At 40.2% G+C, this 57,671-nt stretch carries 47 protein-coding genes (2 of these 47 only partly in view); 13 read left to right on the top strand and 34 right to left on the bottom strand.

Annotated features, from left to right (window positions below; translation table 11 throughout):
• Positions 1-1,650, bottom strand: the 5' portion of a protein-coding gene (locus A7967_RS05825) for an ABCB family ABC transporter ATP-binding protein/permease (RefSeq protein ID WP_064435501.1). The gene continues 102 nt to the left of window position 1, outside the view; 1,650 of the gene's 1,752 nt are visible here — the first part of the coding sequence; it begins with the start codon at positions 1,648-1,650; its stop codon lies beyond the left edge, outside the window.
• Between the two features lie 134 nt (positions 1,651-1,784).
• Between A7967_RS05825 and A7967_RS05820 the strand changes: the two genes are divergently transcribed.
• The 3 genes from A7967_RS05820 (at position 1,785) to secF (ending at position 5,122) form a co-directional block, all read left to right on the top strand.
• On the top strand, positions 1,785-2,261 hold the full coding sequence (locus A7967_RS05820) for a hypothetical protein (RefSeq protein ID WP_054203505.1): 477 nt from the start codon (positions 1,785-1,787) through the stop codon (positions 2,259-2,261).
• A gap of 90 nt (positions 2,262-2,351) precedes the next feature.
• Positions 2,352-4,199 (top strand): protein translocase subunit SecD, encoded by a 1,848-nt coding sequence (gene secD / locus A7967_RS05815; protein WP_064435491.1) that lies wholly within the window; start codon positions 2,352-2,354, stop codon positions 4,197-4,199.
• Positions 4,196-5,122, top strand: coding sequence for a protein translocase subunit SecF (gene secF / locus A7967_RS05810; RefSeq protein ID WP_064435490.1), 927 nt, complete (start codon positions 4,196-4,198; stop codon positions 5,120-5,122). Before secD ends, secF begins: the two co-directional genes overlap by 4 nt.
• Before the next feature lie 50 nt (positions 5,123-5,172).
• Here secF and ttcA read toward each other — a convergent pair whose 3' ends face one another.
• The 11 genes from ttcA to ccoN form a co-directional block, all read right to left on the bottom strand.
• On the bottom strand, positions 5,173-6,081 hold the full coding sequence (gene ttcA / locus A7967_RS05805) for a tRNA 2-thiocytidine(32) synthetase TtcA (RefSeq protein WP_054203508.1): 909 nt from the start codon (positions 6,079-6,081) through the stop codon (positions 5,173-5,175).
• Between the two features lie 81 nt (positions 6,082-6,162).
• A complete protein-coding gene (uspE, locus tag A7967_RS05800) occupies positions 6,163-7,089 on the bottom strand; it encodes a universal stress protein UspE (protein ID WP_054453367.1) in 927 nt (308 codons plus the stop codon).
• A 125-nt stretch (positions 7,090-7,214) separates the two neighbouring features.
• A complete protein-coding gene (locus A7967_RS05795; protein WP_054203510.1) occupies positions 7,215-7,949 on the bottom strand; it encodes an FNR family transcription factor in 735 nt (244 codons plus the stop codon).
• Positions 7,950-7,990: 41 nt separating this feature from the next.
• The gene (locus tag A7967_RS05790; protein WP_054203511.1) at positions 7,991-8,662 is read right to left on the bottom strand and encodes a sulfite exporter TauE/SafE family protein; all 672 of its coding nucleotides are present in this window, start codon (positions 8,660-8,662) and stop codon (positions 7,991-7,993) included.
• Entirely contained in the window at positions 8,655-8,822 is a 168-nt protein-coding gene (ccoS, locus tag A7967_RS05785) for a cbb3-type cytochrome oxidase assembly protein CcoS (protein WP_054203512.1), read from the bottom strand. The genes A7967_RS05790 and ccoS overlap by 8 nt, the downstream gene beginning before the upstream one ends.
• Positions 8,819-11,194 (bottom strand): heavy metal translocating P-type ATPase, encoded by a 2,376-nt coding sequence (locus A7967_RS05780; protein ID WP_064435489.1) that lies wholly within the window; start codon positions 11,192-11,194, stop codon positions 8,819-8,821. Before A7967_RS05780 ends, ccoS begins: the two co-directional genes overlap by 4 nt.
• A 10-nt stretch (positions 11,195-11,204) precedes the next feature.
• A complete protein-coding gene (locus A7967_RS05775) occupies positions 11,205-11,696 on the bottom strand; it encodes a FixH family protein (protein ID WP_054203514.1) in 492 nt (163 codons plus the stop codon).
• A gap of 148 nt (positions 11,697-11,844) precedes the next feature.
• On the bottom strand, positions 11,845-12,810 hold the full coding sequence (ccoP, locus tag A7967_RS05770) for a cytochrome-c oxidase, cbb3-type subunit III (RefSeq protein WP_054203515.1): 966 nt from the start codon (positions 12,808-12,810) through the stop codon (positions 11,845-11,847).
• Complete coding sequence (locus A7967_RS05765) at positions 12,807-12,992, bottom strand: cbb3-type cytochrome oxidase subunit 3 (RefSeq protein WP_054203516.1); 186 nt, start codon at positions 12,990-12,992, stop codon at positions 12,807-12,809. Before A7967_RS05765 ends, ccoP begins: the two co-directional genes overlap by 4 nt.
• Positions 12,993-12,998: 6 nt before the next feature.
• On the bottom strand, positions 12,999-13,673 hold the full coding sequence (gene ccoO, locus A7967_RS05760) for a cytochrome-c oxidase, cbb3-type subunit II (RefSeq protein WP_054203517.1): 675 nt from the start codon (positions 13,671-13,673) through the stop codon (positions 12,999-13,001).
• A 12-nt stretch (positions 13,674-13,685) separates the two neighbouring features.
• On the bottom strand, positions 13,686-15,119 hold the full coding sequence (gene ccoN / locus A7967_RS05755) for a cytochrome-c oxidase, cbb3-type subunit I (RefSeq protein ID WP_054203518.1): 1,434 nt from the start codon (positions 15,117-15,119) through the stop codon (positions 13,686-13,688).
• Between the two features lie 339 nt (positions 15,120-15,458).
• On the opposite strand from ccoN, the gene A7967_RS05750 reads away from it, so the two are divergent.
• The 3 genes from A7967_RS05750 (at position 15,459) to A7967_RS05740 (ending at position 21,320) form a co-directional block, all read left to right on the top strand.
• Complete coding sequence (locus A7967_RS05750) at positions 15,459-15,881, top strand: hypothetical protein (RefSeq protein ID WP_054203519.1); 423 nt, start codon at positions 15,459-15,461, stop codon at positions 15,879-15,881.
• Between the two features lie 984 nt (positions 15,882-16,865).
• A complete protein-coding gene (locus A7967_RS05745; protein WP_064435488.1) occupies positions 16,866-19,565 on the top strand; it encodes a TonB-dependent receptor in 2,700 nt (899 codons plus the stop codon).
• Between the two features lie 402 nt (positions 19,566-19,967).
• Positions 19,968-21,320, top strand: a complete 1,353-nt coding sequence (locus A7967_RS05740) for a hypothetical protein (protein WP_054203521.1) — start codon at positions 19,968-19,970, stop codon at positions 21,318-21,320.
• Positions 21,321-21,420: 100 nt separating this feature from the next.
• Here the strand turns inward: A7967_RS05740 and A7967_RS05735 are convergent, their stop codons facing one another.
• From A7967_RS05735 to A7967_RS05700, 8 genes are all read right to left on the bottom strand, one after another.
• Complete coding sequence (locus A7967_RS05735) at positions 21,421-21,672, bottom strand: hypothetical protein (RefSeq protein WP_064435487.1); 252 nt, start codon at positions 21,670-21,672, stop codon at positions 21,421-21,423.
• 17 nt (positions 21,673-21,689) lie between these two features.
• On the bottom strand, positions 21,690-22,526 hold the full coding sequence (locus A7967_RS05730) for a peptidoglycan binding protein CsiV (protein WP_064435486.1): 837 nt from the start codon (positions 22,524-22,526) through the stop codon (positions 21,690-21,692).
• Complete coding sequence (gene mfd / locus A7967_RS05725) at positions 22,526-25,999, bottom strand: transcription-repair coupling factor (RefSeq protein ID WP_064435485.1); 3,474 nt, start codon at positions 25,997-25,999, stop codon at positions 22,526-22,528. The genes A7967_RS05730 and mfd overlap by 1 nt, the downstream gene beginning before the upstream one ends.
• A gap of 37 nt (positions 26,000-26,036) precedes the next feature.
• Entirely contained in the window at positions 26,037-26,930 is an 894-nt protein-coding gene (locus A7967_RS05720) for a carbon-nitrogen hydrolase (protein ID WP_054203525.1), read from the bottom strand.
• Positions 26,927-27,982, bottom strand: a complete 1,056-nt coding sequence (locus A7967_RS05715; protein WP_054203526.1) for an agmatine deiminase family protein — start codon at positions 27,980-27,982, stop codon at positions 26,927-26,929. Before A7967_RS05715 ends, A7967_RS05720 begins: the two co-directional genes overlap by 4 nt.
• 68 nt (positions 27,983-28,050) lie before the next feature.
• Positions 28,051-28,701 carry a PilZ domain-containing protein gene (locus A7967_RS05710; RefSeq protein ID WP_054203527.1) on the bottom strand — a complete coding sequence of 217 codons (651 nt, stop codon included), beginning with the start codon at positions 28,699-28,701 and terminating at the stop codon, positions 28,051-28,053.
• Between the two features lie 384 nt (positions 28,702-29,085).
• Positions 29,086-32,259 carry an efflux RND transporter permease subunit gene (locus tag A7967_RS05705; protein WP_054203528.1) on the bottom strand — a complete coding sequence of 1,058 codons (3,174 nt, stop codon included), beginning with the start codon at positions 32,257-32,259 and terminating at the stop codon, positions 29,086-29,088.
• Positions 32,260-32,273: 14 nt separating this feature from the next.
• Positions 32,274-33,476: an efflux RND transporter periplasmic adaptor subunit gene (locus A7967_RS05700; protein WP_054203529.1), complete on the bottom strand. Its 1,203-nt coding sequence runs from the start codon at positions 33,474-33,476 to the stop codon at positions 32,274-32,276.
• Between the two features lie 240 nt (positions 33,477-33,716).
• Between A7967_RS05700 and A7967_RS05695 the strand changes: the two genes are divergently transcribed.
• On the top strand, positions 33,717-34,319 hold the full coding sequence (locus tag A7967_RS05695) for a TetR/AcrR family transcriptional regulator (RefSeq protein ID WP_054203530.1): 603 nt from the start codon (positions 33,717-33,719) through the stop codon (positions 34,317-34,319).
• Positions 34,320-34,375: 56 nt separating this feature from the next.
• Here A7967_RS05695 and A7967_RS05690 read toward each other — a convergent pair whose 3' ends face one another.
• Complete coding sequence (locus A7967_RS05690; protein ID WP_064435484.1) at positions 34,376-35,140, bottom strand: haloacid dehalogenase type II; 765 nt, start codon at positions 35,138-35,140, stop codon at positions 34,376-34,378.
• A 4-nt stretch (positions 35,141-35,144) separates the two neighbouring features.
• Positions 35,145-35,792, bottom strand: a complete 648-nt coding sequence (locus A7967_RS05685; RefSeq protein WP_054203532.1) for a peroxiredoxin-like family protein — start codon at positions 35,790-35,792, stop codon at positions 35,145-35,147.
• A 118-nt stretch (positions 35,793-35,910) separates the two neighbouring features.
• Here A7967_RS05685 and A7967_RS05680 point away from each other — a divergent pair, with 118 nt between their 5' ends.
• From A7967_RS05680 to phnW, 5 genes are all read left to right on the top strand, one after another.
• Positions 35,911-36,789: a LysR family transcriptional regulator gene (locus tag A7967_RS05680; RefSeq protein WP_064435483.1), complete on the top strand. Its 879-nt coding sequence runs from the start codon at positions 35,911-35,913 to the stop codon at positions 36,787-36,789.
• Positions 36,790-36,927: 138 nt separating this feature from the next.
• Positions 36,928-37,485 (top strand): sigma-70 family RNA polymerase sigma factor, encoded by a 558-nt coding sequence (locus A7967_RS05675; RefSeq protein WP_054203534.1) that lies wholly within the window; start codon positions 36,928-36,930, stop codon positions 37,483-37,485.
• Complete coding sequence (locus tag A7967_RS05670; protein ID WP_054453390.1) at positions 37,482-38,558, top strand: FecR family protein; 1,077 nt, start codon at positions 37,482-37,484, stop codon at positions 38,556-38,558. Before A7967_RS05675 ends, A7967_RS05670 begins: the two co-directional genes overlap by 4 nt.
• A gap of 42 nt (positions 38,559-38,600) precedes the next feature.
• The gene (locus tag A7967_RS05665) at positions 38,601-41,597 is read left to right on the top strand and encodes a TonB-dependent receptor plug domain-containing protein (protein ID WP_064435482.1); all 2,997 of its coding nucleotides are present in this window, start codon (positions 38,601-38,603) and stop codon (positions 41,595-41,597) included.
• 150 nt (positions 41,598-41,747) lie between these two features.
• Positions 41,748-42,851: a 2-aminoethylphosphonate--pyruvate transaminase gene (phnW, locus tag A7967_RS05660; RefSeq protein ID WP_064435481.1), complete on the top strand. Its 1,104-nt coding sequence runs from the start codon at positions 41,748-41,750 to the stop codon at positions 42,849-42,851.
• A gap of 34 nt (positions 42,852-42,885) precedes the next feature.
• On the opposite strand, the gene A7967_RS05655 is transcribed toward phnW, so the two are convergent.
• From A7967_RS05655 to A7967_RS05600, 12 genes are all read right to left on the bottom strand, one after another.
• The gene (locus A7967_RS05655) at positions 42,886-43,572 is read right to left on the bottom strand and encodes a GntR family transcriptional regulator (protein WP_064435480.1); all 687 of its coding nucleotides are present in this window, start codon (positions 43,570-43,572) and stop codon (positions 42,886-42,888) included.
• Positions 43,573-43,803: 231 nt separating this feature from the next.
• Positions 43,804-45,204: an FAD-dependent oxidoreductase gene (locus A7967_RS05650; RefSeq protein WP_064435479.1), complete on the bottom strand. Its 1,401-nt coding sequence runs from the start codon at positions 45,202-45,204 to the stop codon at positions 43,804-43,806.
• Entirely contained in the window at positions 45,204-46,013 is an 810-nt protein-coding gene (gene phnX / locus A7967_RS05645) for a phosphonoacetaldehyde hydrolase (RefSeq protein WP_054203539.1), read from the bottom strand. Before phnX ends, A7967_RS05650 begins: the two co-directional genes overlap by 1 nt.
• Positions 46,014-46,021: 8 nt before the next feature.
• Positions 46,022-47,332, bottom strand: coding sequence for a DUF5690 family protein (locus A7967_RS05640; RefSeq protein ID WP_064435478.1), 1,311 nt, complete (start codon positions 47,330-47,332; stop codon positions 46,022-46,024).
• Between the two features lie 45 nt (positions 47,333-47,377).
• Complete coding sequence (locus A7967_RS05635) at positions 47,378-50,194, bottom strand: TonB-dependent receptor (RefSeq protein ID WP_064435477.1); 2,817 nt, start codon at positions 50,192-50,194, stop codon at positions 47,378-47,380.
• Between the two features lie 135 nt (positions 50,195-50,329).
• Positions 50,330-50,725, bottom strand: coding sequence for an ExbD/TolR family protein (locus tag A7967_RS05630; protein WP_054203542.1), 396 nt, complete (start codon positions 50,723-50,725; stop codon positions 50,330-50,332).
• 216 nt (positions 50,726-50,941) lie between these two features.
• Positions 50,942-51,385, bottom strand: a complete 444-nt coding sequence (locus A7967_RS05625) for a ferritin-like domain-containing protein (protein ID WP_054203543.1) — start codon at positions 51,383-51,385, stop codon at positions 50,942-50,944.
• A 170-nt stretch (positions 51,386-51,555) separates the two neighbouring features.
• The gene (locus A7967_RS05620) at positions 51,556-52,494 is read right to left on the bottom strand and encodes a LysR family transcriptional regulator (protein ID WP_064435476.1); all 939 of its coding nucleotides are present in this window, start codon (positions 52,492-52,494) and stop codon (positions 51,556-51,558) included.
• 15 nt (positions 52,495-52,509) lie between these two features.
• Positions 52,510-54,228, bottom strand: a complete 1,719-nt coding sequence (gene aceK, locus A7967_RS05615; protein ID WP_064435475.1) for a bifunctional isocitrate dehydrogenase kinase/phosphatase — start codon at positions 54,226-54,228, stop codon at positions 52,510-52,512.
• A gap of 81 nt (positions 54,229-54,309) precedes the next feature.
• Positions 54,310-54,786 carry a hypothetical protein gene (locus A7967_RS05610; protein ID WP_054203546.1) on the bottom strand — a complete coding sequence of 159 codons (477 nt, stop codon included), beginning with the start codon at positions 54,784-54,786 and terminating at the stop codon, positions 54,310-54,312.
• Between the two features lie 111 nt (positions 54,787-54,897).
• Positions 54,898-56,394 carry a DUF3413 domain-containing protein gene (locus tag A7967_RS05605; RefSeq protein ID WP_054453404.1) on the bottom strand — a complete coding sequence of 499 codons (1,497 nt, stop codon included), beginning with the start codon at positions 56,392-56,394 and terminating at the stop codon, positions 54,898-54,900.
• A gap of 5 nt (positions 56,395-56,399) precedes the next feature.
• Entirely contained in the window at positions 56,400-56,612 is a 213-nt protein-coding gene (locus A7967_RS05600) for a YejL family protein (RefSeq protein ID WP_064435474.1), read from the bottom strand.
• A 62-nt stretch (positions 56,613-56,674) separates the two neighbouring features.
• Here A7967_RS05600 and yejK point away from each other — a divergent pair, with 62 nt between their 5' ends.
• A protein-coding gene (gene yejK / locus A7967_RS05595; protein WP_054203548.1) for a nucleoid-associated protein YejK crosses the window boundary here: on the top strand, positions 56,675-57,671 show its 5' portion. It continues 20 nt past the right edge of the window; only the first 997 of its 1,017 coding nucleotides appear in the window; it begins with the start codon at positions 56,675-56,677; the stop codon falls past the right edge of the window.

Genomic DNA, 57,671 nt, shown 5'->3' with positions numbered 1-57,671 from the left:
TGCTTTGAGCACGATTATGGTGTCAGCATCCGTGATAGTGGATAGTCTATGAGCAATGACAATACTTGTATGTTCACTGGCTACTTCACGCATTGCACTGAGTATGGCTTGCTCTGAGTGTGAATCTAAAGCAGATGTTGCCTCGTCAAAAATTAAAATAGGGGATTTTTTTAAAATAGCCCGTGCGATTGCGATACGCTGCTTTTCACCGCCTGATACCTTTAATCCACGTTCACCTACAAGCGTTTGGTCACCTTTATCTAGGCTGTTAATAAACGCCCTTAAATGGGCCATATCAATTGCTTTGTTTATTTCATCAGCGCTGGCATCTGGGCGACCGTATGCAATGTTTTCTAAAATAGTGGTGTTAAATAACACGGTATCTTGGGGCACAATAGCAATGGCTTGTCTTAGGCTTGCCAGTGTTACCTTATGGATGGGCTGTTCATCAATATAGATTGCGCCGCTGTTGAGTTCATAAAAACGATAGAGCAGGCGAGCAAGGGTACTTTTACCTGCGCCACTGGCACCGACAACGGCGACTTTACTTCCTGCTGGCACGTTAAAACTCAACTCATTCAAAATTGGCCGATCGCTGTCATAATGAAACTTAACATTTTCAAAGCGAATAGCGCCTTGTGTTAATGTTAAAGGTTCTGCTCCAGGACCATCATTAATGCTTGGTTTACGTGTTAATAGCCCTAGCATGTTTTCAAGATCAGTGAGGGCGCGGCGTATTTCTCTGTACACAAACCCTAAAAAGTTCAGAGGTAAAAATAGTTGGATCATGTAGGCGTTGATCATCACTAATTCACCAATTGTTAGTGTGCCAGTGACGACCTCTAACGCGCCTAGCCACATGAGTACCGTGATAGCTGCGGCGATGATCAAGGCTTGGCCAGAATTAAGCGCAAGTAACGATAAGCGATTTTTTAATCGTGCTTGTTCCCAACGTGCTAAAAAAGTGTCGTATGTTGAGGCTTCATATTCTTCGTTATTAAAATATTTTACCGTTTCGTAATTTAGTAAGCTGTCTATGGCACGGGTATTGCTGTTGTTATCTGCTTGATTAGCTTCACGAATAAAGCGGTTTCGCCATTGTGTAACGACCACTGTAAAAGTGATGTAAAGTGCAACTGCGAGTAAGGTGACTAACGCAAACCAAGGCGAAAATAAAGTAGCAAAAATAACCGCGACTATCAGAATTTCAAATAGCGTAGGTATAATATTAAACATTAAAAATCGCATTAAGAAACTCAACCCGCTGGTACCGCGTTCAATGTCACGGCTTATACCGCCAGTTTGTCTATCAAGATGAAATGCCAGCTCTAATGAGTGCAGGTGCTTAAATACTTTTAAACCAATATGACGCATGGCATGCTCAGTGACGCGGCCAAACAAGGCATCGCGTACTTCACCAAAAAATACGCTTGCAAAGCGCAGCCCACCGTACAGTAATAGTAATGCGACTGGCACTAGAATAATGTCTTGTAGGTTAGCATCTACGCTGTCGATTATTTCTTTCAGCGCCCATGGCATAAGTAAAGTTGCACCTTTTGCGGCAATCAAAGCTAATGCAGCAAGTGTTACACGGCCTTTAAATACCACAAGGTATGGCCACAATGTAAGAATGCTTTGTTTTAGGTTCATTGCATCTGGATGTTTACTCGTTTGCGTACGTTTGCCCATACCGCGCATGATTTTCCCTTGAAAGTTAAATAGAGCTATTGAATTTTACTAATAGACACCCAATAATAGTGGGGTAACTTACTTTAGATTAAAAAATGACTCAACTTCGCTTATTTATCACTGCTTTAATTTTATTTGCTGCGCTATTTAGTGTGCAGGCAAATGCTGTTGACGGTAATAACGATGTTGTGCAAAAGAATAATGTTAACGTGCTGTCTGTGTTAGATAATACACCAGATAGTATTATAAACTCCTACCTATCTGTTTCAAAATCTGCATTTGTAAAAAATAGCGTTAAAAAACAGCCTGAAGATTTAGGTTTTAAAGCTTTACAGCCTCGTTTAACGGCAAATAACTCATCTTTGTTTTTATATCAACGTCAAGTTGAACCAAACTATGAAACTATATTTGAATTTTTTGCCCCAAGTCTTGCGCGTGAGCTTTATTTACGCCCCCTTGAGCCACCCATTATATCTCCTTGGTTTATTGTTTATGAAGGCAAAAAGTCACGTATAAGCGGCTGGAAAGACGCTAATTTACAATATAGTGCAACGCGTACCTACCATATTTAATTTTTCTTTATAATTTTTCGGTTTGAACAACAAATAAATTAATGCGCCTGCATGGCGTGAAATCGGTGCGCGCGCCGGTTTAAAGGACGAATTATGTTAAAAAAATCATTAAAGAAACCGCTATTACAGCGTTTTAAAATTAGCTATGTAGCAATGTTCATTGCACTACTATTATTAGCTGTTAGTGCGTTACCAAATTTATACCCCTCTAAGTCATGGCTTAATATCTCTATTGAGAGTCAGTCGCAGTTAATTAAGAATATACCTTCACAAAAAACAGTCATCGACTTTTTAAATCAGCATAACTTTATGGTTGATCAATCCACCTTGGGGTCAAAATCGGATTCATCCTCTATTAATGTGTTGCTGCAAGTACCTACCAAAAGTGCGGCAGCGCAGCGGGCATTGAAAAGTGAATATCCTTATTTTGATGTAAAAATAGTAACTCATCAAACAAGCCCTGCTTGGTTACAACAGCTTGGTTTAGAACCGATAAAGTTAGGCCTAGATTTAAACGGAGGTGTATTGTTTGTTTTGGATGTGGATTTAGTAAAAGCGCAACAAGAGCAGCTAGATAGCGCTTACGAGCAAACAAAAAGCATTATTCGTGATGAAAAAGCACGGGGTGTTCGAGTGCAAAAAAACGAACAAGGTTTTGAGCTACATGCTTTACGCAGTGCAAAAGAGAGCTTGATTGGCGTACAAGCGCAAGTACTAAAACGTTTTCAGCGCTTAGTTGCAACTAAGCAAACACAAGGAAGTATGACCACAGTGGCGTTTAGTTTTAGTGAACAAGGAAGTAGCACTTTTAATAAAGAGGTTATGAGTCAAACATTAACAACGCTTAGAGGGCGCATTGAGGAGCTTGGTATCACCGAAGCACTCACACAGCGCCAAGGCAAGCAACGCATTAGGATTGAATTACCTGGTGTGCAAGATCCTGCAGAAGCTAAGCGAATTATTGGCGCTACGGCATCTCTTGATTTTTATCAGCTAAAAGAGATCGGCGGTAAAACCTTTAACCTACAAAATGGCGGGACGATTAATTTAGATCCCATTGTTATTTTTTCAGGCCAGCATATTAATAATGCTCACTCTGGGCGAGATGAGTGGGGAAAACCTTTGGTGCAATTGAGCTTAGATAACCAAGGTGGGGAGGCGATGTCAGCGTTTTCAAAACGCAATATCGGTAAGCCAATGGCCACTGTGTATTCTGAATATTATAAAAATGCGCAGGGTGAGGTGGTCAAAAAAAGCGAAGTGATAAATGTGGCAAATATTGCTCAGCATTTAAGTCGTCAATTCAGTATTACTAATATGCAAAGCCCACAAGCAGCGCAAGACTTAGCATTGTTACTACGTGCAGGTTCATTAACTGCGCCTGTCACAATTGTGCAAGAACAAACGATTGGGCCAAGTCTTGGCGCTGAAAACATCACGAATGGTTTAGCTGCGCTGATGCTGGGAATGGGGATCACACTTGCTTTTATGGCTATTTGGTATCGTGGCTTAGGGCTGGTGGCTAATGTCGCACTGGTGCTTAATTTAACAGCTTTGGTTGGCTTAATGTCACTGTTACCAGGGGTTGTGTTGACCTTGCCTGGGATCGCGGGTTTAGTACTGACCATTGGTATGGCTGTAGATACGAATGTGATTATTTTTGAACGTATTAAAGAAGAGCGTCGTAAAGGGCGTGCACCATATCAAGCGATAGAGCAGGGTTATCAGCAAGCATTTACAACTATTTTTGATGCCAATATTACGACCATGATCACTGCAATTATTTTATTTAGCATTGGTTACGGGCCGATTAAAGGCTTTGCGATCACGCTTGCGCTTGGTCTGATCACGAGTGTATTTACAGGTGTTTATGTTTCAAAGGCGTTAAGCCAAGCTGTGTATCTTAAATTAACGAGCAAAACAGGAGCACAGGCATGAAAAAAACTTACTCTAAAATAAAAACGGGCACCACCTTACGCTTATCGGGTTTAGTATTTAGCATTTTACTTATTATTTTTTCAGTGACGGGTATTGCGACAAAAGGGCTCAATTTTGGTCTTGATTTTACAGGTGGTTATTTAACTGAATTTACGACATCAATAGCGATGAGTGAAGCTCAAATGGCGCAGAAGCTAAGCCATTACCACCCCGATGAGTTTACTTTAAGTGCGCAATCTAACCAACATTTTCAATTAAGAGAATCAGCGCAGGCAAGCAATACGCCATGGCTACAATCATTAACGCAAGACGATACGTTAGGTGTTCAGGTTGTGTCATCGTCTTATTTAGGCTCGCAAGTTGGTGACGAGTTATTTGATGAAGGTCTTTTAGCGTTGTTCTGTGCAATGGTTGCGGTCATGATTTATTTGGCACTGCGGTTTGAGTGGCGTTTAGCATTGGGCGCGGTGGTTGCCTTAATGCATGATGTAATTGTCGTAGCGGGTATTTTTGCATGGCTGCAACTTGATTTTAATTTAACGGTATTAGCAAGCTTGTTAGCCATTATTGGTTATTCATTAAATGATTCAATTATTGTGGCTGATAGGGTGCGTGAATTGTTACGCTTAGATACAAAAATGCAAAAAACCAGTGTTAATACTGTTATTAACGAGTCAATTAAAAGCACCTTAACGCGTACTTTGATCACCTCAGGAACGACACTGGCGACAGTTGCAAGCGTATGGCTATTAGCGGGATCGCCATTAGAAGGTTTTGCAATTGCACTATTTACAGGGATATTAGTAGGGACGTTATCCTCTATTTGTATTGCGGTGACATTGCCGCAACTACTAGGTTTAACACATGAAAATTATCAAACTAAATTGGATGAAAAAAGCCAAACTTTGCTAGATATGCCTTAAAATAAATAAAAACCGCAGCGAATAAGCTGCGGTTTTTAGTATTATGACTATTAACTAAGGTTTATAGTAACGACTTCGGCAGTATCTTGCTGCGAGTCTTGTGAAGGCTGTTTTGGGATCTCAGGTTTATCTAATGCGATATCCCCACCGTCAATCACTTCACCCGTTTTTAAATTCTTAAAATCAAATAATTTATTATCCGCTAAGTGCGATGGGGTGACATTTTGCATCGCAGTAAAAATACTTTCAACACGCCCTGGGTGCTCTATATCCCACTGAGCTAGCATTGCTTTGGTATGTTTACGTTGTAAGTTTTCTTGCGAACCACACAAATTACATGGAATGATAGGGTATGCTTGACTGATTGCGTATTGTTCTATATCAGCTTCTTTACAATAAGCTAGCGGACGAATAACCATGTGCTCGCCGTTATCGCTCATTAATTTAGCTGGCATACTTTTAAGTTTTCCGCCGTAGAACATGTTTAAGAACAGTGTTTCAATCATGTCGTCACGGTGATGGCCTAACGCTATTTTGGTAGCGCCCATTTCGTTTGCAGTGCGGTATAAAATACCACGGCGTAAACGCGAACATAAAGAGCAGGTGGTTTTGCCTTCAGGAATAATATCAGTGACGATGCTGTAGGTATCTTCTTCAACAATCTTATATTCTATATCTTGAGTATCTAAGTACTCAGGTAACACATGTTCAGGAAACCCTGGTTGCTTTTGATCAAGGTTAATAACAAACAGCTCGAACTTGATTGGTGCAACACGTTGGAGATGTTTAAGCATATCAAGTAGGGTGTAACTATCTTTGCCACCAGATAGGCAGACCATGATACGGTCGCCTTCTTCAATCATATTGAAGTCCATAACCGCTTGACCGGTTTGACGACGTAAGCGTTTTTGTAACTTAGATAAGCTGTGTTGAGCTTTGGCTTGAACAGAATGCGACATTACGCCCCCTTGTGAACTATGCGTAAAAATAAGGGGCGCATTATACGCCGAAAGCAGCAATGCTCAAAACATATTTATAGCTTAATTTTTTGTTAATGGGCTGACGTAGCCATCGGGTTTAAGCGCTAATACATCGCAATCGAGGCTATCGATTACATGCTCGGCTGTATTTCCCACTAATGCAGCACTTAACCCAGTGCGCCCTACAGTACCAATAACCACTAATTCGCTATTTAAACGCGCAGCAACATCAGGAATAACATCTTCGGGTAAGCCTTCTTCAATGGCACACGCTTGGTGTGAAATATTATGTTTGCTAGCCAGCGTATGTGTGGATTCTATATGATGCTTTTTGACTGATTCGTTATATACGCTTGGGTTGAACTCAGGTATTTCGATCGCAATGTTTACAGGCGTTGCTGGATAAGCATTCACAAGGCTTAATTTTGCGTTAGCAAGTTCACATAAAAATTGGGCATCTTTAATAATTCGGTTGTTAAGTGCAAGATGCTGTTCATTCTCACTAATTGCGTTTACGGCTGCAAGAATATTCCCGTTCTCTGGCCACGCATGTTCTTTGACGAGTAACACAGGTGCTGGGCATTTTCGGATCAAGTGCCAGTCGGTTGGGGTAAAAATAACAGATTTAAGAGTGTCATGTTTATGCGTGCCTTTAATGACGATATCAAATTGCTCGCTGATCACTGTATCTATAATGGCTTCATAAGAGCGATTATGCCAAACAACTTTACTTTGTATTTTAATGTCAGGGTATTGGGCTAAAATTTCATCAAGCCATGCTTGGCGATCTTTAACCACGGCATTACGCATTGCTTCGCGCTCATCGCCAGAGAGCATAGTTGTCATTTCATATGAAAAGTCGTAAATGCTCATAAAAGCAGTGATAACGGCACCAGACTTTTTGGCTAAATCAATAGAGCGAGATAAACCATGCTGAGAATCAACGGTTGGGTCAATAACGGCAAGTATGCGTTTGAGGGTGTTCATGAGCTGTTCCTTAACTACTGTATACCTATCGAAGGATATAATTTACATTTCAGACTCATTAGAGTGTAACGTAAATAGCGAGTAGTTAAAGTAACAGCATACTTTATGTTGTGCTAGATCAAGGTTTATTTCGGGTGGATAGCTGCGGCATCACGTAATCCATCACTGTCGAGGATTGTAATGAACTTACCCTCAACTTTTATTAGGTCTGCTTTTTGAAAGCGGCTTAACAGTCGGCTAATTGTTTCGACAGTAAGACCTAGATAATTACCAATTTCACCTCTTGTCATCGTAAAGCGAAACTCTTTACGCGAAAAGCCACGCTCACCAAAACGATTTGATAAATTATAAATAAAACTAGCTAAACGTTCTTCAGCAGACTTTTTATTTAGTAGCAACAACATTTCTTGATCATAGTTAATTTCATTGCTCATTAAACGCATAATTTGTTGACGTAGTTTAGGCAATTTACCTGACAGTTCATCTAATGTATCAAATGGAATTTCGCATACCATTGAAGTTTCTAGTGCTTGCGAAAAGCTTTGGTGGGCCATTTTATTGATAGCATCAAAACCAACTAAATCACCGGCTAAGTGAAATCCTGTTATTTGTTCATCGCCTTGCTCAGATAAAGTATATGACTTAAATGAACCTGAACGAACAGCAAAAATGGCATTTAAACGCGCACCTGATTCAAATAAAAAGTCGCCTTTGTGCAGTGGTTTTTTACGTTCGATGATTTCATCAAGTTTATCCATTTCTTGACCATTGAGTGTAAAAGGTAAGCATAATTGACTGATACTGCAATTGTTACAGCTAATCGTGCAGTTAGTCTTTGCTTTATTGTGTGATAAATTCATCTGTTATATCCATAAAATGTCGGCGCACTAGTCCCTTTAGATTAATGCACTAGCTTGTCAGTTGCAATAATAAGTAGATAAACGCCATACCAAATCAGTAGGCTGCCCATCGTTATCCGCGCCCAAGGGTGATTAAGTAGCTTATGCAATGCTTGTGCGCCCATACCTATACTGAGCATCGCAGGGAAGGTGCCTAGAGCAAAAAATAGCATAACCAGCGCGCCTTCAAATGCGCTATTGCCGGTCATCGCCCAAGTTAATGCAGAATACACTAAGCCACACGGTAACCATCCCCATAATGCGCCGTAACCTAGGGCTTTAGGAAGTGAGTTAATAGGCATTAAAAATTTATTTAGTTTAACAATATGCTGCCATACCATTATTTTTCCGAGCGATTCTAGCCATTTCAAACTTGCACCTAAACGCATTACGTAAAGGCCAACTAAAATCATAAAAAGTCCACTTAAAAATGCCAATGCAAGAGAAAGCCAATGGCTTTGATTAGCGAAATGGCTGCTTAAACCCGCCACAAGTGCACCTGCGGCCATGTAACTGGCAGCTCGACCAAGGTTGTAGGCGATTGAAAAGTAGATTGGTTTTGTTTTATCAGTTGCAAGCTGTAAAGAACTGGCAATACCACCGCACATAGCTATGCAGTGGCCACTACCAATGAGACCCATCACAAATGCACTAATAAATAGAGGGTCAATCATTACTTTTGTTATGTTGTTCTTTATCATCTTCAAACAAGATACTATGGCCTTGTTTATTTAAATCAGAAAACTGTTCGCCACGGACAGCCCAGAAAAAAACACCAATTGCGATCATAACGAATAATATAGCAATTGGAATTAGGATATAAATTATACTCATAACTTTAATAACCTCAGGGAGTTACAGATCACAATAATGGAACTTGTGGACATACCAATCACTGCCATCCAAGGCGCTACTAAGCCCAATGCTGCAAGTGGCAGGATAGAGCCATTATAAAGCAACGACAGTGCTAAGTTTTGTTTAATTATCCGTCGTGTTTTTTTAGATACGATAAGCAAATGCTCAATTGCGGCTAAGTCACTGTTAAGTAAAACTACGTCAGCTGTATTTTTTGAAATATCAGCACCTGTATCCATTGCAATTGACAAGTGAGCGCTGTTAAATACAGGACTGTCGTTTACGCCGTCGCCGACCATAGCAACAATTTCATTTTGCTTTGACCAAAGTTCAACTTCACTTTGTTTATCTTGAGGCAGACAACCTACTTTGAAACTATCCAACTTTAACCTTTGAGCAATCTGTTGCCCCGCACTCGACGCATCCCCTGTTAACATATGGCATGTTAAGCCTTGAGCTTGCAAAGAGGCGATTAAGGGTGCTGTATTGTCTTTTACTTCATCAATAAAGTAAAAATTTGCGACAGGCTGTTTATCAACATAAAAAGTTGCTTGTGCATTACATTTACTGTTATCGAACCAGCCACTCTTACCGATAGCGTAATGATGATTATCATCGTGACCAGAAATACCAAGCCCTGGGTGCACGTTAATATCATATAAATGGCGCTGCTCAGGTGTGTACATATTAAATGCTGTCGCGATAGGGTGCTCTGAATAGCTTTCAAGTTGGGCAGCAAGAGCCAATACTTGTTGTTTAGAGATACTATCAACCAATAAATCAACAGAGTCTATACTGAAACGCCCTTGAGTTAATGTGCCTGTTTTATCAAATGCGACACGTGTTAATTGTGGTAATGTTTCAAGTACATGAGCTTGTTTTATCAGTATCCCTTTGCGAGTTAACGTTGCGACTGCACAGGTCAATGCGGTTGGAATAGCTAAACTCAACGCACAAGGACATGTTGCGACAAGCACAGCAATAGTGATCCAAAACGCATGTGCGGGGTCAACTTGATACCAACCAATGGCTGTTAATGAAGCAAAAACTAATAAACAAGCGACAAACCACTGCGCAACTTTATCTGTTATTTCAACTAACTTAGGGCGTGTGGCGAGTGCGCTGTGTTGTAGTTTAATGATTTGGTTAAGTAAGGTATTTTGGCCTATCTTGTTTATTTCAATTGTGATCACACCATCATGATTTACAGTGCCAGCAAATACTTGATGGTCAATGTATTTCTTAACAGGTAAATGCTCTCCCGTCATCATGGATTCGTCAACCGTTGTGGTGCCCGAGCAGATAACGCCATCGGCTGGAATGGTTTCACCAGGCTTTATTAACACGCGATCATTTAGCTTTAATTTTTTAGCCGCAATTATATGTTCTTGGTCGTCTTTATCTAACGTGCGAGCGGTTAAAGGTAATAGTTTTTGTAAGTTCGCAGTAAATTCACTTGCTTTGAGACGAGCGCGAAACTCTAGATATTTACCGAGTAAAAGTAAGAAGGTAAACATGCAAATAGATTCAAAGTATACTTCACCGACTTGCATAACTGTGGCGTAACTACTGGCAATATAAGCACCAAATATTGCTAATGATACGGGCAAATCCATATTCAATTGTTTTGCTTTAAGGCCATTAATCGCATTAGTTAAAAAGGGTAACGCACTATATAAAATAACAGGGGAGGCAAGGATTAGGCTGATCCAGCGAAAATATTGCTCAAAATTTTCTTCCATGCCTGAAAACATACCGAAGTACATTGCAAATGCAAACATCATCACTTGCATTGTCATCAAACCAGCGACACCTAATCGGCGTATATAGGCTTTAGCAACTAACTGTTTTTGACTTGCTTCTATATCAGCTTGAAAAGGGTAGGCTTTATAGCCAATTTCCATTAATGATTTGATTAATTCACTTAGTGGAGTACGTTCTTTGTCCCATTGGATCATAGCGCGATTAGTTGATGTATTTACATCAACTCGTTTAATCGCCGGTATATTTAATAATTGTTTTTCAATTAGCCACGCACAAGCTGCGCACGTAATCCCTTCAACAGTTAGTAATACCTCACTAATATCATTAGTCTGAGATATAAATTCGTCTTGAATATCGGGGTTATCATAACTGGTGATGAAGGCCAATTGCTCTGGAACGAGCTGCTGAACTTTACCTGCTCGAACAGTCCTAAATTTATAATAGTCAGTCATACCTTGACTGACTATTGTCTCGGCTACAGTTTGGCAGCCAATGCAGCACATTGGTTGTTCGCTACCGTCAATATTAACGGTAGCGCTAAAGCCTGAAGGCACACTTTCAAGGCAATGAAAGCAATTATTAGACATAATACTTGGACTACTTATATTCAGGGCTTATAGAAATACTTTGTTCACTTGGCAAAGTAATGTTTTCTTTTAGTTTCCAGCTACCATCAACGGGCTCGATAAATACAGTGTATGTTCCATTTACAAAACTAGGAATAATGGCTGTGAATTCACTTTTTGCGTTGGGCGTCAGGTGTATATCAAAATCATGAGCTTGGATTGTTCTATGATAAAATGATAACTTTAAAGAGTGAATATTGCTTGTGTCACCCTTGGTAAATTTAAAACTTACTTTATCTGCTTCAACACCAAGTTCACCATGCAAGTATAAAGCCTTTGCTTTATCAAATTTACTCAGTTCTAAATTAATCGCTTTACCTTTTTTATAATAATCATCGACGACCATATCGGGGCCATTCCCAATTGCCGTAATAAATAATGATATGCAGCCAATGATAGTAATTGCTGGGAAAAAGATTAAGAACCAAGGCCAGAAATTTTTATACCAAGGAGTAGGGTTCATAAGTAAGCTTAATTTGTTTACGGTGTAGGTATTTTATAGGATTTGAATTAAAAAGACTAAAAAAAAGCCTCCAGATGGAGGCTTTTTTGATCTTAATTAATCTATTGAATTAAAAGATTAATATTTAAACATTTAATTAACGTTTTGCTTATTTATCTTGCGATAAACTGTAAACATAAGCCGTTAATAGATGAACTTTGTCTTCACCTAAAATGTCTTTCCACGCAGGCATTACACCAGCACGACCGTTATTTAATGTTTCTTCAACAGCACGTTGAGAACCACCATATAACCAGATGTTATCTGTTAAGTTAGGAGCACCAAATGGTAAGTTATGGGCAACAGAACCTTTACCATCAACACCATGACATGCAGCACACATGGCAAACTTAGCTTCACCAGCTTTCGCATCTTTTTGGTTAACAGTACGACCTGATAAGCTTAAAACATGCGCGGTCATTTCTTTAACGCCTTGTTCGCCTAAAGCAGCACCCCATGGTGGCATTGCAGCAACACGACCATAAAGTAGTGTTTCTTTAATTTTGTCAGGCGTGCCGCCGTATAACCAGTCTTTATCCGTTAGGTCAGGGAAGCCGTGACCACCACGAGCATCTGAACCGTGACACTGCGAACAGTTCTGAGCGTATAAGCGTTGACCAATTTCAAGTGCTTTGTCGTCTTTAACAAGCATTTCAATATCTTGGCTAGCATAGCCTTCAAATATAGGGCCAAAACGTTTATCTGCATCAACAAATTCTTGATCTAATTGAACTCGCTGACCGTTAGCTAGTGCATCTTCAGTTGCCTTTTTAGACTCTTCTAAAGAAGTAATACCTTGGTTAGAACTAGTCCATTTAAATACGCCTTCCCAATTACCTAAACCTGGGTAAGCGGCAAGGTAGTATACTGACCATGCAAATGTTGCAAAGAACATGTAAGTCCACCACTTAGGCAGTGGGTTGTTTAGTTCTTCAATCCCATCAAACTCATGCCCACAGCTTTCACCCTCTTCAACCCCAGCGTAGTTCTTTAAGTTCCACACTAGTAGGCCAAAAATAATAAATAGGCACGCAAGGGTTAATACAATAACCCATATACTCCAAAAGCTAGTCATTTCTCAGACCCCTTTTCCTCGTTAGAGATTGTTTTGTTATGCTCTTTTTCATCTTCGAAAATGGCATTAGCAGCACTGTCAAAGCGTGTTTTGCTACGCTTGCTGAATGCCCACACAACAATAACAATAAATAATACTAAAATTATCAGAGTTAAAACGCCTCTGTATGTTCCGTAATCCATAATTAATTACTTCAAGTGCGTGCCAAGCTGTTGCAAATAAGCAATAAGGGCTTGCATTTCTGTCGCACCCTTGTTGTTATTCATTGCATCAACTTTGGCAACGTCTGCTATTAGTTCCTCATCACTACCGTACCCTAAACCTGGGTGTGCCGGGTTTTCTGGGTTAATAGCAAATGTGTCACGGAAAATTTTAAGTTTTTTAAGAGTCAAGCTAGTATCAACGCGATTCTCATCTAACCAAGGGTATCCTGGCATATTCGATTCAGGTACCACAGCACGTGGGTCCATTAAGTGAGCATAATGCCAATCGTCTGAGTAACGTTTACCTACACGGGCAAGATCAGGACCAGTTCGCTTTGAACCCCACTGAAATGGGTGATCCCATACTGACTCACCAGCTACAGAGTAATGACCATAACGCTCAACTTCATCACGAAAAGGGCGAATCATTTGTGAGTGACAGTTATAACAACCTTCACGTACATAGATATCGCGACCTTCCATTTCAAGCGCGTTTAATGGACGAAGCCCATCAACAGGCTTAGTTGTGTCGTCTTGGAACATCAGTGGAGTAATCTCTACTAATGCACCAAAGCTGATTGCAAACACAGTTAAGATAGCCATCAGGCCAACGTTCTTTTCAACTATTTCATGCTTATTTTGTGATTTTTTATTGCTCATCATCTCACTCCGTTATGCTAATTGTGCTTGCGCGTCTAATTTCAACGAATCATTCTTCGCTGCAATTGTACGGTAAACGTTATAAGCCATAACTAGCATGCCCGCTACGATGAATACACCGCCTACAAAGCGCATAACATAGAAAGGGTGTGACGCTTGTAGCGATTGGACAAAGCTATACATTAATGTACCGTCAGAATTTACTGCACGCCACATTAGACCTTGCATTACACCTGAAATCCACATTGCAACGATGTATAAAACAACACCTACAGTATGTAACCAGAAATGGGTATTAACTAGTTTCACGCTGTACATACGTCCTTGCGAGAATAGAGCAGGGATAAGGTGATAAATAGCACCAATAGATATCATTGCAACCCAACCTAACGCACCAGAGTGTACGTGACCTACGGTCCAGTCAGTGTAATGAGACAGAGCATTTACAGATTTAATCGCCATCATTGGGCCTTCAAAGGTAGACATACCATAGAAAGACAATGAAACAACTAAGAAACGAAGTACTGGGTCAGTACGTAATTTATGCCATGCACCTGATAGAGTCATTATGCCATTTATCATACCGCCCCATGAAGGAACAAATAAGATGATGGACATAACCATGCCTAAACTTTGCGTCCAATCTGGCAGCGCGGTGTAGTGTAAGTGGTGAGGACCAGCCCAGATGTATAAAGAAATTAGAGCCCAAAAGTGAACAACTGATAAGCGATAAGAGTACACCGGACGACCAGCTTGTTTTGGTACAAAGTAGTACATCATACCTAAGAAACCAGCAGTTAGAAGGAAGCCAACAGCATTGTGACCATACCACCACTGAACCATTGCATCTACGGCGCCTGCATAGATGGAATATGATTTAGTTAATGACACTGGAACAGCCATACTATTTACAATATGCAATACAGCAACAGTGATTATAAAACCAGCATAAAACCAGTTAGCAACGTAGATGTGCGATACTTTACGCTTAATTAACGTGCCAAAAAACACGATGGCGTAAACAATCCAAACAACGGTGATTAAAATATCAATCGGCCATTCTAGTTCCGCATACTCTTTAGAACTTGTAATACCTAGTGGTAATGTGATGACCGCAAGCACGATAATTAACTGCCAACCCCAAAATGAAAAGGCGGCTAATTTATCTGAGAAAAGGCGCGTTTGACAAGTACGTTGTACGACATAATATGATGTCGCAAAAAGTGCGCTTGTACCAAATGCGAAAATTACTGCGTTCGTGTGTAACGGACGTAGTCGAGAGTATGTTAACCATGGTGTATCGAAGTTAAGTGCTGGCCAAGCTAATTGGGCAGCAATCAGAACCCCAACACTCATGCCAACGATGCCCCAAATCACTGTCATAATAGCGAATTGGCGTACAACTTTATAGTTATACTCAGTTTGTGATGCTACTGTTTGGCTCATTTTCTGGCTTCCGCTGCAATAAATGCGTTTAGAAATGAATTACCCACTTTAAAAAGTGGGGCCTACTATTACTTCACAAGTATGTTACCTAAAACCCTCAATGCCATGACTGCTTCAGAAAACAAACTCGCGAAACCCTTATTTTGCGGGGAAATGATAAATTTTTTGGCCTAAAAAAGATAGGTCAATTGCATAAAATTATGACATCAATCAATTTTTATCATGTAGTTGTTTACTTTTTGACACACTTTCTTAGTAATTGACTCTGATCGTTTCACTAAACTTGTATTTTAATAGGGGAATTATTAGTATCGCCCTTTACTTTGCTCAAGGATTACAATGTCAATTAAGCATATTATAGTGTTTATTTTTACACTTACCTTATTAATTGCCTGCGATCCGATCACAGCAAATAAAGATGAGATAGCAACAAACTCACAATGTCAGCCTAATCAAGCTTGCACATACCCAAAAAAAGCTAAAATATGGTTAAGTGAGCACCTTATTTCTCCTGAAACTCCCTTTAAAATTAATGTCTCCCTTAGCGACGGTAATATTATCCACAGCGCGAAACTTGAAGGTGTGACTATGTATATGGGTTACATTCCGCTGCAGTTTAAATTACAAGATAATGTGTTGACTGCAAATGCAATGGTCGGTATTTGTTCAGAACGAAACATGACCTGGAAACTGATACTTGAGCTCAAAAACCAAAAAAATCAGATAGAGTCTGTTTATTATTATTTTACAGTAATCTATTAGGGCGTGTTGACCTTTGTGGATTGAAATTTGTTCAACCTAGGGGCGATTTAATCGCGGCGCGAGGTTTGTAACCTAGCGGGCTAAGTAAAAACCGAGTAACAAAGAGTCAATCGCCCCTAGGAAGAACCCTTTGGGCAGCGCATGTTTGGTATTTATACTGCGTTATCACCTATTTATGGGGAACAACCACACGACATAGGCTCTGCCTTGCCTAAATACCAAACATACTGCTGCAAAATCAATCACGAAAGGTCAACACGCCCCAATTTCTAGATTCAATTATTTGAATACCTATTCACTACATAAGCAGCAAGGGTATATCCCCTCGGTTAGTCATATTTCATTACGTGTAGAGTGTGCATTCTGATCATTCTATTCTCTCATTATTAAGGGTCTGTTGACCTTTACAAATTTAACCTTGAAAGGTCAACAGACCCTTAATCTATATTCTTAGGCGTTATTTTTATAAAGGACTGATTCTGATAGTAGAATTACTTGCAACCACTATCTTACATACAACCTTTTTTACTCCAACGGCGCTTCTATCTTGGGTGGGGTGAGTATTTGTTGACGGATAATGAACTTAATCGTCGTTGTTTAGCCATCGAATTCGTTAGTAAAAAAAGTCCATTTTGCGGTTTTTATAAAATGGTGTAATTAAGTTGTAAATTTAGCTTTTTTGGATATTTTCACAAGTAATTACAGTTGATTACAAATTTATCGTTATTAATTTCATTCGTAGTTTAAATGCATTCTTATTTTTTTAATTGATTGTTTTTTAATTGTTTTAATTAATTAACAATGAAACATTCATTCACCTTATTCCCTAGTTTAGGGAGCCATAAAACAGACTTAAAGCTCCTTGTTTTTTCATTCAGTTTTCGTTCAGTTAAATCCCCCTAAGTTGCGCTGCGCTATCTCGACATTCTTAAATAAAACGAGCGCTGCCTAAATTAGGTATTTTTCCAACAAGTAGGGTATTACATGAAAAAATCAATAATTAGCTTAGCTGTTATAACGGCTATTCCTATGTTCACCAGCATTGAAGTTGTAGCTGCTGATGAAGTTCAAGCTATAGAAAAAATTCAAGTCACAGGTTCACGCATTAAACGCTCAGATATGGAAAGCGCAAGCCCAATAACGTTGATCAGCGCCGATGATATACAAGCTATGGGTGCAACAAGTATCGATAGCGTGTTACAAAAAATGACCGCAACAGGCGGAGCAATGACAAACCCTGGGGTTAATAATGGCTCTGGTGGTAACGCTCGTATTGATCTACGTGGTTTAGGCGCGCAACGAACATTGGTACTAGTTAATGGTCGTCGTATGATCAATTCAGGGACTGGCGCTGCATCAACTGTTGATTTAAATACCATTCCCGTATCAATGATCAAGCAAGTTGAAGTGTTAAAAGATGGCGCATCTGCTGTTTACGGCAGTGATGCGGTCGCGGGTGTTGTAAATATTATTTTAAAAGATGATTTTGAAGGCCTTGAATTAAACGCAAATACTGCAATTACAGGTGAGGGTGATGCATCTGAGAATTCAATCGACTTCACAGTCGGTAGCAGTTTTGATAAAGGTAATATCGTGATTGGTATGCAGTACACAGATCGTGGCAAAGCATCTCAAGCAGATCGTGATTTTTCTAAGTGCCCAATAGATGAAGGCGTTGACGGTTTATTCTGTACAGGTTCTGCCTACAATGAAGGTGGCCATATATGGAATGGTAACGGTGAAAAAGGCACAACGGTAAATGCAAAAGGTGAAGATACACAAGTTTCACTAATTGATGATGACGGAGTAACTGGCCGTGGCGGTGATTACCACCGTTACACCAATGAAGACAGCTATAATTACTCACCAACAAGTTACCTTTATACGCCAATGGAGCGTTTAAACTTAACCGGTATAGCAACATACGAACTATCTGACGATACCAGCTTATTTACTGAGTTTACGTATACTAAACGCTGGTCAGAGCAACAAATGGCGCCGCAGCCTGTCTGGTTTGATTTTGAATATACGCAGGCAATGGGCGATTCAATGCTTAATCAAAGCTACGATCAACGAGTTGACCTTGATGGTGATGGTTACCTTGATAAAGATGCGGATGGTAACTACGTAACGCAAGAAATGAACTATAAGTACGGTGATAAAATCTCATATGGTCGCCGTATGTCAGACACGGGTGAACGTTATTTTGAGCAATCAGTAGATACAGTACGTGCTGTGATCGGTGCTGAAGGTCTAATTGGAGATTATGCATGGGATGTGTCGGCTAACTTTGGCCGCAATGACTCGGTTGATAAGCTAAGTAATCTTCATAACATGGGCGCAATTGGTGATCAAATTGACGCAGGTACATTTAATCCACTTGATCAACAGGCGTGGGTTTCAGACAATTTCCGCAAAAATGTTTACACTGAAGTAAATAATGGTGGGAGTCAGTTATTTATTCTAGCCGCAGCTGTTAGTGGTGAGTTGCTAGAACTGCCTGCGGGTTATGCAGCATTTGCGGCTGGTGTACAACGCCGCCAAGAAAAAGCATGGTTCACCCCAGACTCATTAACGGCACAAGGTTTGGCTAATGATCCGCGTGTTGAAGCGACTTCTGGTGGCTTTGATGTCAATGAGGCTTATCTTGAGCTTGCAATTCCATTACTTGCTGATAAACCATTTGCTGAGCATGTTGAGTTAAGTGCAGCCATTCGCGCATTTGATTACAGTACCTTTGGTTCAGATGAAACATGGAAATTAGGCCTAACGTGGAAAGCAAATGATGAATTAATGCTACGTAGTGTTGTGTCTACCGCTTTTCGTGCACCGACAGTCAATGAACTTTACTCAGGTAATTCTCCATCATTTGATCAAGTAGATTACCCTGGCGCGCAAAAACAAGCAGAAGTAACGGTTGGTGGTAATTCAGCGTTAACCCCTGAAGAAGCAGATACATTAACGGTTGGCCTTGTTTATGAACCACAGTGGTTTGATGGTTTCTCAATGACGGTTGATTACTTTGATATTGATATTGAAAATGCAATTACAAAGGTCGATAGTCAGTATATAGTTGATCAATGCTTAAATAATGCGGCTAACGCGACAACGCCACTGTGCCAATCAGCAGGTATTTCTATTGATGCAACAGGACGCATCAAATTTAATAACAAAATACAGAATATAGGCTCTGAAAAAACCTCAGGGTATGATTTGAATTTGGCATATAACTTTGAGGCAGCGGGTCTTAATTGGCGCGCAGGATTAGACACAACTTACCTTGATGAATATGTTAAACAAGTGACTGGAGACCCAGTTGAATACGCTGGTGTGATCACTTCTGGCTCAGGTGGCTATGCCGAAATCAAATCTAATCTTAGCCTTAAAGTTGCTGGAGATAGCTGGGACGCTCAATATAAAGCGCGTTATATTTCAGGTATGGACAGCTTTAAGTGTATAGGTAAGGAAGATACATGCTACGCGCCAACAACACCGAGTGTTGTTTATCATGATGTGAGCGGCTCTTACCTAATTAATGAAACCGTCGCATTGACTGCGGGTATCAATAACCTATTTGATAAGCAGCCTCCATATTACTCTGGTAATAATGATTCAAATACGGACCCGTATACGTATGATGTATTAGGTCGTCGTTTCTTTGCAAGCATGAGCATTAAGTTCTAAGTAACCGACACTTAGATTAAATTACTTTTAAGGCCTAGGGCGTGTAGACCTTTCGTGATTGATTTTGCAGCAGTATGTTTGGTATTTAGGCAAGGCAGAGCCTATGGTGTGTGGTTGTTCCCCATAAATAGGTGATAACGCAGTATAAATGCCAAACATGCGCTGCCCAAAGGGTTCTTCCTAGGGGCGATTAACTCTTTGTTGCTCGGTTTTTACTTAGCCTGCTAGGTTACAAACCTCGCGCCGCGATTAAATCGCCCCTAGATTGAACAAATTTCAATCCACAAAGGTCAACACGCCCTAGTTTTACTAGGCCTTTTTTGTTGAACAAATCCAAGGGCAGCAGTAAACTAACGTCTGTAACTAAAATTTAGGTTATCTCATATTTAATAGGAGAACTGATTGTTAAAGCAGGATGAAAACTTATCCTTTATTATCGAACCTGAGCTCAGCCCTCGTTCTGAGCAACGCATTGATTTGTATTTCTCTATCCCAAACGAAATGGGTATTAACCCACAAACCTTAACCGAAGAGTCTTACTTCAATAACCACTTTAAATCTTATTTAGCGTATAACGCCAATAATATTCACCTACCTTTAGTACGAAGCCGTTTTGTCAGTAAAAATAAAGGTGAACAGCAAGATTATCGGCAGAACCTTAATCTTTATTGTTATCAAGTCAGATTAGCTATTGAAACGGATATCAAAGAAGCGCTTAAAATAGAAGAACTTGATGAGTTTTATCAACGGGCCATTGAGCTGTGTGAACAAAGCCAAAGCTTACTAAAAAAATTGCGCCGTTATACCCCAGAAGATGAAAAGCTAATTTCATTTTACACTAATGCCGATAATTATTTGAGTTGGCAAATTGAACAGTCATTTTTAAGGTTACTGGATGAAGGCCCACGAAGTAGCGATCACGCAAAAGAACGCACTGATTTGCTGAATTTTTGTAAGTTTGAACAAACATACCGCCAAGAGCAGCAGTACAACTCAGATTCAACACTTAAAGATGCTAACCGTATTACTAATAAAATGCGTTTGTTACAGCGTTTAATTGAGCATGGCGTCGTATTAACAAGACAAACTCGTCATTTAAATAGTTATTTAAAGCGGTTAGTAAAAGGCAGCGTGACGGCAGTTATAATGGCCTTAGTCATGTTGGTTGTACTTAATGCGCGCAGCACTTTTACAGAAGTAACAGCAACATTGATTATTATTCTTGGTGCTATTTACGGTATGCGTGAAATATTTAAAGAAGATATAACCCGGGTTATTTGGCGAGCAATTGTAAAAGGACGGCCGAAGTGGCGCTTTCAATTTAATAACAGTGTTACGAAAGATAAAATTTCAACACAATATATTTGGCTTGAATACACTCGCTTTAAACATATTCCGCAGCAAGTGAGGAATATATTTTCAAAACGACGACAACAGAACAAACAAGCCGCGCAATGGTTACATTTTGCCAGTGAAACGCGAGTTAATGCCAAAGAGTTTTTACCCGGTTATGATAGTTTGCAGCAAACACTGCAATTTAACTTGGCACCTTTTGCTCGTTATTTAAAAAAAGGTGAAGGTAAGCTGTATAATGTTGAAAATAATAAAATATCTAAACAAAGTGTGGAGCGTCGCTATCAGCTAAACTTGGTAGTCGTTTATAGCAGTGCTGATAAAGTAACGCACCAGCGCTATAAAATCACTTTAAATAGAAGTAAAATTGTAAATATAGAGCTGATTTACAGTGAAAAATAATTTTTCTCGTTGAGCTGAGTGAAGCTGTTATTCTATTTTCTTTGATCAGTGGCTTGGCTATAAAAACCAGATGGTGATCAGTTACCATCTGGTGAGGCTATTATTTTTCTAGGCCTGTTTTACTATATAACGAGACGCGATCAGAGACTAAAGTGATCTCAATCTTTTTATCACCACCGCCCCATGTGCAGTTAGTGTGTAGCGTTTTTTCAACACATTTTTCAGCTGCCCCCAATATTGCTTCAACGTCAGTTTTATTCATACCAATTTCAATTTTTTCGTAATTTTCTAAATTGATTTTTGAACAAGCCGACAACGTTAAAATGGCAGCAACTATTAATAATTTTTTCATTTTTTAACTTCCTTTATTTAGTGTTTGAACTTTCTAATTTGTACTATCATTCCCATTTTCGGGTGGTCAAAATAATGAACTTCATTGCTAATTACACGCTTAAATTGTGAAAAACGAGCACGCTGAATATCGCCTGTTGGTAATGCTTCATTGATGTCAAAATTTGCGTTAATGAAAAGATAATGACGAAGGTAAATATTGAAAACCCCTTCTAGCTCCCAGCTATCGCTGGCTTTTTCTTCTGTGGTAGGTAATGAAGAATTGAAGCTAACTTGATTAATAAAATCATCACTTTGGTAGTTCGCTGTTTTAGCTATATAGGGGGCTGGTATCAGTTGCCCGCCAAATAACGAAATGTGTTCAGATCGTGATTTACTTGCACCTTTAAAACGCCAGCCCGTATGCAATAGCGGTTTCAATCCTTTACGAACAAGTGATTGCTGTTGGGGTATGAATTTTAATTGTTCAGGTGCTAACAGGTACGTTTGCTCCATGTCATCTCTTACAGGCGCTAAAGGGCTTAAAGGCAGTACGTTGTAGCTACTTAGGTAATCAATACTCTCATCACACAAGTTTGAACGACTAACGCTTATTAATGAATCAGTAAAAGAGGCTGAGTTAAAACGACTATCACCATTAATACAATCTTGTTTGGCTTGCTCTTCATAAATAGGTGTGAGTAAATCAAGGTTATTAGATTTTTTTATCGGGTCTTTATCTAAGCTGAAATCTTCTTGCATGTAGGGGGCAGGGCGTTGCTTAAAAATCAGCACTTCCACTTCAAACCAGCGTTCAGCAAATGCAGTGCTACTAAATACACAACACAACAATAATAGGGACTTTTTAAACAACATTAATGGCTAACCTTTTTAGAGAAATCTGCAATCATTGCAGTGACCATTTTTAAACGCTCACGGGCACTTGCCTCATTGATCGCAAAACGCAATTTATTTGCGCCATCCATTTTGTACACCTTAGGCGCACTTTGTATCAAACCTATAATGAAGCTAGGATTAACCTTTGTATCTTGGCTGAACTCAAAATAACCTCCTTTAGGGTTTGCCTCAATTTTTTTAATTCCCAGTTCGCTGGCTTTTAGCTTGAGTTGTTGAAGGCTGAATAAGTTTTTAGCCGCATCAGGCAATAAACCAAAACGGTCAATTAATTCAACCTGTAATTCATCCATATCATCTACATTAGCACAGCTGGCAACGCGTTTGTACATGCCCAATCGTGCATTTACATCGTGAATATAATCATCAGGTAACAGTGCTGCTAATTTTAAATCCACTTCGCTTTGTTGTTGTAATAAGTTATCAAGCGTTGGCTCTTTGCCATCACGCAGTGACTTGACGGCTTGCTCAAGCATTTCCATGTATAGGTTAAAACCAATGGTGTGCATTTGCCCTGATTGATCATCGCCAAGTAGCTCACCTGCGCCGCGGATCTCTAAATCGTGAGTTGCCAGCGCAAAACCTGCGCCTAAATCTTCTAGTGACTCAATGGCTTCTAGGCGCTTTACAGCATCTTTAGACAGCGCTTTATGGTTACCTGTTAGTAAATAAGCGTATGCTTGATGATGGCTACGTCCAACGCGACCGCGCAATTGGTGAAGCTGCGCTAAGCCAAGTTTATCAGCACGATCCATAATAATCGTGTTTGCGGTCGGGATATCAATGCCGGTTTCAATAATGGTCGTACACACGAGCACGTTATATTTTTGATGATAAAATTCACTCATTAATTGCTCTAAATCACGCTCGCGCATTTGCCCATGAGCAGAGGCAACACTTGCCTCTGGTACCCATTCGCTGATCTCTTCAGCAACGCGGTCGATGGTATCTACGTTATTGTGTAAAAAGTAAACTTGGCCACCGCGTTTAATCTCTCGTAGTATGGCTTCGCGTATCAATTCGGCGTCGCGTTGGCGCACAAAAGTTTTAACCGCAAGGCGTTTAGCAGGTGGTGTGGCGATAATTGATAAGTCTCGCATACCACTCATGGCCATATTTAATGTTCTGGGAATTGGAGTGGCCGTCAGCGTTAATATATCTACATCAGCACGTAGTGATTTAATTTTTTCTTTTTGGCGAACACCAAAGCGATGCTCTTCATCAACAATTAATAAGCCTAAATCTTTAAAAATGATATCTTGTTGGATCAGTTTATGCGTTCCAATCACGATATCTAGCTTGCCATTGGCCATTCTTTCAAGTGTGTCTTTTTGTTCTTTTGGAGAATTAAAGCGAGACAAAACGCCCACTTCAATTGGAAAATCAGCGAAACGGTCTTTAAAATTTTCATAATGCTGTTGGGCAAGTAAAGTGGTCGGTACAAGCACCGCGACTTGCTTATCATCATTAATAGCGACAAATGCAGCCCTCATAGCGACTTCGGTTTTACCAAAGCCAACATCGCCACATACTAGTCGATCCATCGCTTGTTTACTTTGCATATCACCGAGCACCGCTTCAATGGCACTGCGCTGATCGTCTGTTTCTTCAAACGGGAAGCCATCACTAAACGCACGATAAGCTGCGCCATCAAGAGCGAATGCATTTCCTGGTTTAGCTTGGCGCTGCGCATAAATATCTAATAGCTCAGCTGCAACATCACGCACTTTTTCAGCTGCACGCTTTTTAGCTTTGTCCCATGCATCAGATCCAAGTTTATGAAGTGGGGCGCTTGCTTCTTCACCGCCAGAGTAGCGGCTTAGCATATGCAGTGCTGACACTGGGACGTAGAGTTTTGCTTCACCCGAGTAGGTGATAGTGACAAATTCAGTGACTAGACCTGCGGCGTCAATGGTTTGTAGCCCTTGGTAGCGGCCAACACCATGATCAAGGTGAACAATAGGCTGGCCTACTTTTAACTCAGCTAAATTACGTATTAGTGCATCTTGGCTTGCTTCGTATTTATGCTTTCGACGACGTCGTTGCGATACTTTTATGCCGAGTAATTCTTGTTCAGTAATAATAGTCAGCGGTGGTTTACTGCTTAGCACAACACTTTGTTCAAGTGGGCTTACAATTAAGCCAACATCACTGTTACTTGCTGTAAATTCATCAAACGTATTAAATTCTTTTAACTTTAATCCACTCGGTTTTAGTATTGCCAGTAATGACTCACGGCGACCATCCGATTCAACAGACAGTAAAACACGGCCTTTTTGTTTTTTCTGTGTACTGACGTAGTCAATAAATGCGTGATAGGGCTCATGTAGCTTATGGTCAATACGGATTGCAGGGAGTTCTAATGTGGCTAAGTTTTTATTACTCGCTTTGGTAGGTAGCTTAGCCTGCGAGAGTTTAATGCGGGCAAAGTTACCTAAATTTGAAAACAGCTCATTAATGGGTTGATATAAGCTGACAGGTTCAAGTAGTGGGCGCAGCGGATCAACACGACGGTTTTCATATCGGACATTTACGTCATGCCAAAAATTATCCGCGGCATGTTCAACATCCCCTAATTGCATTACCGTCGTTGTATCAGGGAGGTATTCAAAAATAGTGGCTAATTGATCAAAAAATAGCGGCATGTAATATTCAATACCTGCCGGCCAGTTTCCTTTAGTGACTTGCATATAGACTGAGTCTTGCTCAGAGCTAGCTCCAAATTTTGAGCGGTAATTAATACGAAAACGCTCTATATCAGCTTCGTTTGTTGGAAACTCATGGGCAGGCAGTAACTCTATTTTTTCTACTTTATCGTCAGAGCGTTGGCTTTCAACGTCAAATAAGCGAATTGAATCAAGCTCATCATCAAAAAAGTCAAGCCTAAAAGGATGCGGGCTACCCATTGGGTATAAATCAACAATAGAGCCTCGAATTGCATACTCACCGTGTTCCATTACTTGTTGCACATGTAAATAACCAGCTTGCTCTAAGTTATTGCGCAAGCTATGGGTATCTAAAATATCACCCACTTTAAAGTTTATAGTGGAGCCATAAATAAATGATGCAGGAGCAGTGCGTAGCATTAGGGTTGAAACCGGCACAATTAATACACTTTGTTGTTCTTTTTTGAGCGTATTTAATGTTGCTAGGCGCGCTGAGATAATATCTTGGTGTGGCGAAAAATGATCATAAGGAAGAGTTTCCCAATCAGGAAACACCATGACAGGATGATTTGGTAATAAGTACTCTAATTCAGTTTCTAAGCGCAAGGCACTGGGCGTGTCAGGTGTGACGATTAATACCAAACCGTCTTGTTGCTGAACCCCTTGAGCGATAGCAATACTTAATCCGCTACCGGTGAGTTGCCCCCATTGAATTTTATCTTTTTGAGATTTTACCCAAGGCAAGGCTGCCCATTGCGCAAACGCCATTTATTACTCCTTTATTTGACCTCGCAAGGTCACTATTTTAGTCGCGATAGATTCTAGTTAAGTCTTGGTAATGATCGATTCGACGATCCCGTAAATACGGCCATATACGTCTTACGTTTTCTGAGCGTTTTTGATCAAGTTCGATTACTAAAATTTGCTCATCAGTTGTATTAGCCTCAGAGAGTAGCTCACCTTGAGGGCCCGCAATAAATGAATTCCCCCAAAATTGAATACCGTTACTTTGAGCACTCGGGTCATTTTCATGGCCAACACGATTACAACTGATCACAGGGACTCCGTTTGCTACGGCATGCGCACGTTGAGAGATCACCCAAGCATCTTTTTGGCGAGCTTGTTCGCCTTTGTCATCACGCGGATCCCAGCCAATAGCTGTTGGGTAAATTAGTAGCTCAGCACCGGCCATAGCCATTAAGCGTGCGGCTTCAGGAAACCATTGATCCCAACATACTAACACGCCAAGTTTACCAACCGAGGTTTGAATTGGTTCAAAACCAAGATCACCTGGTGTGAAGTAAAATTTTTCGTAAAAGCCTGGGTCGTCAGGAATGTGCATTTTACGGTATTTGCCCGCAATAGTGCCGTCTTTTTCAAGTACGACGGCTGTATTATGATAAAGCCCTGTTGCACGTTTTTCAAAAAGAGACGCGACAATAACAATGCCAAGTTCTTTAGCAAGTTGGCCTAAAGTATTACTGCTAGGGCCAGGTATTGTTTCAGCTAAATCAAATACATCAACGTCTTCAGTTTGGCAAAAATAAAGACTGCGATGGAGTTCTTGAAGCACCACTAATTGCGCGCCTTGGCTTGCGGCATCGCGAATACCTGCGATTGATTTTGCCATGTTTTCGTCGGCATTATCACTATTTGTTTGTTGCACTAGGGCAACCGTTAACTTATCAGGGCTATTCACTTAGGGCCTCCGGCTAAAAATCCACGCGGTAATTGCATGGTAATACAATGTAAACTTCCAAATTGTGCAATGATTGGTAAACAATTCACACCAATAATTTTATGACTAGGGTAGGCGCTTTGTATACGTTTAAGGGCTAATGCGTCATTGCTGTCATTATACGTCGGTACAAGCACGGCATTGTTAATGATTAAATAATTCGCATAGGTTGCAGGGAGCCTATCATTGTCAGCGTTAAATACAGCTTTAGGCCATGGCAAATCAATTAATGTGTATGGTTTGCCTGTGTGAGTTGTAAAGCTTTTAAGCTGTTTTTCCATCGCATCTAGGGCGCTGTAATGCTCGTCATTGTTGTCGTCACATTTTACATAGACAAGGGTATTGTTAGGTGCAAAGCGCACGAGAGTATCAATGTGACTGTCGGTGTCATCACCGGCTAAGTAACCATGGTCTACCCATAAAAAGTCGTTTGCACCCAGCTGAGTACGTAAAACGTGCTCAATATCATCAGTGCTCAGTGACGGGTTACGATTTTGGTTGAGTAAACACTCGCGTGTGGTGAGCAATGTACCGTATTCATTTATTTCAATACCCCCACCTTCAAGTACTAAATCAATGGCTTGATATTGATTATTGGAATGAGCGAGTTGTTTGACAAGCACTGCATTAATTTGATTATCCAATGTGCTTTCAAACTTGTTACCCCAGCCATTAAACGTGAAGTCGTTTATTGTTAGTTCTGCGGGGTTATCAAGCGATGCGCAGGTCAAAGGTCCATGATCGCGTGCCCATGTATCATTACATGGAGTCACTACAAAATGCACGCGACTTAAATCAACATCATTGGTAAGCAATAATTGCGTTATATGTGTTTTAAGTGTGTCATCGTGCGCGACGATCACTAACTGTTGAACGTTACATATATGTTGGCAAAGCTGTACATATACGGGCTCAACAGCGGTTAAATTATCACGCCAATCAGTGGCTTGATGAGGCCATGTTAGCATGACAGCGTCTTGCTCGGCCCATTCGGGTAAAAGTCTAAAGTTCATGGATTTAATAAACAAACAAAGGTGTTGCTAGTTTAGCATTTCGGCCGAAGAAGTCAGCTTTTTCATGGTTAATGTTCAGGTTTTGTTGGTGTGTTTGTGCTTTTATCGTTTTGGAATGATCCATCTAAAGGCGTATCGAGCGCTTGCTGTTGTTGGCGTTTTTTGAGCTGTCGCGTTTGTGCATGTAAAGTAGCGCGAACAACGAGTTCTTGATCTGAATCACGAATGGCAATAAATAGCAGCGTATATTGATATTGATCGTCATCTTGCTTTTCAATCGCAACGACTTCGGTATAACAATAAACGGCAGATGCTTCATGCTGTAAAAACAATTTTGTGCGAAATGTGTGACCTAATGAATACACGCTATCTGAGGTGAATTTAACACCGCCACCGCCATAACTATCGCAGTACATTGTATTATCTTCGGGCTGTTCTGATGCCAATATATGGCTCATTATTAGGTCTATTTTACGCGATTGTGCTTGTAAAAATACGGCAAGTTCTTGTGCTATATCGCCTAAGTTACGCAGTGGCCGTAATGAACTTAACTCTAATTCACTGACTTCATTGGCAAGCTTAAATAATGGGGGAATATCAGCTTCGAGTTGTGCGAGAGTTTTGGGAACCGCATGAGGGTCAACTGCAAATAGATTTACACGGTTACTTTCATCAATTTGAAAATATTGCTCAAACTCAGTTAGTTTTTCATTGTTCATATTAAGGCTCCTCGACGCACGAACTATTATATACCCAAGCCACCTCAAGATGCAGAATTCAGCGTTTCACAGGGGCTTATTATCAAGGCGTTACTTTGCAAGAATGGCCATCCCTTTTAAGAAGTAACAACGCTGATAGTAAGTGCCTGTGAAACGCCCAACGGGTTGGTTTAAAAGCGATTTATACTGCGTTATTGATTTTAACAATAGAACTACTATTATTTACAATCAATGCCTTGCCTAAATCGCTTTTAATTCCAACTGAAACTCGCATTTTGAGGTGGTTTGGGTATAGTAGCGCTCGCGAGAAGAAATTGCTAGTTATCTGACACCCATAAAAAAGGGCAAACTACTGTTTGCCCTTATATTTTTAATCGCTATTAATTATAAATTACTTTCAGGTGTATCTACATTTTCACGCTTATGATGCAGGGCTATTTCATCCGCTAGCTCAGTGCGAGAACGTTTTTCACTTAGCTTACGATCTGTTAGCCAGTAAAAGAATAATGGTACAAAAAACACGGCTAAGAAAGTGGCGGCCATCATGCCACCCATCACGCCTGTACCAACGCTATGACGTGCACCAGCTCCTGCGCCAGAGCTAAGTACCAATGGAACAACACCTAAAATAAACGCTAATGATGTCATAATTATTGGCCTAAAACGCAAGCGTGCTGCTTCAAGTGCTGCGGCGCTGGCACTCCAGCCTTGTTGGTGCTTCATAAGGGCATATTCAACAATTAATATGGCATTCTTACTGGCCAGGCCAAGGAGTGTTACTAAGCCAATTTGAAAGTAAACATCGTTTGTCATGCCGACTAACCAAATTGACACCAGTGCGCCAAATGTACCAAATGGTAGTGCAAGCATAACTGATAATGGTAACGACCAGCGCTCGTATAAAGCCGCAAGAATTAAAAACACCATAATAACAGCCAGGCCAAGTGCGATACCTGTAGTGCCAGAACTTCGTTTTTCTTGGAATGCAGAGCCTGTCCAATCGTAGGTCATATCAGGTGGTAACACGGCTTTTGCGATGCGTTCCACTTCAGCAATTGCTTGACCAGAGCTATAACCGGGAGCTGCATTACCGAGCAGTTTTACCGCCGGTAAATTGTTGTAGCGGTTAAGGCTCTCAGGCCCGCGGCTAAAATCGACATTTGTAAATGCAGACATTGGCACCATGGTTCCTTGGTTGTTTTTAACATAAATACGGCCAATGTCATCAGGCTTCATCCTAAACTCAGCTTCAGCAGACATCAATACCTGCCATGCACGACCAAACTTGTTAAAGTCATTGACATAGTAAGTGCCCAGCGTGCCGGCAAGGGCGGTAAAGGCATCGTCAATTTCAATACCCATTGCACGTGCTTGTTCGCGGTCAACATTTACTTTTAGCTGTGGGGCATTAGGACGCCAAAGCGTTTGCAAGCCACTTAAAACAGGACTCTTTTGTGCTTCAGCCATCATCATTCCCATGGCTTGTTGTAGTTTCTCGGGGCCACCAGCACCTTTGTTTTGAATATAAAACTCAAAACCACCGGTACTGCCTAAACCAAAAATAGCAGGGGGATTAAATGCAAGTACTAAGGCTTCGTTAATATGTGCAGTTTTCATAAACAGCTCATTGACGAGGCTTTTTGTATCTATCTCGCGTTCATCCCAATGTTTTTGGGTAACAAACAAGGTCGCGGCACTATTTTTATAACCGCCACCAATAAAGTCAAAGCCTGTAAAAGCAACCACGTTTTCATTGGCTGGGTTTGATTGCACTGCTGCAATTACTTCTTTTACTACTTCCTCAGTGCGTTCAAGCGATGAACCATCAGGTAAGAAAATAGCGGAGATGTAATAACCTTGATCTTCATCAGGGACTAAAGAACCAGGGGTATTTTTCCAAAGTCCAATAGTAATAGACACCATGCCAATCATTAATAATAAACCTAATGCGCCACGGCGAACCATATAGCCAACCGCGCCAACATATTTACTGGTTATTTTAGTAAAAATACGGTTAAACCATAAAAAGAAGGAGGCTGTTTGTTTATGTTCTTGTTTTAAAATAAGTACACATAACGCGGGAGTCATGGTCAATGCGACGACACCAGATAAACTCACTGCAATTGAGATGGTAATCGCAAACTGGCGGAATAACTCACCGGTTAAGCCACCTAAAAAGGCTATGGGCACAAATACAGAGCAAAGTACGAGTACAATCGCGACGACCGGACCTGATACTTCTTTCATTGCTTTTATGGCAGCTTCGTGGGCGCTGACATGCTCTTCATGCATAATCCGTTCGACATTTTCCAGTACAACAATGGCATCGTCAACAACAATACCAATGGACAGTACCATACCAAACAGAGTGAGTGAGTTAATAGAATAACCAAGCATGTACATACCAGCAAAAGTACCTAATAAAGACACTGGTACAGCTAATGTTGGAATTAACGTCGCGCGCCAATTTTGTAAAAACAGATACACGACCAAGAAAACCAATATCATTGCTTCAATAAGCGTGATCACAACTTCACGAATAGACACTTCAACAAAGCGAGTGGTGTCGTAAGAGTTTAAATGCGCAAGACCGACAGGGAATTGTTGTTTAATTTCTGCTAGTACACCATTTACTTCTTCAGCTACATCAAGTGCATTTGCACCAGGTTGTAAAAATATACCTAAAAGTACGGCTTCTTTACCGTTAATAGTACCGCTGAAATTGTAATCTTTTGACCCTAATTCAACACGTGCAATATCTTTTAAACGTAAACTACTGCCATCTAAATTTGAACGAATGATAATCTCTTCAAATTGGCTTGGCTCAGACAAACGCCCTTGTGCGGTAACACTATAAACCAGTTCTTGGGCTGATTGGGAGGTTGGCGTAGCGCCAATTTTACCCGCAGCGTATTGTGAATTTTGTGAGCGAATAGCACCTGCTATTTCTTCAACGGTAACACCTAATTGACTCATTACATCTGGGCGTAACCAAATACGCATAGCGTAATCTTTCGCACCAAATATTTGTACGCTGGTGGTTCCAGGTATACGTTTAATACGATCTAAAATATTGAGGGTAACGTAATTTGAGGTCCACAAGCTGCTGCGGCTTTCATCGGGAGAATAAAAGGCATGAACTTGCAAGAAGCTTGATGAGCCTTTTTGAACAACCACACCTTGACGACGCGTTTCTTCAGGTAGGCGCGCTTCAACTTGCTTAACGCGGTTATTGACGTTCACAGCCGCTTGGTCAATATCGGTACCAATTTCAAAGGTTACCTCAATCGTGGTTGCGCCTGAGCTGGTTGATGTAGAAGCCATGTACATCATGCCTTCAACACCAGTGATCGCATTCTCAATAGGCGCTGCAACGGTTTGTTCAAGCACCTCAGCAGATGCACCCGGATAAGCTGCAGTTACTTGCACAACAGGAGGGGCTATTTCAGGGTATTGTGCGATGGGTAAACTGCGCATTGCAGCTAAGCCAGCCAATACAATAACAATTGAAATAACAAATGCAAAAATAGGTCTGTCTATAAAATAACGAGAAAACATAATACTCCCTGCGCCTATTCTGCGCTTACGCTGTTTGTTGCATTGTTAACGGCTACCGGCATGCCAGGGAAGAAGATACGTGCCATACCATCGACAATTATTTCATCCCCTGCGTTAATGCCTGATTTAATTAACCAAAAGTTTTTATCACCAGCATTTGCTGGCTTTTGCACCCACTCACCAACAACAACAGGCGCAGGTCGGGCAATAGTGCCACCTTGCTCACCTTTAGCTACAACGTAGACAAATTTCCCCATACCGTTATCAAGTACCGCGCGCTGTGGCACAACAAACGCATTTTTACGCACTGCACCTTTTAAACTCACGCGAACAAATTGACCCGGACGAAGTTTAAAATCAGGGTTGGGTATAATAGCTTGTAGTTCACTGGTGCCCGTATTTGGGTTAATGCGTACATCAGAGAAGTTAACTAGGCCACTTTTGCTATATATAGAGCCATCTTGCAGTTTAATGCTAGTTTGCCAATGACCGCTTTGTGGCAATGTTAGTGAACCGTTAGCTTCATCTTGGCGCATTTGCAATTGTTCACGCTCCGAAATACCAAAACGTAAACGGATAGGATCAAGCTGGGTTATTTGCGTTAGCAGTAAATCAGGACCTGAAACATAAGTGCCTTCAGAGACAAATTCACGGCCCATAACACCTGCAACAGGCGCTTTAACTTGCGCATACTCGAGATTTAATTGTGCTTCTTTTAACGCAACTTTAGCGGCTGCTAAATTAGTTTTCGCGATGTCTGTAGTCGAGCTGGCGTTATCATAATCACGTTGTGAAACAGATTTTTCAGCGCGCAGTTTACCTAATCGCTTTACATCTCTTTGTGCTTGAACGAGTGATGCTTTTGCGCCGTCAAAGGCGGCTTGGGCACGTTCTAGCGCTAATTGATAAGGTTCTAAATCAACGGTGAATAATGATCGGCCTTTTGTCACTGTTTGACCTTCGTCAAAGTTACGTGATTCTAAAATACCGGTTACGCGTGCTCTTACTTCAACTTCTTTTGAGCCAGAAAGTGTTGCAGGTAATTCAATTGTAAAAGGCGCATCTTCAGTTGCGGCAATCACGGTTGCTACAGAGGCTGGTTGCATAGCCGCTTGCGGTGTTTGTGGGGCTTCACTGCAACCTTGTAAAAGTAAGGCTGTTGAGGCAAATAAAAAGAAAGAAAGAGACAATTTTGATAGTGCGAAAGACTGACGCATGTTTACTCCACAGTTCCAATTGTTAAGTATAATATTTTAAGCATGTATTAAGCTGCCTGAGTATGGCATTTAGCTGGTTTTATGACCAGCATGTAAAGACAAATTACTTTTATTCAGCTTAAGTAAACGCAAGTGTATACCTTAATTTTTAATAGGTATACACTTGCGTTTACTTTTTTACTCTTAGCATTCAAATACAAAAAATAATGCTACAATGTTTGTATTGATATTGGGGGCATTATGGAATCGAGTAATAACAAACAAAATGATGTGCTATGTGCTGCGATACATGAATTTGCGCGCCGTGGGTTAGCGGGTACTACGATGGAAGCCATCGCTAAAAAAGCCACTGTATCTAAGCGTACGCTTTATAAGCACTATGCAAACAAGCAAGCACTATTTGATGAAGTTGTATCATTACTTTTAGCACGCATTGCACAATTACAGAGTTACCAATACTTAAAAGACATACCAATTTATGATCAGTTAAAAGATTTGGCAAAGCTCTGTTTATCTTTGGGCAATGATGAAGATTACCTAACATTGTCACGTATTGTGATTATTGAATCTATGCGAGATAAAGAGCAAGCAGCTCGCCTTGAAGTAAAGTTTTTAGACTGTGAAAAAGGCCTACTAACGTGGTTTGAACAAGCTCAAAGCGCGGGTGTACTTAATGATGTACCTGCTGATATTGCCGCTGCATTTTTTTATGGTGGTTTAAAAAAAATGGCGTATTGGGAGCAAGTGATTAAATGGAAGCCCGCTTTAGATGAAGCGCGCTTAGAGCAGCTTGTGGATTTAACATCGCGCTTTTTTATCAGTGGCATCAAGCTTGAAAAGTAAAAACTTGATGCTGGGTATCAACTGATTGCCCTAGGATTAATTAAAGACTGACGTTATTATTTAAGTAACGCTACTAACTCAGTTAAATCATTCACCTTGTAGTCAGGTGTTTTTGCAAGCGGATAGAGTGCTTTACCAGGGCGTGCTATAAATGCCGTTTGTAAGCCTGCTGCTTTTGCGCCCGCAACATCCCATCCGTGCGCGGCTACCATTAGTGCTTCTTCAGGTTTTACCTGTAATTTTTGTAACGCCCATTGATAAGCACGCAAGTCAGGTTTATAGATTTTAATATCTTCAATGCTGTAGCGCGCTGCAAAAAAGTCGGTTAAACCGGCACTTTCAAATTGTGTTTTAACCCCGTTATTTGATGAATTAGTTAAACTAACTAATTTATAACCACGATCTTTGAGTATTTGCAGTGCTGCTTTTACATCCGAGTGAGCCGGAAGACTCAGTAGTGGTGTAACAATCGCTGTTTTTGCTTGCTCAACATTGAGTTTAATCGCGTTATTTTGCGCAACCATTAGCAGCGATGCCACACCAATTTTTCCAAAGTCTTGATAGTCACCAATTGCCGTACTTACCAAAGAGTGATGCAACATAGTTGAAAACCATAATGGTAGTAAGTCTTCTCGCCCGCCCAACGCAGCCCCAATAGATGTTCGCATAGATTCAAGATCGAGCAGGGTTTCATTTACATCAAAAATAATTACTTTTGGTTGCGCTAATGTCTTTTCAGCTGCCATAAGATCGCCTCCTATAAATTGACAAGCTACAAGTAAGCTTAATGTTAGCGTTTTAAGTTGTTTAAACAACACCATAATATTAACAGTCCTGTTGTAGTGCATTTAAAATAGCACAGGGCTCTGCGCGTAATGTGTAATCACTATTAACAAAAGCATAAATCACATGACCTTTTTGGTTAATGATATAGGTGGCAGGTAGAGGGAGTTGATAGCTATTGTCTCCATTGGCAGCAGGGATATCTAAACCAAATTGTGCATAAATAGGTTTTAATCGCTCATCTAATGTAAACACTAAACCTAATTGCCTAGCAACTTTGTTACTCGTATCAGAGAGTACATTAAAGGCTAATTCATTCTTTTCAAAAGTTGATAATGATGCATCAGGGAGCTGTGGCGATATCGCAATCAGCTGAGCATTTACGGCTTTAAACTCAGGAAGCATCTCGTTGAGGGCTTTAAGTTCTAAATTACAGTACGGGCACCAGCCACCGCGATAAAAATTAATAATGACGGGGCCTTGCTCTAATAGCGTCGATAGAGTGACGGGTTCATTAAGGTGATTATTTAACGTAAAATCATTTATTGACTGGTTTAGTTTTAAGGCATTAAATTCAATATGCTGTGCAATTAAATCTTCAGTGGTAGCATCCATAAGCGCGAGAATGTCGCTAGGCACTTTAGCAATTTTGGCTAGGTTGTAGTCGTCTATTTGTGCTTTTAAAGTCATGATTAGTTTTCCTGTTTATCATTTAATATAAGCGAGTATAGTGTTTGGTTTAATTAAATAAACACTGTAAAAACGAAAGCTTAATTCGAAAAATTCAAACGCTTTAAAAGGGTTGGTTATGTACAGCATTAGTGATTTAGAAACATTTATAGCGATTGTGGAAAATAAAGGTGTGTTAGCTGGGGCAAGTGCACAAGGGCTTTCGCCTGCAACAGTGAGCCATCGGTTGGCTAAGCTTGAGCGAGAATTGTCGACGGTTTTAATATTTAGAGATAGTCGCCGTATGCGTTTATCCCCAGAAGGGAAGATATTTTACCATCGTATCGGCACCATCTTGGAAGCGCTATACGATGAGGAACATAGTATCGGTGCTCGAGGTTCTTCTGTTAGCGGTTTGCTCAGGGTGACTATGCCTCCTTGGGTCTTTTCGAAGTTTGTAATGCCCAAATTAAGCGAATTTGAAGAACGTTACCCTGATTTACAGTTAGATTTTTTAATTTCTGATAACTTCGTAAATGTTGTTGATGATGCTCAGGATATTGCTATCCGAGTTGGAAAACTGAATGATTCAGGGTTACTTTCGCGCAAAGTAGTAAATAATCGGCGTATTCTATGTGTAGCACCAAGCTATGTAGAAAAGCACGGCATGCCTACTAGTTTTTCGAAGTTAGTCAATCATTATTGGGTCTGTTTACCTTGGCAGCGTCAATTAAAGTTACTAAATGAACAACAGGAAATTGTAAATTTGAATGCCAAAACACGGTTTACGATTTCTAATTCTGACAATATGACACAAGCCGCGATTGCTGGACATGGCATTGCCATAAAGTCAAAATTAGCTATCGCAGAAGAGTTACAAAGTGGTGCGTTAGTAGAGGTGTTACCCGGTATTTTGGCTGACGATGATGCACCTGTATGGTTTTTAAAACCGCAAAATAGTTTAACAACGCAAAAAACAGAAGTTTTCTATGCTTTTATGAAGTCGATATTTGAATAATAACGCTCTGATTAAAGCGATTGTATTTAATTTGTTACTTTTTTGCACCCATAATAACGACAATTTAACAATTAACCTTGTAATTGGCGCTAAAACTCGTAGTCTTAGCGTATTCATATTAACAAGGGGCAGTTAAGGATGACGCGAGGAACAAAAGTAACGACTACATTTATTGAATTGTCTGCACAACTACGACGATTTGTATCACGAATAGTACTACCTGACGATGTTGAAGATATCGTACAAGAAACCTTTGTTAAAAGTTATGAAGCCGATTTAAAGCAAGATATAAAATATACTCACAGTTATATGCTAAAAACGGCAAAAAATTTGGCGCTTAATCACATTGCGAAATGGGATAACCAATATAATGATTCTCTTGATAGCAGTGATGATTATCAGCAAAATTTATCATCGATGCAGCTAGAAGATGAAGTTACATCTAAAGAGCGATTCTTACTTTTTTGCAGAGCAACAGAGCAATTAAGTCAACCAGTACGTAAATGTTTTATATTAAAAAAAGTCTATGGCATGAGCCAAAAAGAAATTGCTGCGCAAATGAATTTAAGTGAAAGTACTGTTGAAAAGCACATTGCCAAAGGGTTACTAAAAGCAATGCAATACATGCAGCAGCAAGAACATCCTTCAGAGTCTGTCGCCGATAAAGACACCCTTACCAGGAGGGTAGGAAAATGAGTAATATTCATCAATTTTCATCAAAAGACGCAATTCAAGCCAAAGCAAGCCGCTGGATAAGTGCTATGGATCGTGGTTTGTCGGATACTGAACGTGCCGCATTCCAAGTATGGGTAAAGGAAAGTAAAGCACACCAAGACGCTGTATTTGAGCTTGCCCAATTGTGGGATGAGTTGAGTGTATTGAATGAATTGAGTAGTCTGTTTCCTAATAAACAAGTGCCTTCACAGCACAGTGCACCGCGTTTTAGTTTTTCTGTGGCTGCGAGTATCTTTGCTGCTATGTTGGTTGCCAGTTTTATGTTTATCGGCATTGAGCATTGGCCTAGCGCTCCACAAGAGCAGGCTAAATATAGCAAAATTTATCGCACTAAAGTGGGTGAGCAAGCAACGTATGTGTTGCCCGATAGCACGATTGTTCAGCTCAATACCAATAGTTTATTAGAAGTGGCCTACACACAAAATCGCCGACAATTGATTTTAACGCGCGGTGAAGGGCGTTTTAATGTGGCAAAAGATGCATCACGACCTTTTAGTGTCATGGCGGGTGATAAATCGTTTACAGCATTAGGGACTGTCTTTAATGTACAACGCAATGCAGCTTCTGATTTAGAGTTGGTTGTAACTGAAGGCAAAGTGATGATCACAGACCCTGCGGTTGAAGTAAATGCAGAGCACTTTGTGCAATTACAAGATGCAAGTAACGACACACTTGAAGTAAAAAATATTAATGCCAGTATTGTGATCTCAGGTGAAAAAGCATTAATAAAAGAAAGTATCACTAAGCCGATTAAACAATTAACACAAGATGATGTTCAGCGAGATTTAGCATGGCAACATGGTATGCTAATTTTTAATGGAGAACCCCTGAGCGAAGCGCTGCAAGAAGTAAGTCGTTACACTGCTACGCGCTTTGAACTAACGGATCCAGCGTTAGCTTCACTTAAAGTTGCAGGTGTTTTTAAAGCAGGTGATATTGCTGGTTTACTTGATAGCCTTAAATTAAATTTAGCCATTGATCATGAACGATTAGGTGAACATATTGTTAGCCTAAAACATAGCAATAACAGCTAAGCATGCCTACTTACTTGTTTAAATAAAGTGTTGTAAGTTACGATGGTAAAACTAAAAAGTAAAAAAATAATCAATAAAAAGATAAAATTACGTAGCGGATTTTTCTTCCTCAACTGTTTGTATAAGTTGCGCAGTAACCAAACATACACCCATTGTGGTCTATCAGTATTTGCATCGATAGCATTGATTTTCAATGTACACGCAAATACTGTCCAGTCACAGATGGTGCAATTTGATATAAAAGCGCAGCGAGCAGATCTAGCACTGATTGACTTTGCAAAACAGACAGAACAAACCGTGGTTTTTTCATTTGAACTGGCAAAGCAGTACCAAGCCCAATCAGTATTTGGTTATTACACTCAGTTAGATGCATTAAATACAATGTTGCAAAATACTGAGCTCGATGCGGTTGTTGATCAAAATGGTTTACTGAGTATAAAACTCAAACAAATCAACAGGAATGATAACAACATGATGAAGCTTTCAGGGGTCAGTGCAGCTGTATTACCACTTTTAATGGCAGCTAACAGCCAAGCCGTTAATGCACAAGAAGAAACAGCAAAAGAAAACATCGAAAAAATAGCCATTGTCGGCAGCCGTGTAGCGGGCCGTTCAGTTGAAGATTTACCTGTTCCAGTTGATATTTTAAGTGCCGAAGCGCTTGAAAACACAGGCCAAACCGAAGTTGGCCGTATGTTACAGTCTATTGCCCCTTCATTTAACTTTTCAAGCTCGTCAATTAGTGATGGTACCGATGCATTACGCCCTGCGACATTGCGTGGTTTAGGCCCAGACCAAACACTCGTCCTGATCAATGGTAAGCGTCGCCATCAAGCGAGTATTATTCACATCAACACTTCAGTGGGGCGTGGAACTGCGGGTACAGATATGAACGCGATCCCAGCTTCAGCGATTAAACGTATTGAAGTCTTACGTGATGGTGCGGCCGCACAATATGGCTCTGATGCAATCGCGGGTGTAATTAATATTGTTTTAAAAGATGCCGATGATGGTGGTAAAGCGGCCATTAATTATGGTCAATATTCTGAAGGGGATGGCGAAACCGTCAATCTTGATTTTAATAAAGGGTTTGCATTAGGTGATGAAGGGTATGTAAACGTGACTCTTAATTACAGAGACCGCGCCCCGACTAACCGCGCCGGCCTGCATGGTTCTTGCCAATTTTATGGTTGTAAAGGACTAAGCAAAGGCGTATTTTTAGCCGGTGATCCACGCGAGTTAACAGCGGATCGTAATACCTTTCGAATTGGTGATGCTGATTCACAACAATTTGGTTTGACTGTCAATACCGGGTATGAACTTGGCGATGGCGAGCTTTATGGTTTTATTACTTACTCAACGCGTGATAACGAATCGGCTGCGTTTTTCCGTCATAATGCAAATAAAGATGGTAACCCTGTATTACAAGACAATGATGCGACAATACCGTTAGGTTTCTTACCAAAAATAAATACGACTATCGACGATATTTCGTATAACTTTGGTTACAAAGCACAGTTTGATAACGACGCAAGCTTAGATTTATCTTATACCTACGGTGAAAACAGCATTGGTTACACGACGAGTGACACAATTAATGCATCTTACGCAAACTTTTTACGTTATGACCAAGGTTTAAGTGCTGCTGAGATACGAGCGACTATCCCACGCGAGGCCTATGCCTATGGTATGGAGTTATCACTTCAAACAATCAATCTTGATTTTACGCAAGATTTTGATGACTACTCATTTGCAATGGGCGCCGAAATTCGTACCGATGAATTTAGAATACTGGCAGGTGATGAATATGCGTATCGGGATTACGACACAAATAACGGGGTAAGTATTTACAAGGGGTTAAGTAATGGTGTCGGCAGTGAGGACGCAGATTTTGGTACGCAAGGTTTTGGTGGTTCATCTCCAGCGTCATCTGTTGATGAGTCGCGTGATGTAATTTCATTCTATATAGACGCAGAAGCGTATGTGATAGACGATGTAATCTTATCCGGCGCACTTCGTTATGATAATTACAAAGGCTTTGGCGATACTGTTAATTTTAAATTGGCGGGTAACTGGTCAGTAACTGATGATATCTCACTTCGTGGTGCGTTGAGCTCAGGTTTTAGAGCACCGTCTATGCAGCAGTTGTATTTTAATAACGTAAGCACGCAGTTTATAGGGGATAATGGCAATTTAGTGGCTAAACAGGTCGGTACGTTTAGAAATGATTCAACCCTTGCGCAAAGTTTAGGTATTCCAAAACTAAAAGAGGAAAAATCTCAAAACCGCAGTCTTGGTATTGTTTATAATGTGACTGACAACATTAATGTAACGGTTGATTACTATTCAATTGATATTGACGACCGCATAGTTATCAGTAACCACTTAGGAGAAGGGCTTTCAGAGGAGTTAACTGAGGATTTAGTTAGCGCAGGGGTAGGCGCTGCTCAGTTATTTTTAAATGGCGCAGATACTGAAACGCGTGGTGTAGATTTTGTAACTACATGGAATACTGAAGGGCTCGGTGGCACGCTTGATTTTACACTTGCCGCTAATTTTACGAAAACAGATGTAGTGTCAATATTTACGCCTGATGGCTCTAGTTTAGAAACTGTGCCCGCAGATAGTGTATTTTCTAGTCAAGAAATTTCTATTATTGAAGAGTGGCAGCCAGAAGATCGCATTAATTTAAGTGCACTTTATAAACGTGATGATTGGACTGTTAATTTATCTCTGAATCGTTTTGGTGAATACACGGTAGAAGATGTGGATCGTCAAACCTATTCGGCGGAAATCTTAACTGACGTAAAAGTGAATTATTTTGTTACAGATAATTTATCGGTTAATATTGGGGCAAATAACTTGTTTGACGTTTACCCAGATAAAAATATTATCGGCAATACTCGTTCTGGCACAATTGTAGACGCTGAAGGTAACACAGTTATAAGTAGCCGTGGCATATTTGAGTACTCACGCCGTTCGGCTCCATTTGGTTTTAATGGTGCTTATTATTATATCGGCGCAGAATACCGTTTTTAATAAATAACTCTCCTATTGTTATTTAACATTCCAAGGGCCGCAAGGCCCTTTTTTGTGTTTTAAGGGAATTTGTCATAAAAAATTCACTGTTTTTTAAAGATAAAATCTTCAATAATATCTGGACTAGACCAGATTGAGTTGGAAATTACAATGAATGATTATTTACTATTAACCCCAGGTCCGCTAAGTACTTCAGAGACAGTTAAAAAAGCGATGCTAAAGGATTGGTGTACGTGGGACGATGAATATAACCAAGGTGTAGTTCAAGCAATTCGAGCTAAGCTGGTGGCACTTGCTACGGCACATCCAGGTTACACCAGTGTGCTAATGCAAGGCAGCGGAACGGCGAGTGTGGAGTCTGCTCTTGGTAGCTTAATAAAAAGCAGTGATAAATTGTTGGTTATTAATAATGGGGCGTATGGTGAGCGAATAGGCGAAATTGCTGCCTATTTGAATATTAATACACACATTATCAATTACACCGAAACCCAACTACCGAATGTAACTGATATTGAAGCTGTTTTACTAAACGACTCTGACATTACGCATATAGCAATGGTTCACTGCGAAACAACCACGGGTATGTTAAATCCAGCCGAAGCAGTGGGGCAGTTGGCGAAAAAGCATAACAAGGTGTTTGTTTTAGATGCAATGAGCAGTTTTGGCGGGATCCCTTTCGATTTGGCTGATTGGCATGTTGATGTGATGATTAGCTCGGCAAATAAATGTATTCAAGGTGTACCAGGTTTTGGTTTTGTGATTTGCAAACACCATCTTATAGCGCAAAGTGAAGGTGTTTCACGTTCCCTTTCTTTAGATCTCTATGCGCAGTGGCACTGTATGGAGAAAAACAATGGTAAGTGGCGTTTTACTTCACCAACTCATGTTGTACGGGCTTTTTATCAGGCATTAGTCGAACTTGAAGAGGAGGGAGGGATCACAGAGCGTTATAAACGTTACAAGGAAAACCAGCATATTCTTGTCGCGGGAATGAAAAAGCTTGGTTTTTCTCCTTTATTAAATACGTCAGTGCATTCACCGATTATTACCTCGTTTTTATCACCAACAGGACAGGGTTACGACTTTAAAACGTTTTATGATGCACTAAAAAACCAAGGGTTTGTGATTTATCCGGGTAAAGTGTCGGATGCGGATTGCTTTCGTATTGGTAACATTGGCCATGTATTTGCAGCCGATATGCATCGTTTGATTGACGCCGTTGCAAGTAATCTTTATTGGCAAGATACAGTATAAATTGAGCTATACAAGCGATATTAGACGTATCGCTTTATTGGCCTTCGACAATCATTTCAATCGCATTGTGTAACCAATATTCAATATTATGATCAACCAATTTTTCTTGCTCATCAAAACGCTGACGCACTACTTTTAAGCATGGTGTACCACTGTTTTTTTCAAGCATCTCGCAGACATCGTCAGGAAGCACCGTTACGCTAATAATGCTCTGTTCTTTTACTACATTTGTTGCATACTGTTTGGCCATGATCTCGGTAATTGAGCTATTTAACGAATGCTTATTAAGACCGTCAAAGCGCTGCGCATCACAAAAAATGTCTTCAAACATAACTGCACGATTGTCTAAGCTACGCACTCGCTGCAGATGATATAGGCTCTGTGCGCTAAAAATATCGGTAAAATTAATATTATCAATTTTGTTCGCACTCACTAAACGTGTTTGTGCTGTGAAGCCTTGCTGCTTAGCAAGTTCGTAGAAGTTAACTTTTGTTGCGGGATGCCATTTTAGTTTATGTGGAGTGACAAACCAGCCTTTTCGTTTTTGACTATAAATTAATCCTTCTGCTTCTAATCGGATCAATGCCTCACGCACAGTGATACGTGTAGAGTTGAAGTGCTCTTGTAAAGCCCGCTCTGATGGCAGCTTACTGCCCGTAGCAATTTCGTCTTGCTGGAGTAGGGTGAGGATATAATTGCGAATTTCTTGAAATAAAAGCATATTTTTTATGTTTCCCACTGATTATCCGATAGCTTAGTCGATATTAATGACATTAATAAGATCTAATTTTTATGTGTGGGCCTTGTTGTTGCGCTACCAAGGCACATTGTGCATCGTGAGAAAGCTGCGCACAGGTCCTATCGTAGTCAGTGTTTGCGTAAGTTAGAGACAAAAACTAATTTCTACCTCTGTTGAAGTAATGATAGGAAAGTCTTGTTTAGACATTGTATATTACCTGAGTGATTGCGTGTCAACTTTTGCTGCACTACCGCTGAGTTTAGCTAAGTAGCAGTCGATTTTATGCGGTTGCAAGTTTAAATCTTCAGCCAATTCTTTACGGCGAATAGCATTACGCACAATATAGGCGCCAGTGGTTCGAATAGGCTCTATTGGGAATTGCTTAAGTGGCTGATTTACTAATCCGCAGTGTTGCCATTGTGGATTATTATTGAGCACCATAGCTGAGAGTATTTTTGCGCCTAAATAAGACTGAACAATACCATTACCAGAATAACCACCAGCATAAAGCACGTGTGGGTGTGCGTTTAAATGTCCAAAAAAAGGAAAGCCAGTGGCACTTCTGTCAGATGGCCCAGTCCATGTGCGTTCGATAGGCAGTTCATGCCCTTTGAAAAAATGAGCTAATGAGCTATCAAGTAATTTTTTATAGTGACTTGGTTGATCAAATTTGGGATGTACTTTATTGCCATAACTGAAAAAATTTCCACCTTTGCCAAGCATTAAACGCCCATCTGAGGTGCTGCGGTAATAGTTAACAAAAGTACGAGAATCAATAATTGCACTACCATGATTTAACTTGAGTTGCTCGAGTACATCAGGTATTGGTTTGGTGATGATCATGTCACTTGAAACCAAGACTACTGAGCGAGAAAACTTGTTTTGTAAAGTGGGTAGCCACGCATTAACAGCAAAGATAAGGGTATTACAAACTAACGCCCCTTGATTGGTGGTGACATTTATTGGCTCATGGTCATGATGCTGTATATAACGACAATGCTCAATAACATCAACCCCCATTCGTTGGGCAACACGCTTAAGCCCTCTGACTAATTTTGCTGGTTGGATACTGCCGCCATGAGCAGAAAAATGAGCATGCAAATTTTGTTTTGAGCCTGTTTGTAACAGTTGCTCAGCAGTGCACTTTTGCCAAGAATTGAGTTTAAATTGATCTAAACAATCCAAAGCGTTATCAAGCAAGCCCAGTTGTGCACGGTTAGAGGCGGTATAAAAACATCCGTCAATTCTGCAGTCACAGTCAATACCTTGTTCTTTTGTGAATGCGCTTATTTCATGCACGGCTAGTTCAGATTGCTTAACTAAAAATAGTGCGTTATCTAAACCAACAAGCTTAATTAGGCTAGGAAGCTTTGTTGACCAGGTTAGCATTGCACCACCATTTCGCCCAGATGCGCCTTGGCCGCATAATCCTTGCTCAATAATGGTTACTTTTTTTGTAGGGTGTTGTTGCTTTATATTGATAGCAGTCCAAAGGCCGGTGAACCCGCCACCAATAACGCATACATCAGTGTGATGCCCTTGGGGTAATAAATGAAAAGGCGCAGCGGCCTCCTCATTTATAGCGCTATCAAACCAAAAAGGTTGATATGTCATTAAGGGCGCTCTCCACGTGCAAGTCTTGCTTCAATTTGCATAAGAATAGGCTCAATATCAGCGAGTGAATCAATCACGTAATGTGCGCCACTGTAATAAAGTTGTTGGTAGGCTGTACGAGTAAGTTCATCTTGTTCGGTTTGTGAACATGCTTGCCATTGTGACTCTGTTAGGCCCACTGCATTGCCTGTTAATGCAACGCCGACTGTCCACATTCCGGCGTTTAAGCCTTCTGCAATTCCAGGTGCTGAGTCATCGACTTTAACGCAATGTGCGACATTGCTGATCCCCAATACATTTACATTTTCAAGGGCCATCCAAGGACCTGGACGAGATCCCGCTGATAATTCATCGCTGCCCACGCTGTGATCGGGTTTATAACCATATTCAGCCGCCGCAACTTCTAATATATCCATAACTTGGCGAGGATAACCTGAGCAACTGCCTATTTTCAAACCTTGTTGCTTTAAGCGATTTAACACCGGTAATACCCCTGCGATTGGCATTGCTCGCTCAGCGACTTTGGCTTTTTGTAATGGCATAAAAGTCTCGTAAATATGATCAATTTGGTCATTACTCATAGGCGCACCAAACTGCGTTTGCCAACGCGCTTTAATATCAGCAAGAGATCCTAATGTTGCGATGTGATCCCATTTACCCATGCCCATTGGAATGCGCGCTTCTTGTAAACTGATTTCGAAATTAAACGCGGTTTTAAATGCTTCAACAAAAATGGTGGTTGGAGCAACTGAGCCATGATCAACAACCGTGCCGGCCCAATCTAAAATGAGTGCTTCTAACTTTGTCATAATGTTCCTTAAATATTTATAGAGGCCAATGCTGGCGCAGATGTTTTTTGTGTAGATAAACGAATTGAAAAGTAACTTAATGAGCACAGTACTAAAAAGCCAGCCACAGTGCCGACCCAGTAACTGGCGGTAATAAAGAAGTTCAGCCAACTGATTTCAGGCATTACAAAGGTACGATAGAGTAAAATGCCCACAGAGCCTAAATAGCCAGCAGAGTCGGCTAGATATATTAAAAACCCTGCGTTAGCTGTTGAACCAACGGCAGAAATCATTCGATCAAATAAGAAGCAGTTATAGGGGATGTAGCTAATATAAAGGCCTGCACCGAGTAACACCATCCAAGCTTTGGCGCTAAGTAATTGGCTTTCAAAAGCCAAAGTGCTGCTTATAAGTAAGCAAGCGCCAAATAATATAAATGCATGATTAACGTAAAATGCGGTTTTATTATTTTTCACCAGTACCATTGCGCCCAAAGCGATTAGTACGATGAGTGCCATACGGATCCCCGCATAAGCAAAAATAGCAGGCTCTTGCCCGTACCCCAGTGCTTGCCATATTTCCGCTGCAAAGTTGTCACGAAAATCACGAAAGCCTGTAAAGAGTAAAAAGCTCAATATCAAAGTGCTGATACCAAACCAATAACGTTTAAAAAACTGCCAGCGTGCTTTGGCATCCATAGGTAAGCGCTGTTGACGGGCTTGCTGATCTGCCAAGGTTGGATCAGGTAATAATGTTAAACATTTAACACTCAGTAATAGTATCGGCAAAAAAAGCGCGCCGGTTGCAGCAGGTATCCACAGTTCAGGTACATTTAAAGTGTCAATTAGCCATTTGCCAACACTTCTGACTAAACCAGAGGCGAGAATAAAGGTAACACTGAGCACCGCACCAAGAATTTCAGAGGTGCGCCTGCCTTCTAAAAAACTAAACACAATTCCCCAAATCATGCCAAGCGATAAACCGTTAAAAAACAGCCAGACAATATTAAAACCAACCGGTGTGATGGCAAATAAAATCAGCGATAATTCGGCACCCGCGATCATGGCAATGATCGCTAGACCGCGTTGTTGGTGACGCATTTCTGCAATGACCTTAACGCCTATAAACTTAGCGCATAGATAGCCTAAAACTTGTGAAAGAATTAAAGCTATTTTAAAGCTGACTTGCCAGCTCGGATCGTCAAACTCGGTATAACTATTTGCAGTAAAGGGCTTTCGAAAAGCGTACATACAAAAGTAAGTCATAAACGCAGAGCTGGCGGCGAATAAAACAAAGCCAATACCGTGAGCACGTTTTAGCCATTGTGGTTGAGTAAACATAAAGCAATCCTTTGCGGGGCACAGCCCCGCACAACATAGAAGTGATCAGAATTGGTAATTAATGCCAATCATGCCACGCACACCGTAATATTCGACTTGCAGAGGGCGACTCTCATCGCCTAAGTAATATTTAAGTGGCTCGTTAGTTAGATTGTTTAACTCTAAATAAACTAATGCATTATCGTTAAGCTGATATGACGTAGTAAAATCAACACTGGTGTTATCGCCATAATAGCTATCAGACTGTGAGTTGCTGCCATGCTCTTCGATATATTCGCCTTTATAGTTAAGCGCAATTCGCGCAGCAAAAAATGAATCATCGTAGTACAAGGTAAAGTTATATAAGTTATCGGCTTGGCGTGAAATCGCGACCTTGTCGGTTCTGCCTGGGATGCTCATTTGTGAATCCATAAATGTAGCATTGAGCATAACGCCCACACTTTCCAAAGCAGGGTTAATAAAGGCTAAGTCACGATTAAAAGCCATTTCAACTCCAGCAAGCCACGCGCTATCCCCATTTTCTGGGCGAATAATATTGACGCTACTTTTGTTGCCAAACTTACCCATTGAGCTACTTTGAAAAATAGGGTCGCTGATATCTTTGTAGAACACCCCCGCAGAAATTAAACCGACTCTTTCAAAAAAGTACTCAGCCATAAAGTCGAGATTATTTGAATAAGTAGGATCAAGTTCTGGATTACCAGTAACAAGTTCGTTTTCTGCTTCTAAATAAGTTGCGCCAGGGGTAAGGGAGCCAAAATCAGGACGAGAAAATGAGCGAGTTAACGCTAAGCGATAGTTTGTTTGCTCATCAAAATGATAGGTAAGGTGCAATGCTGGTAACACAGAGAGATAATCGTTACTTGCGCTGCTAGGGATGACTTTATCCTCGTCAGCTAAATACAGGTAACCGTCAACTTTCGTATCGGTTTGTGTTAACCGTAATCCACCTAACATTTCCCACTGGCTATTAAAGGTATAAGTTGCCATTGCGTATAACGATGCGTGCTGTTCACTCACATCAAAATTACGACCAAGTGCACCGCCATTTTCGATTAAAGCAGACTCACTCTTATCAAGTACAAATTTTTCTTTATTTTTATTCCAAAATTGTGCCAAAGAATCAGTTGCGGCAACCTGCGAAAATTGACTTTGATAGTCAACATTTAGCTCATTTAAGTAGTCATTTCTGCCTGGTTGGTTTGATAAACTAAAGTCACTTAACGTAGGTGCTAGGCCATACTGAGCTTCATCCCATGCGTAAAACTCATCACTAAAACGCGCTACGCGTTCTTTATCACGATATTTAGCACCTACTTTTAATATTAAATCGCTGTCTAGTTGCCATTCAAAATCTGTGCTGGCGACAATTTTATCTTTTTCGTTAACGAATACTTTATAAAGCTCTACCCAAGAGAGCTTTGCTTTACTGGGATCGAATGAAAACCCATTGGGTAAGTGATTACTGATTGCATTCCAAGGATCGCTGCCGTTATCAACCGTGTTATAGGCATAATTTTTACCCGTTCCACGGTCTTCTAGCCCTTGATAGCCGACATCTTTTTGATCAAATCGCACGACAAAATAGCTGTTGTCATCGGTATTAGGCGTATCACCATAACGAAACTCGTTTTCGTAACTAGAGAGTTTCCATGAAAGGGTTTTGTCGTAACCGAAGTAGTGCTCACCAGCAATCTCGAAACCGGTCATTTCAGTAATTAATTCATTTCGGATATGTTGTACTTCTGCGCGGTTTTTATCAAAGCGCATGCGGTGTTTGTAATGCGTTTCATCATCTATTAGTGTGCCATACATAGCTGTAGCACTTAAAGTTCCTTGCTCTAACTGATATTCAATAGCACCATTAAGGCCATAGGTTTCGCGTGTACCCGTGTAATCACGTAGCTCTAATCGATAAATACCTAAGCCGTCATTACCGCGACGAGGTTCATAGTTATCAGTGGCCCAATCTCGTTGCCAAGCGGTCGCATTAATTAAGAACCCTAACTTGTCATCAAGGAGTCTATCTCCGTAAAGCACATTAGCTGAGTAATTTGTACCATCAGCTAACTCATTTTGGCCAATAGCAAAATTGGTATTAAATATAAAATCATCGGGTGCTTTTTTGGTTACAAAGTTTACGTTGCCGCCAATCGCATCGCCTTCAATATCAGGTGTAAGCGCTTTAGATACTTCGACAAACTCGATGAGTTCACTAGGGAAAAAGTCAAATGCAGTGGCGCGGCTGGTGGTTTCTTCCTCGGCGGTAGGTAAACGATCGCCATTTATACTTGCAGAGCTCCACTGTGCTGGTAAACCGCGAACGGCAACAAAGCGACCTTCGCCTTGATCTCGCTCAATTGATACACCTGGGATACGTTGCACAGCCTCAGCAGCATTTCGGTCGGGGAGTTTACCAATCCCATCTGCAGAAATAATATTTTTAATGCTTTTAGCATTTTTTTGGTTATTTGCAGCGGCCATTTCACCACGTTGAATGTGTCCTACGGCAATAATTTCTTCAATAGCATTATCGTTTGTTACTGCGAAGAGGGTGATTGGTTTTAGTTTTTTTACCTCATCTTCTGCAATATTTATATCAATTAAATAAGGTTGATACCCTAAGTAAGATACTTTTAATTGATAACTACCCGCATCAAGCTTAGGTAGTTCAAATTGGCCTTGATAGTTGGTAACCGTACTTTTATCAGTGCCTACAATGCTAATTAACGCACCTGATAAATGTGTTTTGTTATCTTTAATTGTACCTACAAATGTTGCGTTTTGAGCAACTGTATTATGGGTAACAAGTAATGCACTGGTACTTAGTAATATTGCCGTTGCTATTGCATGTCGTTTCATTATTAGTTCAGCCTCAAGTTTAAAATATCTGGTCTAGACCAGCATTGTTAAAGCTAATAATAAACGGCTATCTTTACAAACATGTGACGAAAAGATTTATTTATGAAAAAGGGCCGAAAGGCCCTTTTATAGTTTTTAGTGGGAGGTGAGTGCTATAGGGTAATTATTATAGTCTTTAATATTATTCATTACGGTCACTAATGTTTGATGTGTACTGTTTTCGTTCGCGGCAATTTGTACGGTAGTAATTTCATATTTGGCTGCGAACATGGCGAGATTAGTTGCAACTTGGTCTAAATCAATTAACCGTCCGGAAAAATATACCGCATTACTTTGGTCAATGGTGAAGCGCGCATTTTTAGATTGCTTATCTATTTGAGGGTTATCTACAGGGCGTTGTAACTCAATACCTACGGGTTTAACAAATGAAGTTGTAACAATAAAAAAAATTAATAATATAAACACAATATCAAGCATGGGCGTCATATCTGCCTCGGCGTTATTTTGTTTTACATGTTGTTTATTTCTCATAATGGAACCTTATTATATTTATTAAGTTTAAATAAATGCTGCGGCGCCACAGCGGTATTAGGTACCTATTAGTAAGACTAGTAGAGTGAAAATGAGCTGTGGTTAAATAAATATTTTATTTTTATTAATTCTTTGCGCTGCATTGTTATAAAGGTTAATTTTATGCGGGCATAAAAAAGCCCAGCGTGAACACTGGGCTTTGTATAACAAGTTTGATTAATGCTTTTGCATACGGCTCATTTCTGTATGGCAGCTTTGCATTGTTAACAGTACTTTTGATAATGCAGCTTCGCAATCATGTGGCTGTGGTTTTTGCATGGCTGACTTTATTTCTTCGAGTGTTTTGTCTTCTACTTCTTCTAGCTCTTTAACGTAGGTTTGGTCGTTATTTGAGCTGAACTTAGTAATAAGCGCGGTGTAAGCACGGCGAGCTTCAACAGCAAAAGAGGAGCCATCTTCTCGTTCACCTTGTTCATTAATAGCGTAAGGTTGTAAGCTTTCAATGCTCACTTTACGTGCGTCGATCATACGTTGAAAAAGTGCACCTATGGCAGGATCTTGAACTTTCTCCTGAGCTTTTTCATAAAAATCGATGCCGCTGTTCATTACTTGGATAATGTCAGTGATATGATTTACTTCTGTTCCTTGATGGGTATTCATAATGTTGACCTCTTTAAGTTAAATGAATATTAAAGTTCAATTAACTTAAAGCAATGGTCATTCCATTATTTTGTTTGTGTTATACGTCTGATTTTAAAGCGTTATTTAAATTTATCAGACTCACTTAGAAATAGACGTAAGCAAATTTTACACAGGAGTATGTAAGACTGTTACTTTAACTCATCAGCAACTTCAGCTACTTTTTGCCTTAACCAAATATGACTTGCGTCTCTGTGCAGTAACGGGCTCCAGATCATATCTAACTCAAAAGGTGGAATTGGGAAAGGAGGATCGAGGATCTTTAAACCTGGGTCATCTAAATAAATATTGGCGGCCTTTGAGGGTAATGTAGCGACTAAGTTTTGCTCTTTTGCTAAATGAATTGCGACATGATAATTACGTGTAAAAGTGGCAATGCTACGATGCTTACCAAAGTGGGCGAGTGCTTCATCTACCCAGCCCAGTTTTTGCACATCTTTAGGATCCATGCCAACACCCACACCAAAGCCTGTTTTACTTACCCAAATATGCCGTGCTTTTAAATAACTATCTAGACTAAAACTTTCAATTATCGGGTTGTCAGCCTTAACTAAACAACAAAAGCTATCTTTCCATATACGTTTATGATGAAACGATTGCGGTAAATTTTCAAAACGATTGATCGCCATATCGACCTTACCATTTTCAACATCATGAAAGGTTACATCGCTTGGAGTCAAAATGTCTAAAGTGGTGTCAGGTGCTTCTGTATGCAGCTTACTGAGTAGCTTAGGCGCAAGTGTACTGGCTGCGTAATCACTAGCCATAATACGAAACACGCGTTTACTTTGGCTGGCTTCAAACTCGCGGTTAGGAGCAAGTGTCTCTTCGAGTGTCATTAATATACCGCGGATCACTGGCTGTAATTCAAGCGCTCGCTCTGTGGGTACCATACCGTCACTTGTGCGAACTAAAATGGGGTCGTTAAATAAGTTACGTAAGCGTTTTAGGCCATTGCTCATTGCAGGCTGTGTGATGCTCAGTTGGTTTGCGGCACGCGTAACATTACATTCGCGTAATAACGTATCCAAATAAACAAGTAAATTTAAGTCTATTTTGCTGATGTTCATTGTGTGTCCTTTCGTTTACCAACTATGGATAAAACGCTGTGAGCTAGGGTATGGATAAATGTGGCTAACAAGGCCATTTTTAACATTTTTTTGCGCTTGTTGCCAAAATTCGACATCGAGTAATTCAGGATGCGTTTGCGTAAAAATCGCTTTATAACAATGGTTTGGCATTACAAAGGTGCATAATTGCTCTGGGAAGACATCTTGGGGTGCCACAGAGTAACTTTGTTCGTTAGTTAAGTAATCATCGTAGGTTTTTGGTTTAGGTAAGGCTCGAAAATTCATATCAGTAAGATATTGGACTTCATCGTAATCGTAAAAAATGATTCGCTTGTGATTACTGACCCCAAAATTTTTCAAAAGCATGTCGCCAGGGAAAATATTTACCGCAATCATCTCTTTCAACGCTTGCCCGTACTCGATAATGGCAGTACGTGCATCTTCTTCGTTGGCACTTTCTAGAAATAAGTTCAGCGGTGTCATTCTTCGCTCTATATAGAGGTGTTTTATAATCAACAAATCCCCCTCAATCACCATTGATGACCCTATTGTTGCCTTTAACTGTGTTAATAATGTAGCGTTAAAGCGTGCCAGTGGGAATACGACGTTAGAATACTCTATGGTGTCAGCCATTCGGCCGACTCGGTCATGGCTTTTAACTAATTGGTAGCGTTTTAGAACAGTGTCACGACCAAAAGGCTTACTCTCACCAAATTTGTCTTTAATTATTTTGAACACGTAGCCAAAAGAAGGTTGCGTGAATACCATCATCACCATTCCCGGTGTGCCTGGGGCGATAATAAAATCGTCGTTTGAGCGCTCTAGGTGCGTTAAAAATTCACGGTAAAACTCGGTTTTTCCTTGCTTGTGAAAACCAATCGCGTTGTACAGTTCAGCAAGGGTTTTATTCGGCATTAGCTGATTTAAAAAACGGACTAATGCAGAGGGCGCATGGGTTTCAACCATAAAATAAGCACGGGCAAAACCAAAAATAACCCGCATTTGTGATGATTTAGTGAGTAGGGCGTCTAAATATAAACCTTTATCTTCATGGTGAAGAACGGCAATAATAAAAGGCTGCACACCGCTTTGCGAAACAACACGGCCTACAATGTAGGCGGCTTTATTACGATAAAAGGGAGTTTGTAATATATCAAAACGCATTTGCCATGCACTGTGGTGTGTATCTGGCGCTTGTTTATAAAATGCTTTAACAAGTAAGCGAATATCGCGTTCTAAGTCATTAAAAGAGGCTTTAAAGTCAAATTGCTCAATAATTTTACGGATCGTGGGTTTTAAGCCATCAATAACAGGAAAATAACTACGATACTCTGCTTCAATTGGTAACGCAGGGGCATCAGCGAGTGTGGCTTTAACAAAAATGAAATTATTATTAAAATAACGACGATGAGATAATCGACAAAAAACAGAGTTGTAAAATGTTTCAGCTAATTCTGCCTGTGGGTGAAAAAGCAAGAACTGTTGATAGTGCTGCTTTGTTGCAAGCCATAGCGATTCATCAAGTTGTGTTGTTAGGTACTCGTCTTTGAGTTGTTGCGTTGTTTCATTTACTCGGTCATCGTAATAACTGATCCGCAAACGACTAATTTCGTGCATTTTAGACCAGTCTTTATGCGCAAAGGCAAGCGGGGCTTGTGCTGTAATTTTTTGAAATAATAAATAGTGCTTTTTAAAGCCTTTTAAAATGAATTCGGCAATCTCGTGCGCGCACATATGGCTACTCCTAGAATACGGTGTAGAGTATATGCTCTACTGATGTTAAGAGTATGCTAAATATTAGTAAAACCCAATAGCTTATTCATAACGTTTTAACTTTTTTTCTAATGCAGCCAGTTTTTTTTCTGTTGATTTTTTCTTTTTTGCGTAGGTTTTATCGATTCGTTTGATCTGCTTTTTAATGTCTTTTGCAGTGTGCTTTTTATCATCATCACTCATCAGGCGTGTTAGGCGTTCTTGCTGATTATATTCAGCGGTATCGCGTTTACGGCTTAAAATTGCAAGTGTATGTTTTACGCTGCGGATCTCGCTATGGAGGTTGCGTACTATTTGTTCGCGCTCAAGTGCATTGAGGGATTTAGTATGATCAATTTTGGATGAGTCTGCTACGTTAGCCGTTGTGACTTTATGCTGGGTTGCTTGTCCACTGCATGGGAATTGACTGAAGGTCGTTACTTTATCCGTGATGCATTTATAGTAATGAGTATCATTAGCTATTAGGCTTGATGTGAAAAGAACGATAAAGAAAATAAAAAAAATTGCGGGTGATTTCATTACTTTTAACCTTCCTTAGTCAGGTAATAATAAAAACTATAACCTAACTAGGGCAAATCGCAAATTAAATGCTCAAGCCCTAATAGACATCTATAAGGGCTGTTGTGTAGGCTAATGCGTAAATGTTCTTAGCTTTTTAATACTATGTACTAAAAATGGGATATCTAAACTTTGCTCAATTGAAAAGCCTTGTGCAGCAGATATATTTTTATAATTACCCTCAGAATCAATCAAAGTAATGCGATCTTTTTTGTACGCAATGAAGACACCTTGTGAATAATTAACACCGATATCGTCTTTTTTACTATATAAATTAACGCCCAGCATGCTTTGTTTTGTAACATTAGGGCAGTTTAAGTATTGGCCTACACTGGTAGCAATGAGATCGCTTGGTTGGATTAGGCCATCAGCTCGAGTGACTTTTTTATCTGAGCTATATAAAGTAGAGACACTGACAATACTATTGTTATCAGTCGCCAAACTAAAAGCGAAAATATGGGTGTTATTATCACGAACTGTGGTCTGTGCATCTGCATTTACGATACGGATTGCAGCACCATCTGTTTTAGCTCCATTTATATATGTGAAATCTTCAAATCCAGTGACCGAAAGGCTACGACGTTGTGTTTGCCACACCGGAAGATTCTGCTCGTCCATAAGTACTGCTTTATAATAAGCAGGCAGGCCATAAATTAGACTAAAAAGTGCATCTTGATGATCAACAGCTTGTAAAAACTGCTCTGTTTTATATAAGTCTGTATGCTGCTTAGCAAACTCATCTAGATTTGCTGTAGAGCTAAATACTAAGATATCAATGGTTGCGGGCGTAAAATTTTCGCATCGGGTTAGTGGTGAAGGGGCACTATAATTAATATTTTGCGATGTGAGTTTAACATTGTGTGCCTGCTTGTAGCTTTCAATATCTAATAAATCATTCTTTGCTAATAAACTTTTAGCCGTGGTTGGATAAGATAGCGGCAACACGTTATCTTGCTTGGTGATATCAAATTTTAAATTAGCATCAGCCCAAATATGAATACTGTGGCTCATAGCAAAACATACTAATAAAAATGAGCTGGCGTATCGTGCGAACTTATACTGTTTTAAACGTGCTAAATGATGCCAAGTATAGTTACTTGCAAGTAATTGAAATGCAAAAATAAGTATGACAATCCCGCCAGCAAGTAAACTGGTTAACCCCGGGCTGCTGGTTAATCTATGCCATAATAAAGTCACAATTTCAGGCAATGCTGAACTACTTAAGTGATAACCTAAATTAAAATATACGTAAGCGTCAAGCGTAAGTAGTGATGCTCCGCAGGTTGCAAGAATGGCGGCCATTCCACGAATATGCCGAGGGTAGGGGAATATAAGGCTTAACGGAAAAATCGTCAGCACAAAGGCAATAAAGGTAATAAAGCTAGTGTGGCTAAGCCAAGTAACTAGCATATAAACATACCCGATTGCAGTTGTCGGTGGCGAGTCGGCAAATAAGTAACTTAAACTAATAAGCAAAACTAAACCAATATTAGCGAAGGTGAACCAATGGCCCCAACTTAATAATTGACTCGCTTTAGACGAAAACTGATTGTGCTGCGATAAATTCATAAAGTTTATTTAACCGATTGCGCAAGTGCTTTCGCAAAGTTATCCGCAACGGCTTGTCTTTTCCCTCTTGGTACATGCTCTTTTAAGATATGCGTGATAGAATTTCCTAAACACATAAGACTTAAATCAACCGGCGCATTGTGTTTAGTTAACACATCAATGAGTTGATCGACGATTTGTTCTACTTCATCATTAGAATATTTTGATAAGATTGGCATCAGTTGGTTCAATAAAAGAGTTATATTCTCACATTTTAACACCAGAGGCGTGAAAAACAAAGATGGCAATAGATGTTAAAAAGTTAGTCGTTCATTATGTAGACAAAAAAGACGACGATACGCAAATTCATTTGCGCAATGACGAAATGGCAGTGAATGAAAAAGTCGCTGTATTCATCGAGCAACTGCATCACGCATATAACGGTAAACCAGGTAAAGGTTATTGTGCATTTAGCGGAGATAAAAATAGTGTGGTTGCATCTGCAATGCAAAGTTATCGTAATGACGAACTTGGCTTTTGGCACATGACAGAGCAAGCAACTACTGTATTAAAAGAAGAATTAAATAAGTATGCGTTTAACGAAACCGGCTATTTAATTTTTTGTCATTACCAATACGTCGCAACGGATTATATGTTGATTGCGATGATCAACATTAAAGAGCACTATTCAATTACCTCTGAACTTGATTTAGCCTCATCACGTCATTTAGATATATCTCGCATGCAACTTGCTGCACGTATTGATTTAACTGCATGGGATACTCAAGCTGAAGATAATCGTTATATTTCGTTTATTAAAGGGCGAGCTGGGCGTAAAGTAGCCGACTTCTTTTTAGACTTTTTAGGCTGTGAAGAAGGCATTGATCCTAAGCAGCAAAGTCAAGTGATGCTCAGTGCAGTTGAAGATTACCTATCAGAGCAACAATTTGATAAGTCTGAAAAAGACGACTTGCGAAAACAAGTTTTCGATTATTGTAATGATTGTGTCACCACAGGTGAAGACGCGAATGTCAGCGAATTATCCGCAACCTTGACTAAAGGTGACGACAACCCGTTTGAAAGCTTTTGTAAAGAGCAAAGTTATGATTTAGAAGAGTCATTTCCAGTTGACAAGAAAACAGTGACAAGTATGGTTAAGTTTTCAGGTCTTGGTGGTGGTGTAAGCATTAGCTTTGAACGTAAGCATTTAGGTGAACGCGTTATGTATAACGACGCTACTGATACGTTGGTTATCAAAGGCATTCCGCCTAACTTAAAAGATCAGTTACAGCGCTTTA

Source organism: Pseudoalteromonas neustonica (assembly GCF_001653135.1).
GTDB classification, from domain to species: domain Bacteria; phylum Pseudomonadota; class Gammaproteobacteria; order Enterobacterales; family Alteromonadaceae; genus Pseudoalteromonas; species Pseudoalteromonas neustonica.
The sequence above is the reverse complement of the archived record's forward strand: the minus strand, read 5'-3'. Positions and strand labels throughout refer to the sequence as shown.

Bases quoted from the DNA above. Each gene is read 5' to 3' on its own strand.
- A7967_RS05820 (WP_054203505.1), top strand. From the start codon at position 1,785: ATGACTCAACTTCGCTTATTTATCACTGCTTTAATTTTATTTGCTGCG.
- secF (WP_064435490.1), top strand. From the start codon at position 4,196: ATGAAAAAAACTTACTCTAAAATAAAAACGGGCACCACCTTACGCTTA.
- ttcA (WP_054203508.1), bottom strand. From the start codon at position 6,081: ATGTCGCATTCTGTTCAAGCCAAAGCTCAACACAGCTTATCTAAGTTA.
- uspE (WP_054453367.1), bottom strand. From the start codon at position 7,089: ATGAACACCCTCAAACGCATACTTGCCGTTATTGACCCAACCGTTGAT.
- A7967_RS05795 (WP_054203510.1), bottom strand. From the start codon at position 7,949: ATGAATTTATCACACAATAAAGCAAAGACTAACTGCACGATTAGCTGT.
- A7967_RS05790 (WP_054203511.1), bottom strand. From the start codon at position 8,662: ATGATTGACCCTCTATTTATTAGTGCATTTGTGATGGGTCTCATTGGT.
- ccoS (WP_054203512.1), bottom strand. From the start codon at position 8,822: ATGAGTATAATTTATATCCTAATTCCAATTGCTATATTATTCGTTATG.
- A7967_RS05780 (WP_064435489.1), bottom strand. From the start codon at position 11,194: ATGTCTAATAATTGCTTTCATTGCCTTGAAAGTGTGCCTTCAGGCTTT.
- A7967_RS05775 (WP_054203514.1), bottom strand. From the start codon at position 11,696: ATGAACCCTACTCCTTGGTATAAAAATTTCTGGCCTTGGTTCTTAATC.
- ccoP (WP_054203515.1), bottom strand. From the start codon at position 12,810: ATGACTAGCTTTTGGAGTATATGGGTTATTGTATTAACCCTTGCGTGC.
- A7967_RS05765 (WP_054203516.1), bottom strand. From the start codon at position 12,992: ATGGATTACGGAACATACAGAGGCGTTTTAACTCTGATAATTTTAGTA.
- ccoO (WP_054203517.1), bottom strand. From the start codon at position 13,673: ATGAGCAATAAAAAATCACAAAATAAGCATGAAATAGTTGAAAAGAAC.
- ccoN (WP_054203518.1), bottom strand. From the start codon at position 15,119: ATGAGCCAAACAGTAGCATCACAAACTGAGTATAACTATAAAGTTGTA.
- A7967_RS05750 (WP_054203519.1), top strand. From the start codon at position 15,459: ATGTCAATTAAGCATATTATAGTGTTTATTTTTACACTTACCTTATTA.
- A7967_RS05745 (WP_064435488.1), top strand. From the start codon at position 16,866: ATGAAAAAATCAATAATTAGCTTAGCTGTTATAACGGCTATTCCTATG.
- A7967_RS05735 (WP_064435487.1), bottom strand. From the start codon at position 21,672: ATGAAAAAATTATTAATAGTTGCTGCCATTTTAACGTTGTCGGCTTGT.
- A7967_RS05730 (WP_064435486.1), bottom strand. From the start codon at position 22,526: ATGTTGTTTAAAAAGTCCCTATTATTGTTGTGTTGTGTATTTAGTAGC.
- mfd (WP_064435485.1), bottom strand. From the start codon at position 25,999: ATGGCGTTTGCGCAATGGGCAGCCTTGCCTTGGGTAAAATCTCAAAAA.
- A7967_RS05715 (WP_054203526.1), bottom strand. From the start codon at position 27,982: ATGAACTTTAGACTTTTACCCGAATGGGCCGAGCAAGACGCTGTCATG.
- A7967_RS05710 (WP_054203527.1), bottom strand. From the start codon at position 28,701: ATGAACAATGAAAAACTAACTGAGTTTGAGCAATATTTTCAAATTGAT.
- A7967_RS05705 (WP_054203528.1), bottom strand. From the start codon at position 32,259: ATGTTTTCTCGTTATTTTATAGACAGACCTATTTTTGCATTTGTTATT.
- A7967_RS05700 (WP_054203529.1), bottom strand. From the start codon at position 33,476: ATGCGTCAGTCTTTCGCACTATCAAAATTGTCTCTTTCTTTCTTTTTA.
- A7967_RS05695 (WP_054203530.1), top strand. From the start codon at position 33,717: ATGGAATCGAGTAATAACAAACAAAATGATGTGCTATGTGCTGCGATA.
- A7967_RS05690 (WP_064435484.1), bottom strand. From the start codon at position 35,140: ATGGTGTTGTTTAAACAACTTAAAACGCTAACATTAAGCTTACTTGTA.
- A7967_RS05685 (WP_054203532.1), bottom strand. From the start codon at position 35,792: ATGACTTTAAAAGCACAAATAGACGACTACAACCTAGCCAAAATTGCT.
- A7967_RS05680 (WP_064435483.1), top strand. From the start codon at position 35,911: ATGTACAGCATTAGTGATTTAGAAACATTTATAGCGATTGTGGAAAAT.
- A7967_RS05675 (WP_054203534.1), top strand. From the start codon at position 36,928: ATGACGCGAGGAACAAAAGTAACGACTACATTTATTGAATTGTCTGCA.
- A7967_RS05670 (WP_054453390.1), top strand. From the start codon at position 37,482: ATGAGTAATATTCATCAATTTTCATCAAAAGACGCAATTCAAGCCAAA.
- A7967_RS05665 (WP_064435482.1), top strand. From the start codon at position 38,601: ATGGTAAAACTAAAAAGTAAAAAAATAATCAATAAAAAGATAAAATTA.
- phnW (WP_064435481.1), top strand. From the start codon at position 41,748: ATGAATGATTATTTACTATTAACCCCAGGTCCGCTAAGTACTTCAGAG.
- A7967_RS05655 (WP_064435480.1), bottom strand. From the start codon at position 43,572: ATGCTTTTATTTCAAGAAATTCGCAATTATATCCTCACCCTACTCCAG.
- A7967_RS05650 (WP_064435479.1), bottom strand. From the start codon at position 45,204: ATGACATATCAACCTTTTTGGTTTGATAGCGCTATAAATGAGGAGGCC.
- phnX (WP_054203539.1), bottom strand. From the start codon at position 46,013: ATGACAAAGTTAGAAGCACTCATTTTAGATTGGGCCGGCACGGTTGTT.
- A7967_RS05640 (WP_064435478.1), bottom strand. From the start codon at position 47,332: ATGTTTACTCAACCACAATGGCTAAAACGTGCTCACGGTATTGGCTTT.
- A7967_RS05635 (WP_064435477.1), bottom strand. From the start codon at position 50,194: ATGAAACGACATGCAATAGCAACGGCAATATTACTAAGTACCAGTGCA.
- A7967_RS05630 (WP_054203542.1), bottom strand. From the start codon at position 50,725: ATGAGAAATAAACAACATGTAAAACAAAATAACGCCGAGGCAGATATG.
- A7967_RS05625 (WP_054203543.1), bottom strand. From the start codon at position 51,385: ATGAATACCCATCAAGGAACAGAAGTAAATCATATCACTGACATTATC.
- A7967_RS05620 (WP_064435476.1), bottom strand. From the start codon at position 52,494: ATGAACATCAGCAAAATAGACTTAAATTTACTTGTTTATTTGGATACG.
- aceK (WP_064435475.1), bottom strand. From the start codon at position 54,228: ATGTGCGCGCACGAGATTGCCGAATTCATTTTAAAAGGCTTTAAAAAG.
- A7967_RS05610 (WP_054203546.1), bottom strand. From the start codon at position 54,786: ATGAAATCACCCGCAATTTTTTTTATTTTCTTTATCGTTCTTTTCACA.
- A7967_RS05605 (WP_054453404.1), bottom strand. From the start codon at position 56,394: ATGAATTTATCGCAGCACAATCAGTTTTCGTCTAAAGCGAGTCAATTA.
- A7967_RS05600 (WP_064435474.1), bottom strand. From the start codon at position 56,612: ATGCCAATCTTATCAAAATATTCTAATGATGAAGTAGAACAAATCGTC.